General features: G+C 69.0%; 46 protein-coding genes and 4 pseudogenes (2 of these 50 cut by a window edge). 35 read left to right on the top strand and 15 right to left on the bottom strand.

Going from position 1 to position 57,671, the window contains the following annotated elements; genetic code table 11:
- From OG729_RS10255 to OG729_RS10245, 3 genes are all read left to right on the top strand, one after another.
- A protein-coding gene (locus OG729_RS10255; protein ID WP_405805666.1) for a histidine phosphatase family protein crosses the window boundary here: on the top strand, positions 1-394 show its 3' portion. 266 nt of this gene lie to the left of the window's left edge; only the last 394 of its 660 coding nucleotides appear in the window; its start codon lies off the left edge, out of view; the stop codon is at positions 392-394.
- A gap of 12 nt (positions 395-406) precedes the next feature.
- Positions 407-1,315, top strand: coding sequence for an ADP-ribosylglycohydrolase family protein (locus OG729_RS10250; RefSeq protein ID WP_405805664.1), 909 nt, complete (start codon positions 407-409; stop codon positions 1,313-1,315).
- A gap of 192 nt (positions 1,316-1,507) precedes the next feature.
- Complete coding sequence (locus tag OG729_RS10245; RefSeq protein ID WP_405805663.1) at positions 1,508-3,106, top strand: DUF4153 domain-containing protein; 1,599 nt, start codon at positions 1,508-1,510, stop codon at positions 3,104-3,106.
- A gap of 126 nt (positions 3,107-3,232) precedes the next feature.
- Here the strand turns inward: OG729_RS10245 and OG729_RS10240 are convergent, their stop codons facing one another.
- Positions 3,233-4,786 (bottom strand): MFS transporter, encoded by a 1,554-nt coding sequence (locus tag OG729_RS10240; protein ID WP_360870082.1) that lies wholly within the window; start codon positions 4,784-4,786, stop codon positions 3,233-3,235.
- A 121-nt stretch (positions 4,787-4,907) separates the two neighbouring features.
- Here OG729_RS10240 and OG729_RS10235 point away from each other — a divergent pair, with 121 nt between their 5' ends.
- From OG729_RS10235 to OG729_RS10225, 3 genes are all read left to right on the top strand, one after another.
- Positions 4,908-5,534: a TetR/AcrR family transcriptional regulator gene (locus tag OG729_RS10235; RefSeq protein WP_360870085.1), complete on the top strand. Its 627-nt coding sequence runs from the start codon at positions 4,908-4,910 to the stop codon at positions 5,532-5,534.
- Between the two features lie 72 nt (positions 5,535-5,606).
- Positions 5,607-6,308, top strand: coding sequence for a ribonuclease HII (locus OG729_RS10230; RefSeq protein ID WP_405805661.1), 702 nt, complete (start codon positions 5,607-5,609; stop codon positions 6,306-6,308).
- Positions 6,309-6,388: 80 nt separating this feature from the next.
- Positions 6,389-7,003: a hypothetical protein gene (locus OG729_RS10225; RefSeq protein WP_405805660.1), complete on the top strand. Its 615-nt coding sequence runs from the start codon at positions 6,389-6,391 to the stop codon at positions 7,001-7,003.
- A 233-nt stretch (positions 7,004-7,236) separates the two neighbouring features.
- Here the strand turns inward: OG729_RS10225 and OG729_RS10220 are convergent, their stop codons facing one another.
- Complete coding sequence (locus OG729_RS10220) at positions 7,237-7,866, bottom strand: hypothetical protein (protein WP_405805659.1); 630 nt, start codon at positions 7,864-7,866, stop codon at positions 7,237-7,239.
- Positions 7,867-8,094: 228 nt separating this feature from the next.
- Complete coding sequence (locus tag OG729_RS10215) at positions 8,095-10,275, bottom strand: RecQ family ATP-dependent DNA helicase (protein WP_405805658.1); 2,181 nt, start codon at positions 10,273-10,275, stop codon at positions 8,095-8,097.
- A 110-nt stretch (positions 10,276-10,385) separates the two neighbouring features.
- Here OG729_RS10215 and OG729_RS10210 point away from each other — a divergent pair, with 110 nt between their 5' ends.
- From OG729_RS10210 to OG729_RS10165, 10 genes are all read left to right on the top strand, one after another.
- Positions 10,386-11,708: a DUF4192 domain-containing protein gene (locus tag OG729_RS10210; RefSeq protein ID WP_405805656.1), complete on the top strand. Its 1,323-nt coding sequence runs from the start codon at positions 10,386-10,388 to the stop codon at positions 11,706-11,708.
- A gap of 115 nt (positions 11,709-11,823) precedes the next feature.
- Positions 11,824-13,857, top strand: coding sequence for a glycogen debranching N-terminal domain-containing protein (locus tag OG729_RS10205; RefSeq protein ID WP_405805655.1), 2,034 nt, complete (start codon positions 11,824-11,826; stop codon positions 13,855-13,857).
- Positions 13,858-13,955: 98 nt separating this feature from the next.
- A complete protein-coding gene (locus OG729_RS10200) occupies positions 13,956-14,720 on the top strand; it encodes an NUDIX domain-containing protein (protein ID WP_360870103.1) in 765 nt (254 codons plus the stop codon).
- 235 nt (positions 14,721-14,955) lie between these two features.
- Positions 14,956-16,884 (top strand): ATP-binding cassette domain-containing protein, encoded by a 1,929-nt coding sequence (locus OG729_RS10195; protein WP_405805653.1) that lies wholly within the window; start codon positions 14,956-14,958, stop codon positions 16,882-16,884.
- Between the two features lie 159 nt (positions 16,885-17,043).
- Complete coding sequence (locus OG729_RS10190) at positions 17,044-17,931, top strand: FadR/GntR family transcriptional regulator (protein ID WP_404727552.1); 888 nt, start codon at positions 17,044-17,046, stop codon at positions 17,929-17,931.
- Positions 17,932-18,269: 338 nt separating this feature from the next.
- Positions 18,270-19,826, top strand: a complete 1,557-nt coding sequence (locus OG729_RS10185; protein ID WP_360870111.1) for an RNA polymerase sigma factor — start codon at positions 18,270-18,272, stop codon at positions 19,824-19,826.
- A 116-nt stretch (positions 19,827-19,942) separates the two neighbouring features.
- Positions 19,943-20,839, top strand: coding sequence for a tyrosine-type recombinase/integrase (locus tag OG729_RS10180; protein WP_405805651.1), 897 nt, complete (start codon positions 19,943-19,945; stop codon positions 20,837-20,839).
- A 448-nt stretch (positions 20,840-21,287) separates the two neighbouring features.
- On the top strand, positions 21,288-21,608 hold the full coding sequence (locus OG729_RS10175; RefSeq protein WP_405805649.1) for a hypothetical protein: 321 nt from the start codon (positions 21,288-21,290) through the stop codon (positions 21,606-21,608).
- Positions 21,598-22,488 (top strand): bifunctional DNA primase/polymerase, encoded by an 891-nt coding sequence (locus OG729_RS10170; RefSeq protein ID WP_405805648.1) that lies wholly within the window; start codon positions 21,598-21,600, stop codon positions 22,486-22,488. The genes OG729_RS10175 and OG729_RS10170 overlap by 11 nt, the downstream gene beginning before the upstream one ends.
- A complete protein-coding gene (locus tag OG729_RS10165) occupies positions 22,485-23,921 on the top strand; it encodes a hypothetical protein (RefSeq protein ID WP_405805646.1) in 1,437 nt (478 codons plus the stop codon). The genes OG729_RS10170 and OG729_RS10165 overlap by 4 nt, the downstream gene beginning before the upstream one ends.
- 89 nt (positions 23,922-24,010) lie before the next feature.
- Here OG729_RS10165 and OG729_RS10160 read toward each other — a convergent pair whose 3' ends face one another.
- The gene (locus OG729_RS10160) at positions 24,011-24,202 is read right to left on the bottom strand and encodes a hypothetical protein (protein WP_405805644.1); all 192 of its coding nucleotides are present in this window, start codon (positions 24,200-24,202) and stop codon (positions 24,011-24,013) included.
- A gap of 78 nt (positions 24,203-24,280) precedes the next feature.
- Between OG729_RS10160 and OG729_RS10155 the strand changes: the two genes are divergently transcribed.
- Positions 24,281-24,511 carry a hypothetical protein gene (locus OG729_RS10155; protein WP_405805642.1) on the top strand — a complete coding sequence of 77 codons (231 nt, stop codon included), beginning with the start codon at positions 24,281-24,283 and terminating at the stop codon, positions 24,509-24,511.
- Between the two features lie 718 nt (positions 24,512-25,229).
- On the opposite strand, the gene OG729_RS10150 is transcribed toward OG729_RS10155, so the two are convergent.
- Positions 25,230-26,405 carry a serine hydrolase domain-containing protein gene (locus tag OG729_RS10150; RefSeq protein ID WP_405805641.1) on the bottom strand — a complete coding sequence of 392 codons (1,176 nt, stop codon included), beginning with the start codon at positions 26,403-26,405 and terminating at the stop codon, positions 25,230-25,232.
- A gap of 234 nt (positions 26,406-26,639) precedes the next feature.
- On the opposite strand from OG729_RS10150, the pseudogene OG729_RS10145 reads away from it, so the two are divergent.
- A pseudogene (locus OG729_RS10145) lies at positions 26,640-27,185 on the top strand (HAD family hydrolase); the annotation flags it as partial.
- On the opposite strand, the pseudogene OG729_RS10140 reads toward OG729_RS10145, so the two are convergent.
- Positions 27,166-27,339: pseudogene (locus OG729_RS10140) on the bottom strand (transcriptional regulator); the annotation flags it as partial. The pseudogenes OG729_RS10145 and OG729_RS10140 overlap by 20 nt on opposite strands.
- A gap of 337 nt (positions 27,340-27,676) precedes the next feature.
- Between OG729_RS10140 and OG729_RS10135 the strand changes: the two are divergent.
- Genes OG729_RS10135 through OG729_RS10120 form a run of 4 tightly spaced genes read left to right on the top strand, consistent with a single transcriptional unit; the run spans position 27,677 to position 31,446 of the window.
- Positions 27,677-28,735, top strand: coding sequence for a hypothetical protein (locus tag OG729_RS10135; RefSeq protein WP_405805639.1), 1,059 nt, complete (start codon positions 27,677-27,679; stop codon positions 28,733-28,735).
- Positions 28,736-28,739: 4 nt separating this feature from the next.
- The gene (locus OG729_RS10130; protein WP_405805637.1) at positions 28,740-29,390 is read left to right on the top strand and encodes an NUDIX domain-containing protein; all 651 of its coding nucleotides are present in this window, start codon (positions 28,740-28,742) and stop codon (positions 29,388-29,390) included.
- Positions 29,391-29,404: 14 nt separating this feature from the next.
- A complete protein-coding gene (locus tag OG729_RS10125; protein WP_405805635.1) occupies positions 29,405-30,817 on the top strand; it encodes an alpha/beta fold hydrolase in 1,413 nt (470 codons plus the stop codon).
- A complete protein-coding gene (locus OG729_RS10120; protein ID WP_405805634.1) occupies positions 30,814-31,446 on the top strand; it encodes a hypothetical protein in 633 nt (210 codons plus the stop codon). Before OG729_RS10125 ends, OG729_RS10120 begins: the two co-directional genes overlap by 4 nt.
- A 207-nt stretch (positions 31,447-31,653) precedes the next feature.
- On the opposite strand, the gene OG729_RS10115 is transcribed toward OG729_RS10120, so the two are convergent.
- Together OG729_RS10115 and OG729_RS10110 are read right to left on the bottom strand one after the other, a co-directional pair.
- Positions 31,654-32,190 (bottom strand): hypothetical protein, encoded by a 537-nt coding sequence (locus tag OG729_RS10115; RefSeq protein ID WP_405805632.1) that lies wholly within the window; start codon positions 32,188-32,190, stop codon positions 31,654-31,656.
- A 29-nt stretch (positions 32,191-32,219) separates the two neighbouring features.
- Positions 32,220-33,311, bottom strand: a complete 1,092-nt coding sequence (locus OG729_RS10110; protein WP_405805630.1) for an NlpC/P60 family protein — start codon at positions 33,309-33,311, stop codon at positions 32,220-32,222.
- A gap of 354 nt (positions 33,312-33,665) precedes the next feature.
- Between OG729_RS10110 and OG729_RS10105 the strand changes: the two genes are divergently transcribed.
- Genes OG729_RS10105 through OG729_RS10070 form a run of 8 tightly spaced genes read left to right on the top strand, consistent with a single transcriptional unit; the run spans position 33,666 to position 42,849 of the window.
- Positions 33,666-34,457 carry a hypothetical protein gene (locus OG729_RS10105; RefSeq protein ID WP_405805628.1) on the top strand — a complete coding sequence of 264 codons (792 nt, stop codon included), beginning with the start codon at positions 33,666-33,668 and terminating at the stop codon, positions 34,455-34,457.
- Positions 34,458-34,470: 13 nt separating this feature from the next.
- Positions 34,471-34,845 (top strand): hypothetical protein, encoded by a 375-nt coding sequence (locus tag OG729_RS10100; protein ID WP_405805627.1) that lies wholly within the window; start codon positions 34,471-34,473, stop codon positions 34,843-34,845.
- A gap of 2 nt (positions 34,846-34,847) precedes the next feature.
- Complete coding sequence (locus OG729_RS10095) at positions 34,848-35,639, top strand: hypothetical protein (RefSeq protein WP_405805625.1); 792 nt, start codon at positions 34,848-34,850, stop codon at positions 35,637-35,639.
- A complete protein-coding gene (locus OG729_RS10090) occupies positions 35,629-37,491 on the top strand; it encodes a hypothetical protein (protein ID WP_405805624.1) in 1,863 nt (620 codons plus the stop codon). Before OG729_RS10095 ends, OG729_RS10090 begins: the two co-directional genes overlap by 11 nt.
- 3 nt (positions 37,492-37,494) lie before the next feature.
- A complete protein-coding gene (locus tag OG729_RS10085; RefSeq protein ID WP_405805622.1) occupies positions 37,495-39,024 on the top strand; it encodes an SCO6880 family protein in 1,530 nt (509 codons plus the stop codon).
- Positions 39,024-40,577: a type VI secretion protein gene (locus tag OG729_RS10080; protein ID WP_405805620.1), complete on the top strand. Its 1,554-nt coding sequence runs from the start codon at positions 39,024-39,026 to the stop codon at positions 40,575-40,577. Before OG729_RS10085 ends, OG729_RS10080 begins: the two co-directional genes overlap by 1 nt.
- On the top strand, positions 40,577-42,334 hold the full coding sequence (locus tag OG729_RS10075; protein WP_405805619.1) for a type IV secretory system conjugative DNA transfer family protein: 1,758 nt from the start codon (positions 40,577-40,579) through the stop codon (positions 42,332-42,334). Before OG729_RS10080 ends, OG729_RS10075 begins: the two co-directional genes overlap by 1 nt.
- Positions 42,331-42,849 (top strand): hypothetical protein, encoded by a 519-nt coding sequence (locus OG729_RS10070; RefSeq protein ID WP_405805618.1) that lies wholly within the window; start codon positions 42,331-42,333, stop codon positions 42,847-42,849. Before OG729_RS10075 ends, OG729_RS10070 begins: the two co-directional genes overlap by 4 nt.
- 386 nt (positions 42,850-43,235) lie before the next feature.
- Here OG729_RS10070 and OG729_RS10065 read toward each other — a convergent pair whose 3' ends face one another.
- The 3 genes and pseudogenes from OG729_RS10065 to OG729_RS10055 all read right to left on the bottom strand — a co-directional run bounded on the left by OG729_RS10065 (position 43,236) and on the right by OG729_RS10055 (position 48,011).
- Complete coding sequence (locus OG729_RS10065; protein ID WP_405805617.1) at positions 43,236-44,012, bottom strand: DUF6875 domain-containing protein; 777 nt, start codon at positions 44,010-44,012, stop codon at positions 43,236-43,238.
- Between the two features lie 362 nt (positions 44,013-44,374).
- Positions 44,375-44,566, bottom strand: a pseudogene (locus OG729_RS10060) (DUF1918 domain-containing protein); the annotation flags it as partial.
- A gap of 718 nt (positions 44,567-45,284) precedes the next feature.
- Complete coding sequence (locus OG729_RS10055; RefSeq protein ID WP_405805616.1) at positions 45,285-48,011, bottom strand: hypothetical protein; 2,727 nt, start codon at positions 48,009-48,011, stop codon at positions 45,285-45,287.
- Positions 48,012-48,346: 335 nt separating this feature from the next.
- Between OG729_RS10055 and OG729_RS10050 the strand changes: the two genes are divergently transcribed.
- The 3 genes from OG729_RS10050 (at position 48,347) to OG729_RS10040 (ending at position 51,371) form a co-directional block, all read left to right on the top strand.
- On the top strand, positions 48,347-48,793 hold the full coding sequence (locus OG729_RS10050) for an NUDIX hydrolase (protein WP_405805614.1): 447 nt from the start codon (positions 48,347-48,349) through the stop codon (positions 48,791-48,793).
- Positions 48,794-49,001: 208 nt separating this feature from the next.
- Positions 49,002-51,086: a WD40 repeat domain-containing protein gene (locus tag OG729_RS10045; RefSeq protein WP_405805613.1), complete on the top strand. Its 2,085-nt coding sequence runs from the start codon at positions 49,002-49,004 to the stop codon at positions 51,084-51,086.
- Positions 51,087-51,146: 60 nt separating this feature from the next.
- On the top strand, positions 51,147-51,371 hold the full coding sequence (locus OG729_RS10040) for a hypothetical protein (RefSeq protein ID WP_405805611.1): 225 nt from the start codon (positions 51,147-51,149) through the stop codon (positions 51,369-51,371).
- A 341-nt stretch (positions 51,372-51,712) separates the two neighbouring features.
- Here OG729_RS10040 and OG729_RS10035 read toward each other — a convergent pair whose 3' ends face one another.
- Complete coding sequence (locus OG729_RS10035) at positions 51,713-52,378, bottom strand: hypothetical protein (RefSeq protein ID WP_405805610.1); 666 nt, start codon at positions 52,376-52,378, stop codon at positions 51,713-51,715.
- A gap of 111 nt (positions 52,379-52,489) precedes the next feature.
- Here OG729_RS10035 and OG729_RS10030 point away from each other — a divergent pair, with 111 nt between their 5' ends.
- Together OG729_RS10030 and OG729_RS10025 are read left to right on the top strand one after the other, a co-directional pair.
- On the top strand, positions 52,490-53,020 hold the full coding sequence (locus tag OG729_RS10030; RefSeq protein WP_405805609.1) for an adenylyltransferase/cytidyltransferase family protein: 531 nt from the start codon (positions 52,490-52,492) through the stop codon (positions 53,018-53,020).
- Positions 53,021-53,108: 88 nt separating this feature from the next.
- Positions 53,109-53,546, top strand: a pseudogene (locus tag OG729_RS10025) (DUF6596 domain-containing protein); the annotation flags it as partial.
- Between the two features lie 87 nt (positions 53,547-53,633).
- On the opposite strand, the gene OG729_RS10020 reads toward OG729_RS10025, so the two are convergent.
- The 3 genes from OG729_RS10020 to OG729_RS10010 all read right to left on the bottom strand — a co-directional run.
- The gene (locus OG729_RS10020) at positions 53,634-54,170 is read right to left on the bottom strand and encodes a hypothetical protein (protein WP_405805608.1); all 537 of its coding nucleotides are present in this window, start codon (positions 54,168-54,170) and stop codon (positions 53,634-53,636) included.
- A 55-nt stretch (positions 54,171-54,225) separates the two neighbouring features.
- Positions 54,226-55,200 carry a hypothetical protein gene (locus OG729_RS10015; RefSeq protein ID WP_405805607.1) on the bottom strand — a complete coding sequence of 325 codons (975 nt, stop codon included), beginning with the start codon at positions 55,198-55,200 and terminating at the stop codon, positions 54,226-54,228.
- Between the two features lie 121 nt (positions 55,201-55,321).
- Positions 55,322-57,671, bottom strand: the 3' portion of a protein-coding gene (locus OG729_RS10010; protein WP_405805606.1) for a Swt1 family HEPN domain-containing protein. Its footprint extends 1,040 nt past the window's final position; 2,350 of the gene's 3,390 nt are visible here — the last part of the coding sequence; its start codon lies beyond the right edge, outside the window; its stop codon occupies positions 55,322-55,324.

The raw sequence follows: 57,671 nt of genomic DNA, 5'->3' as shown, positions 1-57,671 counted from the left end.
GCTGCGTGAGCAGGACTGGGGGAACTGGCAGGACAGGGACGACGTACGGCTGCAGAAGGCGTACCGGGACGCCTATGGACACTTCTTCTACCGCTTCGCGCAGGGCGAGTCGGGCGCGGATGTGTACGACCGCGTCGGGTCCTTTCTGGAGAGCCTGCACCGGAGCTTCGAGTCGCCGGACCATCCGCCGAACGTCCTTCTGGTCACGCACGGACTGACCATGCGCCTGTTCTGCATGCGCTGGTTCCACTGGTCGGTCGCGGAATTCGAGTCGCTGTCGAACCCGGACAACGCCGAGATGCGGATTCTGCAGCTCGGCGAGGACGGTCGCTACACGCTTGACCAGCCGTTCAAACGCTGGCGCACCCCTGAGCCGTACGGCGTCACCGGATAGAGTGGCGGGAAGATGACCGCTGACTCCTCTCGCGAACGGTGCTTCGAGCGCGCCCTGGACAGCCTGCGTGGACTGTCCGTGGGGGACGCCCTGGGCTCCCGGTTCTTCGTTCCCTCGAACTATCCGCTGGTGAAGCGGCGCGAGCTGCCACCAGGAACCTGGCAGTGGTCCGACGACACCGAGATGGCCTGCTCGGTGCTGGCCGTCCTCGCGGCCCACGACCGGGTGGACCAGGACGCGCTCGCCCGGTCCTTCGCCGAGCACTACGACGTCGATCGCGGCTACGGCCGCGCCGTCGGCCTGCTGCTCCGGCTGATCGGGGAGGGCGGCGACTGGCGCGAGCAGGCAGCCGCGCTCTTCAAGGGGCAGGGCTCGTGGGGCAACGGCTCCGCGATGCGTGTCGCACCGCTCGGCGCCTGGTACGCGGGCGATCCGGAGCAGGCCACGCACCAGGCCGAGATCTCCTCGTACACCACCCATCAGCACCGTGAGGCCGTGGTCGGCGCCATGGCCGTGGCGGCGGCTGCCGCGCTCGTCGCGGATCCGGACGGGCCGCCGGAGCCCGCGGACCTGCTCGACGGCGTCGTCGCACTGGTGCCGCGCAGCGCGGTGGGGGCGGGCCTGCGGCGGGCACGCGACATGCTCGACTACGGCGATGCCGTGACCGTCGCCGCCGTACTCGGCAGCGGCCGGCGCTCCAGTGCACATGACACCGTGCCGTTCGCGCTGTGGTCCGCCGCCCGTTCGCTCGGCGACTTCGAGAGTGTCTTCTGGACGACCGCCCAGGCGGGCGGTGACGTGGACACCACCTGCGCCATCGCCTGCGGAGTCGTCGCCGCGGGCAAGTCGGGGCAGCCCCCGGCCGACTGGCTGGAGCAGACCGAAGCCCTGCCGGAGTGGCTGCCAGACCGGTTGCGCTGAGCAGTTGACGTCGCAGGCGTGGCCGGGTCGTGGTCCGGTCTCGGCGGCGCCCCTGGGGAGTCGCCCCGGCACTTCGCCGCTAGCCTGTCCGTCACGTACTCCCAGCTGATCATCAGGAGAGTACGCAGACGAGACACCGGTCGTACGTCCGCCCTCCAGGCATGCGCGGCGATCCGGTCGGGAGGGGGTCCCGTGTCAGACGTACGGTCCACAGAGCCGTCGGTTTCCGAGCCCGGTCAGAGCAAGGAGCCGGAAGATCTTCCGCCGAACGAGCGTGCACGGATACGCCCCGGCTCACCGGCTCCCGTGCCCGCCGCGACGCTCTGGTCTGTCCTGGCCGCCGCTCTGCTCAGCGCACTTCTGCTGGGCGAGGGGCTGGGACTGAACCTGCTGATCGTGGCGGTGCCTGCCGCCCTCGCGGCGCACTTCGCGGCCCGCGCGGCAGGTCGCCGGCTCCGCCCCTGGACCCTTGCATGGGCGGTTGCCGGGCTCGCGCTGCTCGTCGTGCCGGTGCTGAGGGACGCGGGCTGGCCGACCGTTCTCGCGGTCGTCAGCGCGCTTGCGGCGGGATCCCTCGCGCTGCACGGCGGCCGTACCTGGCCGGGCGTACTTCTCGGTTCGCTCGGCCTGCTGGACTCGATCGTGCCGGGCATGGCCTGGGGATGGTCGGGAATGCGCGAGCGGGCGGGCAGCTCGCAGGGCCGCTGGGGCCCCGTGGTGCGTACGGTGGCGGTGGCCGCTGTGCTGCTCATCGTTTTCGGCGCGCTCTTCGCGGGCGCCGACGCCGCCTTCGCCGATCTGCTCGACGGGCTGATACCCGACGTCTCGGTGGCCGACGGCCCGTGGCGCTTCTTCCTGTTCGCTCTCGGTCTCGTGGGAGCGCTGGCTGCCGCGCACACCGCGGCCGCACCGATGCGCTGGGACCGCGTCACTGTGCGCCCCGGCCGGCCCCGTGCCCGCTGGGAGTGGGCGCTGCCGCTCATCGTGCTCGACCTCCTTTTCGCGGTCTTCATCGCCGTCCAGCTCGCGGTGCTCTTCGGCGGATACGAGAAGGTGCTGCGGGAGACCGGACTGACGTACTCGCAGTACGCACGCCAGGGCTTCTGGCAGCTGCTCCTGGCGACCCTGCTCACGCTGTTCGTGATCGCGCTCGCGCTGCGCTGGGCACCGCGCGACGGTGCCCGCGACCGCACCCTGGTCCGAGCCGTCCTCGGAACCCTGTGCCTGCTCACGCTCGTCGTGGTGGCGTCGGCGCTGCGCCGGATGGATCTGTACGTCGACGCGTACGGGTTTACGAGGCTGCGGGTTTCGGTGGCGGCGATGGAGTGGTGGCTCGGTCTGGTGATCGTCCTGATCATCGCGGCCGGGTTCTTCGGCGCGAAGTGGCTGCCGCGCGCCGTCGCCGCGAGCGCTGCGGCCGCCGTCCTCGTATTCGGCCTGCTGTCCCCGGACGGGATGATCGCCGAGCGGAACGTACAGCGCTACCAGAAGACCGGGAAAATCGACGTCAGTTACTTCGAGGGGCTGTCCGCCGACGCTGTTCCGGCCCTCGACAAGCTGCCGGAGCCGGTGCGCTCCTGCGCGCTCGACCATATTGCGAGGAACCTCGAGGACATCGACAAGCCCTGGTACGCAACCAGTTGGGGCGAGTCACGGGCACGGAAGATCCTGGCGGAACGGAAAGTCGACACCCATAGGTACGCGTGCGCCGAGGAAGACCGCCGACAGTACGACGAAGACGCCGAATTCGATCAGGAGGGCGAGATCGGGCCGTACGACTACAACAACTAGGGCGAACGACAACTGACGACTGAGAAAAAAGACGAGGTGCGGGCCGTATCCCCCGTGTACGGCCCGCACCTCGACCCTGCGCGGCGAGCGGCTCCGTGCTGCTCGCGGGTGGCGGCCGGCTCAGGCTCAGGCGGCGTGTGCGCCCGCGCCCGCCGACCCGCTGAGCGCCTCCAGGTCGCTCTTGCGTACCTTGATGACGAACAGCGCGGTCAACACGGCGAGTCCGACCAGACCCACCCCCGCCCAGAACGCCGTCGCGATGCCTTCGGCGAGCACTTGGTGCCCCCACGGCGGCGGCAGCTCGTGCGTCTTTGCGAAGGCTGCCTTCTGGGCCGGCGTCGAATCCGCCAGGAACGACGGAAGTTGACGCTTCGCCTCATCGCGGCTGGCGGTGCTGAAGAGCGTCATAAGAATCGACAGCCCCAGGGAACCACCCACCATCTGTGTGGCGTTGAGCAGACTGGAGGCGGCACCCGACTCATGCTGCGCCACGCCCGAGACTGCTGTGAGCGTCGCCGTCACGAACACCAGACCCATGCCGAATCCGAAGAGCAGCATCGGCCCCAGTACCCCGCCCAGATACGAGCTGCCCGGGTCCAGTGCGGTCAGCCACGCCATGCCGCTCCCGGTGAGCACCGCACCCGCGGCAAGGAACGGCTTGGGCCCGAGCTTCGGCAGCAACTTCGAAGAGATACCGGCGGCGGTCACGATCATCACCGTGACCGGGAGGAATGCGAGACCGGAGGCGATGGGGCTGTAGTCCAGCACGTTCTGCACGAACAGCACGATGAAGAAGAACATGCCGAACATCGCCGCGGCCAGGCTCATCATGATCAGATATGTGCCTGAACGGTTGCGGTCGGCGAACATCCGCAGCGGAGTGATCGGTTCCCGCGCCCGCCGCTCGGTCAGTACGAACGCAGTGAGAAGTACGACCGCCGCCGCGAAGGCACCAAGGGTGAGCTTGTCGGACCAGCCGTCCTCGGACGCCCGGATGAAGCCATAGACCAGGGACGCCATGCCCGCGGTCGAGGTGAGCGCGCCCGCGATGTCGAACCGGGCGGTGTGCCGCTCGGACTCGTTGATGAACACCGGCGCGAGGACAGCGATCAGAATGCCGATCGGCAGATTGACGTAGAACACCCAGCGCCAGTCCAGCCACTCGGTGAGCATGCCACCGGCGAGCAGGCCGATGGCCGCGCCACTGGCCGAGACCGCGGCGAAGATGCCGAACGCTCGGTTGCGCTCGGGGCCTTCGCGGAAGGTCGTGGTGATGAGCGCGAGCGCCGTGGGTGAGGCTATGGCGCCGCCGACGCCCTGGAGCGCACGGGCGGCGAGCATTTGCCAGGGCTCCTGCGCGACGCCGCACAGCAGCGAGGCGAAGGTGAAGAGCAGCACACCGAAGATGAACACTCTGCGGCGGCCGAGGATGTCGCCCGCCCGGCCGCCGAGCAGCAACAGCCCGCCGAAGGTGAGGGTGTAGGCGTTGACCACCCAGGACAGCTGGGTCGTGGTGAACTCAAGTGCCCCTTGGATGTGCGGGAGGGCGATATTCACAATGGTCGTGTCGAGGACCACCATGAGCTGCAGAGCGGCGATGACGGCGAGTGCGATGCCGGGGCGTCCCTGTCTGCGGGCCGCCCCTGGCTTGCTTGGAGCTGTTAACTGAGAGGTTGTCACTATGGGTCCCCCACAAGTGCGTTAGTGAACGCATCCGTTCACTGTCTTGTCCACCGTAGAGAATCCCCGTCAGTGAACGCAAGCGTTCACTGAACCTCCAGTCCCCAACGGAGAGATGAACATGGCCAATTCGCGCTGGACTGCCGCCGCAGAGGCGCCCCCGGTCTCGTTGCGCCGTCGAGGACCCGTGCTGGAACGCGCGATCCTCGAGGCCGCACTGGAGCAGTTGAGTACGGTCGGCTGGAGCGGGCTCACCATGGAGGGTGTCGCCTCCGGAGCCCAGACGGGCAAGGCCGCCGTGTACCGGCGCTGGCCGTCGAAGGAAGACCTCGTCGCCGACGCTCTGCAGTCCGGACTGCCGACGCTGGACGAAGCCGCCGACCACGGGAGCATTCGCCAGGACCTCTTCGAGCTCTGCCGACGCGTGCGGGATGCGATGTACTCGAGGGCCGGCTTTGCCATGCGTTCGGTACTTCACGAATGCGACACCACCACCGCCGAGCGGTTCCATGGTGTGATCGTGCGCGGTGTCATCGAGCCGTCGAACCGGCTCTTCCGCGAGGTGGTGTGCCGTGGCGTCACGCGTGGCGACGTACGCCCCGACATCACATCCGATCTGGTCCTCGAGGTGATTCCGGGCCTGATGATGTACCGCTCGAAGGTGTGCGGGAGCGAATGGCCCGACGAGGACATCGCCGAGATGATCGACCAGGTGATGGTGCCGCTGCTCCGCCCGCGCAGCGGCTGACTGCCGGGTACGGTCACTGATCCGAATCCGGGTGTCGCCGGCGGGGTCGGGCGGCGTAACCTTGCTGGCGCCATGCCCTACGAACCACCCACCCACACAGTCGAGCGCTCGATCAGAGCCACCACCGGCGCCAAGATCGTCGCAGGTGTCGACGAGGTCGGACGCGGTGCGTGGGCCGGTCCGGTCACGGTGTGCGCGGCGGTCACCGGACTGCGCAGGCCGCCCGCCGGACTCACGGATTCCAAGCTGATCACCCCGAAGCGCCGTACGGAGCTGGCCGGGCTGTTGGAGTCGTGGGTCACGGCGCATGCCCTGGGGCATGCCTCGCCGGAGGAGATCGATGAGCTGGGCATGACAGCGGCGCTGCGGCTGGCCGCCGTCCGCGCGCTGGATGCTCTTCCGGTCCGTCCGGACGCGGTCATCCTCGACGGCAAGCACAACTACCTGGGATCCCCTTGGCAGGTCCGTACGGTCATCAAGGGGGACCAGTCGTGCGTGGCGGTCGCGGCCGCCTCGGTGATCGCCAAGGTGCGCAGGGACGCGATGATGGGCGAGCTGCAGGGGGAGTTCGCCGACTACGGCTTCGACGCCAACGTCGGCTATCCCTCTCCCGTGCACAAGGCGGCGCTGGCACTGCTGGGGCCGACGCCCCACCACCGGCTCTCGTGGGCCTATCTCGACGCGCTGCCCCAGTGGCGGCATCTCAAGAAGGTCCGCCTCTCCGCGGAGACGGCCGAACTCGAAAGCGGGGGCCAGCTCGGCTTCGAATTCTGAACCCGCCCCCCATCAGGGCCTCGCACTTATGTGCCCACCCGCCGATGCTCGTCGCACCGGCATTTGATAGACATCCACTCATGCCTCTCATCCCCGAGGAGCCTCAGATTCACGAGAGCGCCCAGGGTCCCCGCGCCACTCCGGCCGCAGGCCGCACCGCGCCGACCCCCCGTCCCGTACCCGGCCCGCGATCCGCGGCCTCACCGCGTCCCGGACATCCGGGCCCCGGTTCCGCCCGGCCCGCGCCGCCGCGTACGCATACCTCCGCCGGGCAGTCCCAGCATTCCCGGCCGGAGAAGCCCGCAGGACCGCAGATCCAGCTGATCCCCGCCCCCGCGGACGGCGCGCTCGACGCCGCCGGCGAGGCGGTCGATCTGCTGCTCGACTCAGGCCGTGCCCCGGGCGAGGTCCTGGTGCTCACGACCGGTGAACAGCACCCCTGGGCGGCGCACGAGCTGTCCTTCGGCGATGCCGCCTACTGGGCCCAGCACGACGCCCGCGACGACGTCTTCTACGCGGACGCCGCTGCGGTTGATCAGGCCTCGGCCCGTCCCGTGGTGGTTGTCGCGATCAACGGTGGCGCCGACGACGAGGCCGCCCGCGCACTGCCGACGGCCCTGGCGAAGGCGACCGCGCTGCTGATCGTGTGCGGCGACCCCAAGAGGATCAACACCGTGCTCGGCGCGGGCATCTGAGCCACACGGGAATCACCGCCCGTCCGGCTTTCGCGGACCGTTCGGTTCTTGGGAACCGATCGGTCTTCGCGGACCGTTCGGTCCTGGCGGATCGATTCGTCTTCCTGGTCCTTCGGTCCCGGCGGACCGTAGGGCCTGCGGACCACAGGGGCCTTGCGGATCACTCGGCCCTTGGACCGCGGTCCGGTCGCGATCCGGCTGCCCAGGCCCTGGGCAGCCGGAAGGTGGCACCGTCAGCGAGCCGCCGTGCGCCGGAGCGCCTCAGTCGCGCCGCTCGCGGTGCGCAGCGGCAGCGGTTCACTGTCGGTCACGATGTCGGTGAGATCGCCGGGGGACGAAAGGGAGTTGGGCCGACGGCCGCCCCTGCCCTCGCCCAGCACCTGCCAGCCACCCCGGGTCAGCGTGATGTACGCACCACAGCGCAGCCCGTGCAGAGTGCACGCGTCCCGCAGCCCCCACATCCACGCCCCGTCCTCCTCCGTCCAACGCTCGTCGCCCTCGCGGCAGTAGAGGAGCACGGCGGTGCGTACGGGCGTGCGGCGACGCAGATCGTGCGGAATGACCCGGCGAAGATGGGCCAGCAGCACGTTGCGAAACTCCCAGCCGTCCACGGGCGCGGAGCGCCGGGCGAATGAAGCACTGGCCGTGAGTCTTTCCTCATGGTCGAGCACTGCGACGACGGCGGACGCCGGCGTCAGCCGGTGCCGGGTGTGCAGTCCGCTGACCACCTCGCGGGGGTTGCGCAGCAGCGGGATCCCCGCCGCCGCCCACTCGGCGGGCTCGAGCATTCTGGCGAGGCGGCTGGCCGAGTTGGCTGCCGTGCTGAGCGAAGTGGCTGCGGACGGGGCGAATCCGAAGGTCACGGTCCTCCCTTCGCATTCGCGCCCGCAGTGCGGGCAGGGTCGGGTGAGGGCGCACCGCAGCATGGCCCTTTCGGACCGCGAACGGGCCGCGCGGGGAGCATTCCAATTCTTGCTGCCGCGTCGGCGTGCGGCAACGAGCAATTTGGCGGCACCGGCAGGAATCGGCGGGTATGACGCTCATATCCCTGCCCTATCTCTGCCCAGTTGCACCTCCGATGCCCCCTCAAGTCATGTCTGAACCGCAAGGACCAGCGGAAACACCCCCTTGGCGCCGGACCTGCGCAGCAACCGCGCCGCCACGGCCAGAGTCCAACCGCTGTCCGAAAGGTCATCCACGAGCAGTACGGGTCCGTCGGCCGCGACCAGCGCCTCGGCCAGCCGGGGCGGCACGGCGAACGCCTCGTGCAACCCCCGTACTCGCTGGGCGCTGTTGGTGCGCGAGATCCGTGCGTCCAGCGCCTCGGGCACGTACTCGACGGTCCCGAGCAACGGCATCCGGCCGACCTCGGCGATCCGGGCACCGAGGGATCCGACCAGCTGGGGCCTGCCGTGCGAGGCGACGGTGACCACACCGGCCGGCCGCAGCGGCGCATCCGGGGCACCGGATGCCCATCCGCCAGGACCCTTCGCCCAGTCGGCAAGAACCGTCACCACAGCCTTCACCACATCGTCCGGAACCGGACCGTCCGAAGCCTGTGCCGCGAGCATCGGGCGGAGCCTGTTGCCCCAGCCGATGTCGGAGAGCCTGCCCAGTGCCCGGCCCACGAAGGGCTGCTCCGCTTCCGGGATTCGGCCCTTGAGACTGACGCCCACCGCCGCCAGCCCGGTCGGCCACATCTTTCGGGGCTCCACTTCCACACCAGGCCTGCTCAGCTCCCCGCGCGCGGCGTCCAGGGCCGCGACGGAGACCTTGTCGCTGAATCGGGCACCCGAGCAGTTGTCACAGCGCCCGCAGGGAGCCGCTTCCTCGTCGTCCAACTGCCGCCTCAGGAACTCCATCCGGCAGCCTGTCGACCGCGCGTAGTCACGCATCGCCTGCTGCTCGGTCTCCCGCTGCCGCGCGACCCACGCATAGCGCTCGGAGTCGTACGACCAGGGCTCACCCGTGGTCGTCCAACCGCCCTTCACCCGGCGCACTGCTCCGTCCACGTCGAGCACCTTGAGCATGGTCTCCAGCCGGGTGCGGCGCAGCTCGACAAGCGGCTCGAGTGCCGGCAGCGAGAGCGGCCTGCCGGCCCGCCCCAGCACATCGAGCGTGCGCCGCACCAGCTCCTCGGGCGGGAAGGCCACCGAGGCGAAGTACTGCCAGATCGCCTCGTCCTCCCGGCCCGGCAGCAGCAGTACCTCCGCGTGCTTCACGCCGCGCCCCGCACGGCCCACCTGCTGGTAGTACGCGATGGGGGACGAAGGCGAGCCCAGGTGCACGACGAATCCGAGATCGGGCTTGTCGAAGCCCATGCCGAGCGCGGACGTGGCGACCAATGCCTTGACGCGGTTGGCCAGCAGATCCTCCTCGGCCTGCTGCCGGTCGGCGTTTTCCGTGCGGCCGGTGTACGAGGCCACCGTGTGCCCGCAGTGCCGCAGATACGCGGTGACCTCCTCGGCAGCCGCGACCGTGAGGGTGTAGATGATCCCGGAGCCGGGCAGCTCGCCGAGGTGATCGGCCAGCCAGGCCAGCCGGGTCGCGGCATCGGGAAGCTGGAGCACGCTCAGGCTGAGGCTCTCCCGGTCCAGCGCGCCGCGCAGCACGAGCGCGTCCGTGCCCGCCCCTGTGCCCAGCTGCTCAGCCACATCCGCGGTGACGCGGGCATTGGCGGTCGCGGTGGTGGCGAGTACCGGCACTCCGGCCGGCAGCTCCGCCAGCATCGTGCGCAGCCGGCGGTAGTCGGGCCGGAAGTCATGGCCCCAGTCGGAGATGCAGTGCGCCTCGTCCACCACCAGAAGCCCGGTGGCGGCGGCCAGCTTGGGCAGCACCTGGTCGCGGAAGTCCGGGTTGTTGAGCCGCTCGGGGCTGACCAGCAGCACATCCACCTCGCCCGCGGCCACTTCGGCCTGGACCGTGTCCCACTCCTCCGTGTTGGAGGAGTTGATGGTCCGGGCCCGGATGCCGGCTCGCGCCGCCGCATCCACCTGGTTGCGCATGAGCGCAAGCAGGGGAGAGACGATCACGGTCGGGCCGCTGCCGCGCTCCCGCAGCAGCGAGGTCGCGACGAAATACACCGCCGACTTGCCCCAGCCGGTCCGCTGCACGACCAGCGCCCGGCGCTTGTCGGCGACGAGTGCCTCGATCGCCCGCCACTGGTCCTCGCGCAGCCGGGCGGTGCCGGTGGTGTCCGAGACGAGGCGCGCGAGGACGGAGTCGGCCGAGGCCCTGAGCTCTGCGGGATCTGCGAGGTCTGCGTTGGTCATGACCCCATGCAACCCGATGACGCCGACAATGCGCGAACGCGGCCGCCAGGCTGTGGATAACTTTATCCACAGGGGTCGCGGGGCTGGAGCCGCCGCGAGACCGTCGAGCCATGAACAAGCACCACGAACCCAGCGGTCAGGCCGACGAGCAGCAGATCACGCTGCGCGGCCCCGCCGAACTGGCCGACGCCCTCCCGTACATGATGGGCTTCCAGCCGACCGATTCCATCGTGCTCGTCGCGCTGCACGGCAGCAGCGGCCGCTTCGGCGGGCGGCTGCGGCTCGGCATCCCGCCCTCGCCGCGGGAGTGGTCGCCCGTGGCCGAACAGCTCGTCGAGTGTCTGATCGAGGGCAGCGAGCGCAGGGGCTCCCGGCCCGACGGCATTGTCGTCTTCCTCTGCCAGGATCCGGGCGAGGGCGAGACGAGCCGCCGGGTGATGGAGCGGCTGCGTCCCCTCGCGCAACGGCTGCGGACCGCCTGCGGCACCTTCGACGTGCCTGTCTACGAGGCGCTCTGCATCTCCGAAGGCCGCTTCTGGTCCTACTGCTGCCCCGATTCACGCTGCTGTCCGCCCGAAGGCAATGCGCTGGCGCTGCCGGGCACCTCGGTGATGGCCGCGGCCGCCGCCTACGCAGGCATCCAGGTGCGCGGATCCCTTCGGCAGATGGAGGGCCGGCTCGCGCCCATGACGACTCCCGCCGCGGCCGGCCAGGAGAAGGCACTGGACACCGCGGGCGCCGCGCTGGTGCCCAGGATTCTGGACGGGGTGGGACGGGAGGAGGTCGCCGCGGAAACTCTCGCGCTGGCCCGCCGACTGATGACACGCATCGCTGAGACACCGCGCTCCGGGGGCTGGGCCGAGACGGATGCCGCCGATGACCGGCTCATCACGGATGACGAAGCGGCTGCCGTGATCCTCGGTCTTCAGGACAGGGACACCCGCGACCGGGCCGCGGAATGGATGGAAGGGGCGGACGCGGATCCCGCCCTGCGTCTGTGGCAGGCGCTCGCCCGCCGCTGCGTCGGGCCCTACTGCGAGCATGCGGCCGCACCGCTCACCCTCGCCGGCTGGGTGGCCTGGTCGAGTGGTGACGAACCAGGAGCGCGGGTGGCTCTCGGCCGGGCCCTGCGCGTCGACCCCGAGTACGTCTTCGCCCGTCTGCTGCACCAGGCCTGCAACGAAGGCCTGGATCCGGAGACCCTGCGCAGTTGTCTGCGCCAGGCACGCGGCTCACGGGAGTCATCCGGGACCAGCAAGGCAGAGGGCCGCCCACATCGACCGCGTCCTCGGCGGGTCGGGCAACGGGTCGGGCCGCGCGTCGGCAGGAAGGGCCTACCGCCCGCCGGGGCGGCCCCCGCGAGTGCGCCGGCGGGCAATCGCGGCCGGGGGAGGAGCCGCAGTGGGCAACGCGGCACAAGGAGCGGACGATGACGCCCGTGACCTGGGCACCCGTGCCGCCGTTCATCGTCGTGTCGTCGTCGCACGACCCGCGCCGTCGCATTCGCAGCGGCTGTCCGGAGCGCACGGAAGGCACAGCAGACCACCCATGGCCCTCACCGCCCCCCGCCCGCCTCACCTGCCGCAGCTGGGACGCAGCTCCGGATCCGGTCCAGCGCCGTCCTGGGCCGGACGGCCGGGGGATCTGCCGCCGGTGCACAACATGCTCATCTGTGTCGCCCTCCCGCGCCTGGCGATCTCCCCCGGGCACGGCCAGCTCACGGGGACCGGGCTCGAAGGCGTCTACCAGTCCGGCCGGCGGCTGCTCTCCCGCTGCCAGTTGCGGGTCGCCGGGCGCGAACCGGTTGCGATGCAGGGCGGATTGGTCTCCGCAGACCGCGCCAGGTTCATCGGGGTGCTGCGGATGCCCGCCGGCACAGGACCCGACCCGGGAGTCTCCGTGGAGCGTTTGCGCGACGCAGACGGCACGGAACGAATCACGCTGCGCAGCTCGGTGGGGAGGGCTCTCAGGCTTCCGGTGGAGATCGCACTGGGCACCGACCTCGCGAGTCTGGGCGCGGTCGCGGCCGGGCGACCCGGTCCTGAGCTGCGTGCAAGCGTCCATGACTCGGGCATGCGCTGGTCCGCGGGCCCGGACGCCCACAGCGTCGTCACCGCGGATCCGCCGCCGAAGGACGCCCTGGCCTCCGCGGGGATACTGCGCTGGGACCTTGAGCTCGCACCCGGCGCCTCCCGCACCATCGAGCTGCGCGTCCGCTCCAAGCGCCCGGCCCGGTCGTCCGGCCGGACGGGCAGTCGACCCTTCTCCGAAGCGTGGGCGGAGGGGGACGACCCCCGGCTGCAGGCGCTGTTCGCTGCCAGCCTGGGCGACCTCAAGGCGCTGCTGTTGCGAGACCCCGGAGGATCCGCGGACGTATACCTGGCCGCGGGCGTCCCCTGGCGCTGTGGGCCTGCCCCTGCTGAGGCACTGTGGGCCGCGAGGATGGCGCTCCCGCTCTCCACCCGGCTCGCCGCGGCCACCCTGCGCACGGTGGCCCGCACCCAACTGCTGGGTCCAGGGCCGGACTTCGGGCGCATCCCCGGCCCGCTGAGGGACGCGGGTCCGCATCTCCCGCCGCGTTGTACGGGCGTGGAGGCGACACTCGCCTTCCCGGCGGTCCTCGCGGAGGCATGGCGCTGGGGGTTGCCGGAGCGGGAGCTGGCGGGGCTGCTGCCGGTCGCGGAGCGCTGTCTGCTGTGGCTGCGGCGAGCCGCGGGCGCACAGGGAATCCTGTCCGAGCCGGGCCCGTCCGGAGTGCAGTGCGCCGAGACGCAGGCACATGCCCATCGGGCGGCGCTGCTGGGTGCCGATCTGCTGGAGGCGTCCGGCCGTCCCGGAGCCGACGTCTCGCGTGAGTGGGCGGGAGCGCTGCGGGGGCGCTTCCGGGAGCGCTTCTGGATCGACGACGGGACCGGCGGCCGTCCCGCGTTGGCGCGGCTGGCCGACGGCCGGCCCCTGCCTCATCTGGGGGCCGGCGCCGCACATCTCCTCGACACGGGACTGCTCGGCGGGGGACAGCTCGCCCAAGGTCTGCTGGACAAGGTGCAGACCGGACAGCTGGCCGTGCTGCTCGGTGGCCCCACAGTGGACTCCGGCTGGGGACTGCGCAGCCTGGGGACGAAGGAGCGTGGACACAACCCGTACGGCCACCGCGCCGGAGCCGTACGGGTGCACGACACGGTCGTCGCCGTTGCGGGGCTGGCCGGCGCCGGATACGAAACGGAAGCAGTGCCCCTGCTGCGTGGCATCCTCGACGCTGCCGAGGCATTCAGGTACCGGTTGCCCGAGATGTACGCCGGGGAGCAGCGCACGGCGGGAAGCGTGCCTGTGCCGCACCCCGCCGCGTGCCGGCCGGCGGCCCTGCCCGCGGCGGCCGGCATCCACCTTCTGGCGACCCTCGCCGGGATCCGCCCCGACACGCCCGCGGGAACGGTCGCGCTGCATCCCGTGCGCTGCGCTCCCTTCGGTGCCGTACAGCTGTCCGGGCTGTGCGTCGCCGGGGAGCCGTTCGCCGTGCGGATCAGCAGGCTCGGCCTCGGGATGGTCGAGGAGGCCGCCGACGGCCTTCAGTTGGGGGTGTGAGCCGGGGCCCTGGGCGGGGCGGGGAAGCCGATGAAGAAAGAGTCGCCGCAGGTGGCGAAGGGAGTGTTTATCGTCAGGCAGACGACTATGATCACGGCATGTCTCCCTACGACCCGTCGGCCTATCCGCCCTTTGCTGTCACCGTCGACCTGGTCGTGCTCACCGTGCGTCGGCATGCGCTCTGTGCGTTGGTGGTACGCCGCGGAGAGCCGCCGTTCCAGGGCCGGTGGGCCCTGCCAGGCGGGTTCGTCAGGGGCGACGAGGATCTGGCGGCGGCGGCAGCGCGCGAGCTCGCCGAGGAGACCGGGCTGTGTGCGCACGACCCCGCGTCCCCGGCGCCTGGCAACGGCGCGCATCTCGAGCAGCTTGCCACCTACGGAGACCCCAAGCGGGATCCGCGAATGCGGGTCGTCAGCGTCGCGCACCTCGTGCTCGCACCCGACCTCCCCGCCCCCCGGGCGGGCGGGGATGCCAATAGTGCGCGCTGGGCCCCGGTCGAGGATCTCCTGGGCCAGGAGAACGGGTTCGGCCGCGAGGGCGAGCAGGCCGCCCCGCTCGCCTTCGACCATGCGCGCATCCTGGCCGACGGGGTGGAGCGGGCCCGCTCCAAGATCGAGTACTCGTCGCTGGCCACGGCCTTCTGCCCGCCCGAGTTCACGGTCGGCGAGCTGCGCCGGGTGTACGAGGCGGTATGGGGCGTCGCGCTCGACCCGCGGAACTTCCACCGGAAGGTGACCGGCACCCCGGGGTTCCTGGTGCCCGCGGGCGGGACCACGACCCGTCAGGGGGGCCGTCCTGCACAGCTGTTCCGCGCGGGTGGTGCCACCCTGCTGAACCCTCCGATGCTGCGTCCGGAAGTCTGACCGCGGCTTGATCAAGAGCCCTGTCAGAGCTCGGCCAAGAGCTTGATCGAGAGCTCGGCCAATTGCCCGATCACGAGCTTGACCGAGAGCTCGATCGGGGGCTGACACCCGGGGCCGGCCCGCTGCGCAAAAAGTCCTAAATGTCGCGTTATCTTGCTGCAGTATCCGCAGTCTCCGCGTCTTGCTGCGGTATCCGCCCTGCCGCCGAGCGGTCTCACCTTCCGCGAGAGAAGCGATGCTCCAGGCCATCGGACTGACCAGCACCCGCCGCCGAAACCTCCCGCCGGCCGTCGACGATCTCACCTTCGAGGCCCCGTCCGGCAGCGTCACGGCCCTCCTCGGCTGCGCCGGCTCCGGAAAGACGACGGCTCTGCGTCTGATGCTCGGACTCGAATCCGGCCGGGGCGTCACCTACTTCCGCGGAAACCCTCTCCACCGCATCGCCCACCCCGCCCGCGAGGTCGGAGTGCTCCTCGGCGACGTACCGGGCCATCCGGCGCGGACCGCCCGGGGGCAGCTCCGTATGCTCTGCGCCGCGACAGGGGCGCCCGCCTCCCGCGCGGACGAGGTGCTCGAAGTCGTCGGCCTTGCCGGTCTCGGTGGCCGGCGTCTCGGCACGCTCTCCCTCGGGATGGACCGCCGACTCGGGCTCGCCTCCGCCCTGCTCGGCGACCCCCAGGCGCTGATCCTCGACGAGCCCGCGAAGGGGCTCTCGCCCCGCGAGAACAGCTGGCTGTACGGGCTGCTGCGCGCCCACGCGGCGCGCGGTGGCACGGTCCTGTGCACCACCGGCGACCCCAAGGAGGCTGCCCGGCTCGCCGATCGCGTCGTCACCCTCGACGCGGGACGCCTCGTCGCCGACCAGGACGCCGCCGCCTTCTCCCGTACCAGGCTCCGCCCCCGCGTGGCCGTTCGTACCCCGCACGCCGCGCGGCTGGCCGTCGTCGTCGCCCGTGAGGCGCGCGCCGCCCAGCGCTCGGTCGAGGTTGTCACCGAGACGAGCAACCTCCTCTCCGTCTACGGCAGCAGCTGCGCCGAGATCGGCGAAACCGCCTTCCGGCACGGCGTACTCGTCCATCGGCTGGCCGACGAAGTCGGCGACACCGGCCCTGCGCCCGGTCCCCTGCGGGACCAGCCCGCATCCAAGCCCGCCCCTCTGCGGCCCGTGTCCAAGCCCGCCCCTCTGCGGCCCGTGTCCGAGCCCGCCCCTCTGCGGCCCGTGTCCGAGCCCGCGTCCGGGCAGCAGCCCCTGTCCGCATCCGCCCCCCAGCAGGAGTGGCCCGCATCCGCGCCGGCCCCCCAGCAATCCGCCCCCGACGAAACCCACCCCGCCCGTCCGGTTCCGCGCGCCGACCAGCGACCCGACTCACTTCCGCCGCCACCGCGCCCCGTACGCAGCCCCCTGCGCCCCCTGCGCTACGAACTTTGCCGTCTTCTCGGAGTCCCCACCGTCCTGCTCGTCGCAGCCGCCGTGCTCGTCGCCTCCGCCGCCCTCTGCGTGCTCCTGGCCCGTACCGACGACACCCCGCTGCCCACCCTGCTCGTCGCCTGGCCCGAGTTCCTTCCGCTGCCGCCCGCGGCCTTCGGCGCCGGACTGCTCGGAGCGCTCAGCTTCGGCGAGGAGTTCCGCTACCCCGCGCTCGCCGCCGCCCGTGGCACCGTGCCCCGCCGCCTGGGTCTTCTCCTCGCCAAACTGGCGGTGACCGCCGCCGCAGCCCTGCTGCTGGCGCTCCTCGTAGCGGTGGCCGACGTCCAGGCCCTTCGGCTTGTGTACGGGAGCCATTCGACGACCGTCCCCGACAACTGGCCGGCTCTGGCGGCCCGTTGGGCCGGCCTCTCCGTGGGCTGCGCCTGGGCCGGACTGCTCGCCGCCGGCGTCTTCAGGGTCACTGCCGCCGGCGTGGCAGCGGTACTCGCCGTACCGGTTCTCATCGTCCCCCTCGTACAGAAGGGGCTCGTCGCGCCGTCCGTTCGATCGATCGCGGGCCTCCCGGGCAGGCTGCGCGAGCAGACCTGGGTGCAGTTCCCGCGGCAGGCGGACGACTTGCTCATGGCCGCGGTCCATGTCCTCGCCCAACCTGTCGGTGCGGCGCTTACGTTGTCATTGTCGGTCCTGATCTGCGCATATCTGGTCACGAGCCTTCGGCGCAGCGCTCGTTGGTGATCATGATCGGCCGGGACGCGGTGAACCGCTGACAACTCCGTTGAGTGCGCCCGTTTCTTTCCGATAAGGCGTCAATTGCGGGGCGGGCGCCGATCACCCTTTCGTGTGCTTTTCACCAAAGACCTCAAGGGCCGCCGGAGCCAGGCCGACAAAGGATGCGTGAGTACCCTTGCGCACACCATGATGACCGCCGCCCGCCCCGCCGACTCCGGCCTCGTCGGCCCGGGCGAACTCGACCGATACCCCTACGCGGAGTCGCCCGGCGCCGACCGCGTCGGGCCCAGCCCGTGGGACGGCTCCGACCCCGAGTTGGGCCGGGTCGGCCGCCGCGCGACAGGAAGCCGGGGCCGCGGACTGCACGGCCAACTCGTCCAGCAGCTTGGCCAGATGATCGTCTCCGGAGACCTCGGCGCCGACCGTCCGCTCGTGCCCGAGGAGATCGGCCAGCGCTTCGAGGTCTCCCGCACCGTCGTGCGTGAGTCGCTCCGCGTCCTCGAGGCCAAGGGCCTGGTCAGCGCCCGCCCCAACGTCGGCACCCGGGTCCGTCCGGTCAGCGACTGGAACCTGCTCGACCCCGACATCATCGAATGGCGTGCCTTCGGTCCGCAGCGGGACGACCAGCGCCGGGAGCTGAGTGAGCTCCGCTGGACCATCGAGCCCCTCGCTGCCCGCCTTGCCGCAGGTCACGGCCGTGAGGACGTCCAGCAGCGGCTCGGCGACATGGTCGAGATCATGAACCACGCGCTCGCTCAGAGTGACGGGATCACCTTCTCCCGTGCGGACGCGGAGTTCCACACGCTGCTGATCCAGCTCGCGGGCAACCGCATGCTGGAGCACCTCTCGGGGATCGTCGCCGCGGCCCTCCAGGTCTCCGGCGGCCCGGTCACCGGCTGTGACCGCCCTACCGAGGTCTCCCTGGCCCACCACGCGCGGATCGCCGACGCCCTCGCCGCCGGCGACTCGCACGCCGCCGAGTCGGCCATGCGTCAACTGCTCACTGTCCACCCGGAGGTGGAGCGAGTCGTGCCCGCGCCGCGCGAGCACTGACCGCCGGGCGCGGTGGGGAGTACGGAGGCGTACGCATCGTGTGTCGCCGGATTCCACGGGGGTCCGGCGGCACGATTATGTGGTGAACGCCCCCATATTGCCGTTTCGTCGCAAACGGGGTGTGACTCGGGCCACGTGGATTGGGCGTAACACTCCTCGAAACAGCGCGATGACCTAAGAGGTGACAGCCGAGGAGGGAATACAGCCGCCACTCAGGGCGCTGTGCAAGTCCGAGGTTCAGCCCGCGCCACCGGCACATCCGCAGCCGGCTGGTCGTCGGCTCCGGCCCGATCACGGGCGGGGCCGGAAGCCGTTTCCATCGTTCCGAGAGGTTGTTCGTGTCGGCCAGCACATCCCGTACGCTCCCGCCGGAGATCGCCGAGTCCGAGTCTGTGATGGCGCTCATCGAGCGGGGAAAGGCTGATGGGCAGATCGCCGGCGATGACGTGCGTCGGGCCTTCGAGGCTGACCAGATTCCGCCAACCCAGTGGAAGAATGTTCTGCGCAGCCTCAACCAGATCCTCGAGGAAGAGGGTGTGACGCTGATGGTCAGTGCCGCGGAGTCGCCGAAGCGCGCCCGCAAGAGCGTCGCTGCGAAGAGCCCGGCAAAGCGCACCGCCACCAAGACCGTCGCGGCCAAGACCGCCACGGCGAAGACCGTCGCGGCCACCGCGGCGCCGACGGCCGAGACCGTCGACGTCCCGGCCGACGAGGTCTCGGAGACCGCGCCTGCCAAGAAGGCGGCCGCCAAGAAGACGGCGGCCAAGAAGACGGCGGCCAAGAAGACCGCCGCCAAGAAGACCGTGGCCAAGAAGACCGCGGGCAAGAAGGACGCCGACGAGGCCGCCGAGGGCGAAGAGCTGCTCGACGAGGTCCAGCCCGGCGCCAAGGGTGACGAGGAAGAGGCCGAGGGCGAGAGCAAGGGCTTCGTACTCTCCGACGACGACGAGGACGACGCGCCCGCTCAGCAGGTCGCCGTTGCCGGCGCCACCGCCGACCCGGTCAAGGACTACCTCAAGCAGATCGGCAAGGTTCCCCTCCTCAACGCAGAGCAGGAGGTCGAACTCGCCAAGCGCATCGAGGCCGGCCTGTTCGCCGAGGACAAGCTGGCGAACTCCGACAAGCTGGCGCCGAAGCTCAAGCGCGAGCTGGAGATCATCGCCGAGGACGGCCGCCGGGCCAAGAACCACCTGCTGGAGGCCAACCTCCGGCTGGTCGTCTCGCTGGCCAAGCGCTACACCGGCCGCGGCATGCTCTTCCTGGACCTGATCCAGGAAGGCAACCTCGGTCTGATCCGCGCGGTCGAGAAGTTCGACTACACCAAGGGCTACAAGTTCTCCACGTACGCCACCTGGTGGATCCGTCAGGCGATCACCCGCGCCATGGCCGACCAGGCCCGCACCATCCGTATCCCGGTGCACATGGTCGAGGTCATCAACAAGCTCGCGCGCGTGCAGCGCCAGATGCTCCAGGACCTGGGCCGCGAGCCCACCCCGGAGGAGCTGGCCAAGGAGCTCGACATGACCCCTGAGAAGGTCATCGAGGTCCAGAAGTATGGTCGTGAGCCGATCTCGCTGCACACCCCCCTCGGCGAGGACGGCGACAGCGAGTTCGGTGACCTGATCGAGGACTCCGAGGCGGTCGTGCCGGCTGACGCGGTCAGCTTCACGCTTCTGCAGGAGCAGCTGCACTCGGTGCTCGACACCCTGTCCGAGCGTGAGGCGGGCGTGGTCTCCATGCGCTTCGGTCTCACCGACGGCCAGCCGAAGACCCTGGACGAGATCGGCAAGGTCTACGGCGTGACGCGTGAGCGCATTCGTCAGATCGAGTCCAAGACCATGTCCAAGCTGCGCCACCCGTCGCGTTCCCAGGTGCTGCGCGACTACCTGGACTAGGTCCAACCCCTACCGACGCCCCTGACCTGCGAACCTTGCGGGTCGGGGGCGTTTCTGTTGCCTGCACAGCGCTCCTAGTCCAGATATTTCATTCGGTGGGAGTACCCTCGGGCGGCATGAACGGCCAATCGGACATACGTGCGCTTCTGGGCTCCTGGACTCTTCACCTGGCCGCCGAGCGAAAGAGCGCCCAGACGCTCAAGACCTATGGCGACGGCGTCCGTGCCTTCCTGCGCTGGTGCGAGGCGACCGGCACTGCACCCACCCTCGACCGGCCTACGGTGAACGCCTTCGTATCTGCACTGCTGGACAGCGGGGCCGAGCCCGCGACGGTCAGGTCACGCCAGCTCGCCGTCCGTCGGTTCTCGGCATGGCTGGCCGAGGAGGGCGAGACCGACAACGATGAACTGGTCGGTCTCAAGCCGCCGAAGCTGGATGTGAAGGTGATCAACGAACTGGGCGACGACCAGCTCCGGGCTCTGATCAAGGCGTGCGGCGGGAGGGAGTTCCGCGACCGGCGGGACGAGGCGCTCGTCCGGCTCATGATCGAGACCGGGGCCCGTGCCGGAGAGGTCGTGGCGATGGCTGTGGCCGACGTGGATCTGAGGGCGGGCGCCGCGGTCATCCGCAAGGGCAAGGGCGGCAAGGGGCGCACGGTGCCCTTCGGCGCGCAGACCGGCCGCGCCATCGACCGGTACCTCAGGCTCCGGCGGTCGCACCAGCTCGCCGACACGCCCGCGCTCTGGCTCGGCGACCGGGGGAAGGGCTTCAGCTACGACGGCCTGTACGTCGCCCTGAAGGGCCGGGCGGAGCTGGCTGGTATCGATGGCTTCCACCCCCACCGGATGCGCCACACTGCGGCGTCCAGATGGCTGGCGGCCGGTGGCAGCGAGGGCGGGCTGATGGCCGTTGCCGGATGGACGCGGCGGGACATGCTGGACAGGTACACGCGGGCATCGTCGGAGCGTCGTGCAGCGGAAGAGGCCCGACGGCTCAATCTGGGGGATCTGTGAGAGGTAGCTTAATCCGCCGGTCCCGCGGCTGCCGGACGACTGCATCCCTGTAGGCGTCCCGGATCCTGGCGTACCGCACCGGGATGTCCGCGCCGCACTTCTTGTTGCACAGGAACCGCATGGGCTCGTTCGCAACCATCCGATAGGGCATGTCCCGCCTGCCCGATGACCCTGACGCCGGGACCATCCAAATAGGAACCCGTTCTGTTCCGTAGGCGTCGCCAAGAGTCCGTTCGCATTTCCTGCAAAGGAATCGCACCGTGACCCGGCGATCACGGCTGAACATCTTGCGGGCTGATCGCCCGAAGTCCCACACCACGAGCGCAATGCTACAGTTGCGCGGAAATCCTTCATCGCCGCACAGGCGACTGGACCGGAGAGGGACTCCAGCAGAAACCCTCCCATGCGCCCGCCCCTCAAATGGGGACGGTGGAGCGCTGGGAGAAGAATGCCCGACCCTCTGACCGAGCGCACCGGCCTGAATGCCGGGCAGCGCCGGCTCCGCGCCCAGATCGCAGCAGACACCCTCTGGTCCAAGACCGAAGATCCCTCTGCCCACACAGCGCCTGCCAGGGCTGCCTTCAACGACCGCTTCGAGCGTGAGGTCGACCCGGACGGCAGCCTGACCTCCGCCGAGCGCGCCCGCCGCGCCGAGTACGCACGCAAGGCGTACTTCGCCCGGCTCGCCCTGAAGTCCTCTCAGGCCCGCGCCGCCAAGACCGCTGCCCGCCGCACCGCCAAGGGCGGAGGTAGCGAAGATGCTGCATAACAGCACCGGAGGCGCCGCCCACGGCCAGGGCAACGGCTCCGCAATGATCATCAACCAGGCGTCGGTTTCGATCCTCACCAGGATAACGCCGATGGCTGCCGCCATCAGCTGCGCCGCCGAGCGTGGCTGGCGGGTGATCCCTGCGCGGCGGGGAAGCAAGCACCCGATCCCCACCGCATGGCAGGACCGCGCCACTACCGACGTCGCCACCATCGCGCGTTGGTGGACGCAGCGCCCCGACGCCAACGTCTGCATCGTCACTGGGCAGGCGTCGAACCTTTGGGTTTTGGACATCGACGACAAGAACGGGGCCGGTGGATCGACCACCCTCGCCGACCTGGAGCGCCGGTACGGAGAACTCCCGCTGACGTACGCCGTAGGCACCGGGAGTGGTGGCGTCCACTACTACTGGACCTGGCAGGGCGTCGACTTCGACCTCGGCAACTCCGCTGGCAAGCTCGGCCCCGGCCTGGACACTCGGGGCAACGGGGGTCAGGTTGTCGCACCCCCGTCAAGGGCCGACGACCCCGCTCACACCATGGCGTATGTCGTGCTCGATCCTCGGCTGCCTGTCGCTGCGCCGGCGTGGCTCCTCGGCCTGCTGCGGCCCGCGCCGAGGCCGGTGGCGTCACCGCCGTCGTCCGGCTGGCCCACGGGCGTGGCCGGCATCCTCGGATGGCTCGCCAGGGTGCAGCCCGGCAACCAGGACCCCGCGCTGTGCTGGGCGGTCCGGGCGCTCAAGGACGACGGTCTGAGCCCGCAGGATGTCGGCGACCAGCTGCGGCCGGTCGTCTTTGCCTGGCCCTGCTCGCGGGAGCCGTGGACCGAACGCGACATCGAGCGGCATCTGCGCTCTGCATACCGGGGGGTGGCCGGATGAGTACCCCTGACGAATTCATGGGCAGTGGCGCGTCCGAAGCGGCACCCGACCTGTGCGCGCACGATCAGCTGAAGGGGAAGTGCGTGCGTCCGGGCTGCCCGGACGGCGTCGGTACCGCTCCGGCCGCCGAGAAGGTGAGTGCGCTCATCCTCCCCAACGAGTTCTGGGAGGCCCGCAAGATCCTCGGACTGATCCGGCAGGCGGCCCACGCACGGATGTGCTCGGCGGACGCGGTGCTGCTCGCCCTGCTCGCCCGCGTGTCGGGCATGGTGCCGCCCGAGGCCCGCGCGGATGCCGGTCTCGGACAGGCGTCCTTGAACCTCTTCGCCGCGCTGGCTGGCCAGCCCGGCACAGGCAAGTCGGTCTCGCACCGGGCCGCGCAGGACCTGCTGCCCGCGCCGGTGAGGCTCGGTGACTGGTGGCCCGACGGTGCGCCGCTTGGGTCCGGCGAGGGGCTGGCCGAGCTGTTCATGGGGACGGAGAAGCGGCCGACCGGCGAGACTAACAAGGACGGCACGCCGAAGATGTCCGCTCAGCACGTGCAGGTGCGTCACAACGCCTGCGTCTACGCCGACGAGGGCGACGCCCTCGCCAAGATGCTGGAGCGGTCCGGGGCCACCGTGGGCGAGACCCTGCGGCGGGCCGCGATGGGCGAGACGCTCGGCCAGTCCAACGGATCGAGGGACACCACCCGGATCGTGAAGCGCGGCAGCTACAGCCTCGGCCTGGTTATCGGCTTCCAGCCCGACACCGCGCTGCCTCTGCTGAACGACGCGGCTGCCGGGACTCCGCAGCGATTCCTGTGGGTGTGGGCGAGCGACCCGAACATCCCGGAGGAGCCGGTCGTATGTCCGGGCCCTCTGGACATCGCCTTCGACGGGACACTCGACCGCTACGGGCCCGTCACGTTTCCCGACAGCGTCAAGGCGGAGCTGCGGGCCGAAAGGCTGGCGGTACACCGGGGGGTGGCCACGGTCGCATCGCTGGACGCCCACGGACAGCTGTCCCGCATCAAGATCGCCACGCTGCTCGCCCGTCTCGATGGCCGGTTCGAGGCCACCAGCGAGGAGGACTGGGAGCTGGCCGGGATGGTGTGGCAGACCTCCTGCGCCGTCCGCGACCACCTGCTCGCCCTTGGCCGCATGCGGGCGAAGGAGCAGCGCATGGAGCGGCTGGAGCAGCACGGCGAGCGCGAGGTGTACGTCGCGGCGCGGAAGGCCCAGGCCGATACGGAGCGCGTGGCCAGGGTGATCCACCGGGCCGTCTACCGCTCGGGGGGCAAGCGACTCAGCCGGGCCGCCGCGCGGAGAGCGGTGCAGGGGAAGGACCGGGCCTCGTACGGCGACGCGGTCGAGCATGCGGTCGAGCGGGGGTGGCTTGCGGCAGACGGCGACCAGCACCTCGCCCTCGGCCACGCGGCGGTGCCCTCATGATCGCCCAGGGGTGGAGGGGTGGAGTCTCCACCCCCGCTCCCTCTCTTCCTATCTATGAAAGTCCTCATAGAGAAGAGAAGAGAAGCAGGTCAGAGAGTTTCTTGATCGTTGCGAGGGACGGAAATTCCGAGAGGTGGGGTGGAGATCTCCACCATCTCCACCGCGTCGGGCTCAACGCGCACCAGCTCGGGAAGCTGCTCGCGCCGTACGAGATCCGGCCGAAGCAGATCCGGTTCTCCGACCAGACGAAGGTCCGCGGGTACCTCACTCTCCGCTGCCATGAATGGAAGGTCCCCATGGGCCGCAGGAAGCCACACAAGCCTCGCCGTGCGAGGCCCGACCGCCCTCAGCTTGCCGCGATGGCCGACGCCTACCGCTGCTCGGACTGCCACAGCGAGACGCGCTTCTCGTACGACGAGAAGCGCGGCATCGACCGCATCGACGTCTTCCACGACTCCAGGTGCCCGGCGTCGACGGGAGCGACCTCGACGCTGTCCGACACCATCCGGGCGGTGCAGGCCGCGGGGGGCGGTCCCGCGCTGGTCGTCCCCACCGCGCTCGGCCGCGACGACGCCGACAGGGCACAGTGAACCTTGACGCCGAGGAATCGGCCCGCGAGGCGGTCGAGGCGGCCGAGGAGCGGCAGGCCCGCGAGCTCGATACGCGCCCATCTGGCGCCCTTCCAGTACTGCATCGGTAATCACTCACCGACCGCTCAGTGCTGGCAGGTCCTGATTGTCCCAGTACCTTGACCTTGCGACCCCATCGCGGCCGACGAGGTACCCCCACTCGCCGCCTAATTTCCTGCCCTCGACGCCCTCTGCCTGGCGCGGTGCCACCCCACACCCCATCTGGCCCCTGTGCCGCCGCCTCATGCCGTGAGTGATGTGTGCATAGCCAACATCAACAACGCAAAGAGAATCGAAGTCATCGAGTTATCGAACTAGTCGAAAGAGATCACGGGGACTCATGAGCGATCTTGTGGACCTGGTACATGTACCCGACGTCAACGTGGCTCTCGCCGATGTCCTCGGCGGCCACCGAGCGCGTGGTCTGGCCCGAGTTCAGGGGACGCGCGGGTAATCCCCAAGCCCCCTGGCCAAATAGGGGGGAGGGGGTGCACGTAGCGATCAAGAGGCCGCGGACGACCCCAGAGTCGTCCCCTTCTCTCTCTAATGTGAAATCGCGCTAGTTGATCTTTGAGGCGGCCACCTTACGGATAACGAGGGAGCTGAGCGAGGACGGCCGCTCCAAGTTGCGGATCCTCCGCTTCGCCCGCCAGTAGAGCTCGCAGCGCGGCCCGATCAGTTACGCCATCAGCGACCTTCGCACTGCGTCGACCAGCGATGTCGCACGCACATCGTTGGGGCCCCCGATGATGTGGTTCATCGCGTAGCCGAAGGCGATGCCGTGCTCCGGGTCGGCGAAGCCAAGCGAGCCGCCTCGACCGGTGTGGCCAAAGGAGTGGGGTCCCGCGATGGGGTTGGTCTCGGTGGGCAGCATGTATCCGGAGCTGAACCGGCTCGGCAGCACCATCACCTGGTCCGCCCCGCTGGCCTGCTCCTTGGTCGCCGACGCGAGGGTTTCCGGGGTGAGTATGCGCACGCCGTCCACGTCGCCGATCAGCGCGGCATACATGCGGGCCAGTCCGCGCGCGGTGCCGACGCCGTTGGAAGCCGGGAGTTCCGCAGCCTGTACCTCGGGCGCGTTGAAGTCGATGTCGGCCGGGTCGGTGACCGAGAATGCCCTGTTGCTGAATGAGTTCGGGTCGAGCATGGCGGCGACCAGTTCGCGGAGCTCCTCGGGGATCGACTCCGGAGGTGCGGTGGCGAAATCGACGTCCGGCTGCTGGTACACCATCTGGCTGACCCGGTCGCGCTCACTCGCTGGCAATCCGATGAAGAAATCCAGCCCCAGTGGCGCGGCGATCTCGTCGGCGAAGAAGCGGCCCGGCGTGCGGCCGGACACTCGGCGGATCACCTCGCCCACTAGCCAGCCATAGGTCCGGCCGTGATACCCGTGGGCGGTGTCTGGAGCCCACAGTGGGCGTCGAGCGGCAAGTGCAGCAACCATCGGCTGCCAGGCCAGCGCCTCGTCCAACGGCACCGGTTGGTCCAGGGTGACCAAGCCGGCCTGGTGGGACAACAGCCAGCGCACTGGGATTTCCGCCTTGCCGTTCGCGGCGAACTGCGGCCAGTACTTGGCCACCGGCGCGTCCAAGTCCAGCGCGCCACGCTGGGCCAGCAGATGCGATGCGGTCGCGGTCGCCCCCTTGGTAGCCGAGTAGACCAGTTGCAGCGTGTCCCGCGCCCACGGACGACCAGTGTCAGGGACGGCGCCCCCCCCCCACAGGTCCACCACCGGCCGGCCATCCAGGTATACGCACACCGCCGCGCCGATGTCCCCGTGCCGGGCGAAGTTCGCCGCGAACGCTTCGCGCACCGGTTCGAACTCGGTCGCGACCTCACCGTCGATCGTCGCCATGCCGCCCATCCTGGCAATTTGACGCCTGCACCCGGTGACGGCCTCGGCGTCATTCAGGGCCCCATCCCTTCTGGCCGCGCCCCTGTGTCGTGTGGGTGAGCCATCGCTGGCTCGCAGAGGCGTCCGGCTGAGCTGGTGCTCCCACTCGCCAGATGTCAGAAGGGACCCTCCTGTCCGAGAGGGCCGCTTCGCCCGTCGTACTCGACCGTCTAACCTGCCGAGCATGATTCGTGCGGGGCGGTCATCGCGCAGGGACGGGACTACCGGGAGGCGTTCCAGGAGTTCCGGCCTGGGTTCGACCTGACCGAGGAGCGGGAGAAGCGCGCGGCTGCCGGGCATCCGGAATGGTTCGGCGAGGGTGACCTGTACCCGGACGTCCGGCCGACGCTGGCAGCCTTGCGCGAGGCAGGGCTGTGGGTGGGCATAGCCGGGAATCAGACGGTGCGAGCCGGCGAACTGCTGCGCGGGCTGGACCTGCCGTCCGACCTGATCGCCACCAGCGACTATTGGGGGGCGTCGAAGCCGGATGTGGCCTTCTTCGAGCCTGTCATCGAGGCGACGCCTGCCGAGCCGGGTGAGATTCTGTACGTCGGTGACCGGCTCCACAACGACATCCGCCCGGGCGTGCAGGCGGGACTGCTGACAGCCTTGATCCGGCGTGGGCCTTGGGGCACGATCCAGCAGCGTGATCCGGACGCCGATGCCATCACGACGATGCGAATCGACTCGCTCGCGGAGCTGCCGGAGAAGATCGCCAAGTTCAACGCTGGAGAGCGCTGACCGTCGTACCCCAGTCGTAGAGCCGGTTGTCGAGGTCGCGGACGCACCGCTCGTTCTGCCAGGGGGCGAGCGTCCGCCGGACCTCGCGGATGCGGTCCATGCCCGTGGCGTACCAGGTGATGGAGAGCTGGTCGAGTGCCTGGGTCGCGTACCGCCCCTCGATCTGAAGCACCAGAGCTCCACCGGTCCGCCGTCCGAACCGGATCTTTCTCCGGCGGAGTCTGTCCCGGATCTCCAATTGCGCCAGCACCGCGTCCAGCTGCTGTCCCCCCGTACTCCCCGTCTCCGCACTGCGCCAGCCGTGCGGTATGACGTCGAACCTGAGAGGAGCAATAGAGACGCAAGTCACATGGTTTGTAGGGAGTTTGACGACCCGTTCGTCAGACGATAAAGCAGCAACTGGCCGAGGCCGTGGGGGGCGTCCGCTGTGGCCGGAGCCCGCTCCATCCCGTAGAATCCGCTGTCTGCATTCCGGAGATGCTGGAGCGTGGATGGCTCGCTTGTTTGGACGTCTGCGCCGCACAGCGGGCGCACGCTTCAGAGGCACTGAGACGATCACGGCATTCGCGGTCGGCACCGCGCTGGCGCTCGCCACCTTCACGTTCCAGACCGCTCAGGTATGGGTGGACGAGGGCAGCCACGCCACCGCGCTCCGCTGGTTCCTCCCGTCCGCACTGGCAGCCGCGGTCATGCTGCTCGCATCGACATTCCTGCTCGGCTACCTGCTCTTACGGGGCCGCCCCGCAGCAGCCGCCCAGGACCCGTACCGCCAGTACGCGGACGGCATCATCGCGATGGGCCGGGTCCTGCATGAGGAGCGGCGGGACCCGGCACTCCTGAGATTAAGAGCGAACTCTTCCCTGACTCTGCACGTATGGGGCTTTCACCGCGAGCGCGTCCTTCTGGGCACCTGGGCTCTGGAGTCCGCGCAGTTCACCGATGACCGGCTGACCGAGGCCTCTGTCCTGATCGATGATCTGGGCTGGGCGAACTACCTCCTCGGGAACGAGGAGGCGATTACCAACATCCAGCGGGCGATTACTCGGCTGGAAGGTCTTCCGCCCACCCTTTTCGAACCCCAGAAGAGCACCCTGATCGCCAAAGCCCACCGGCACCTGGGCGTCATCAGAACCGCCCAGAGCGACACGTTGGTGGACTCCGAGTTTGACCAGGCACGCCGCGCGCTGGAAGACATACAGAGCCTGGCCCCGCAGGAGGTGCAGGTTGATCTCACGCATCTTGCACACGCCGAGGCGCTGGCAATCGCTTCCATGCTGGACGTCAACACCTCGGGCACCATTCGCCGGTCGGACACCGAGGGCACACGACTCCTCAGACAGGCGCTGTCCCTCGTCCGGCAGGCCACGGAGGGGTTTCGCAGCGCGGGCGATCAAGGGCGGTACGCCAAATCCCTGGTCCTGGAGGTCCGCATCCTGGAAGCACTGCATGAAGTGGAGGTTGCTCGGCAGCTCGCACCACTCCGCGACCGAGCCGTAGCGGCCTCGGTCTGGTCACGTCCCGACGGCGCACTCTTCATCACCGGAAGGTAGTCCCATGGCCGAGAGAATCGACATCTACGACGCAAACCTGCACCATCTCGGTGCGATGGACCGCATCGAGGCCCATGTGCAGGGGAAATGGCACCGGACCTTCCACTGCTGGGTGGTATCCGCCGAGCGCAGCGGGCAGATCCTTCTGCAGAAGCGTTCGGACACCATGAAGAACTTCCCCGGACTGCTTGACGTGAGCGCTGCCGGGCATCTCGAGGCCGGCGAGCCCGTAGAGGCAGGACTGCGGGAGGTGACCGAGGAGCTCGGCATCGAGGTGGACACCTCGCGCCTGCACTACCTCGGTGAGCGAGTGGAAGTGGCGGACCAGAAGAACGGACAGCGCAACCGCGAGTACCAGTCGGTCTACCTCTACCAGTGCGACATCCCCCTGTCCGAGTACAAGGCCGAGTCGGACGAGGTGTCCGCCCTGGTGTGGCTGCCGATCGAGAGTGGGATGCGCCTGCTCACCGGGGCCACGCACTCGTTGACACTGCCGGGCCACACCTACGAGAAGTCAGGCGGGGAGTCCTGGGAGGAGTTCGAGATGGAGGTGACTGCCGACTCCTTCCTTCCGAGGATCCAGCAGTACTACCTGACCGCACTCATCATGGCCGAGAGGCTTCTCACCAACGCCGGCCCGCTCGCGATCTCCTGACGTCGGCAGCATCCATGGGCGCTTCGGGGACCTCGGGCACGGGGCCGGCAGGCAGCCAGATCATCCTTGCCCGCCACGTCGAGACGGACAAGAACCTGATCGACGTCCACGGAGACTCCCCTCTGGACAAGGTCACGCCCAGGGGGCACGAGCAGGCGATACGGCTGGCCCAGCGGCTGATGTCGGGCACGCTCACCGTGCCCACCGGCATCGTGGCGACGCCGACGCCGCAGGCGATCACGTCGGCGGAACTGCTCTCGGAGCTGCTCCGGGTCCCGTACGAGGGGGAGCTGTCGCTGTCGCCGTTCCACCTGGGGGAGGCCGCGGGAAGGTCCAACGCGGAGCTTCGCACCGCGCATCCCCGTGCCTTCGCCTCCTTGGACCTCTTTCGCAACAGGGTCATCAGCGCATTCGAACTCCGCATATCCGGAGCAGAGAGCGCGTCCTCGGCCGAGGCTCGGCTGCTGAAATGGTGGGCGGCCGAGGGCCGCAGCCGCTGCCCTGGCCGACTCGTCGTCGGCAGCAACTCGACCGTCCTCATGATCTCGCATCTCCTCAACGGAATACTGCCCACCGACCCGCGCTACAGGTTCCTGGGCGTGCCCAACGGGAGCTTCCGCGTCTGGAGGGGCAACTCCGACCAATGGACGGCCACGCAGGCGCTCCCCGGACATACCTGGCCCGATGTGCAGGTGACGCGACTGCCCTCCCGGAGCGGGTACGTCGCCATCACCCGCGCCAGGCCGAGCTGGGCTCCTCGCGGCCGCGGGGTCGTCATCGTCCCCGGATTTTTCGGTAGTTCCCGTCACGGGCCGTACGGCCTGTACAGCCGATTGGCCCGTGCGTGGGCCTGGGAAGGGTACGAGACGATCTGCCTCGATCCGCTGGGCTCGGGCGACTCCACGTCCGTCTTCAGGACCTTCGATACGGAGGTGGAGTCGGTCGAGACGGTCAGTACCTGGCTCTCCGACCAAGTCGAATCCCTTGTCCTCGTGGGCCATTCGATGGGCGGGGCGACGGCTCTGCAGGCATCCCACAACGCGTCCCGCACCACCGATGCCGTCTGGTGCCTGGCACCGCTGTGCCGTCTGGAGGACCTGTCCCGGGTCTTCTTCTCACCGTCCCAGCTGGACGAACTCCTAATCACGGGACGCACGTACCGACACGGCTTGGAGCTGCGAATGGACCACATAAGGGAATCCGGTAAGGCGTGGGACCGTCACAGCCACCGGGCAGCCGCTCTCTGGCTCGCTGGGGCGGACCCCTATACCCAGGGGATGAGCTTCCCCGGCATCCCGCAGGAACGCTTATCCACCGTGCCGGAGGCCGATCACAACTTCTCGGCCAGCGAGAGCGCCCCCTACCTGATCGAAGCCACCACCTGTGCTCTGATCGACTCCGAGTCCCAGATCGCGGAGCGCCTGTGATGGAGCGGGACGGCAAGGACAGCAAGGTCGGCAAGGACACCCACGCCGTATGGACGGGCCGCTTTCAGCCACCCCACACGGGCCACTTCCACATTCTCCGCCACAGCATCGAGCACCTGCAGATGCCCCATGCGGCGGTGCTGACCGCCCACTTCGGCTGGGAGTCCGAAGGCGCATACGGTCGGCACTCGCGAGAGGCCTACCACCCGCACCGCAACCCCTTCACACCCTGGGAGCGGGCCACCCTCATGCGGCTCGGCCTGGAGGAGTACGGCCTCCAGGACCAGGTGACGGTGTCGGTGGCGCCCCGGCACGACATCGGCTGGGACCTCGTCACCGGCTTCTATCCGCCGGACCGGATCATCTGCCTCACGGAGAAGGACGACTTCGAGAGGGTGAAAGCCGACCTCTGGCGCGCACGAGGGGAACGCGTGCACGTCTTCCGTGACGTCGGCGCCGACGTACTGACTACGACGGAGATCCGGCGGCGCGTCGCCTCGGGAGAGGACTGGCGCAACTACGTTCCGCCGGCCAGCCACGCCTACTTCATCGCGATAGACGGCCCCCACCGGGCATTCGGAACGGGCATCTCGGTTCAGCGATTTCCTGACACCCCGGCCCCGGCCTGAGCACACTTACTGCCCCATCCGTGCCTTACTTCAGCGACGTCGGAGGGGTAGCAGGCAGCGGTGGGCCCTGCACCAGCTCGCGCAGCTTCGCCCGCGTCTGAGCGTCCGTTGAATACACCACCGTGCCGATCCGCGGGACCCGCGGCTGTGTGGACGCGATGCCGCGCCGAGGCCTCCATACCTCTGCGTACTGCGACAGTCGTCGGCCTAGGCCCGCGCGGCCGTGGTGAGCGAGGCAAGCCGTCGGCGGATGCGGGTTACCAGTGGTGCGTCGGGACCGTGGATGTCGATGACCGCGGCGAGCAACTGGGCGCCCAGGCGTCCGGCGTCCGGCGCGGGCAGGGTGCGCCACAGGCTGTAGACGCGGCGGGTGGCCTGCGCGGTGTCGGGGTGGTCCTGTCCCTGGACGGCGGCACGGAGCCGGGCGGTGTGCAGATACCAGCCCACCGCGGCGACGTGGTCGTTGGCTAGGTAGGCGAGGTGCGCGCGGACCTCGCGGATATGAACGGTGTGCAGATGCGCTTCGCCGTACTGCGCGGTGATCTCCGTATCGAGGCGGTGCGCCAGTGCGGCGGCCTCCGCCGGATGCCCAGCGGTCGAGGCGGCCGCGACTGCGGCCATGCGGTCGCGGATGGCGGCGGGCACCGGCGGCTGCTCGGCAAAGGCCGCCGCTTCGGGGGCGCCCGTACCCCAGAAGGCCGGGGTGACGGTGCCCCAGGGGCGGTAGAGCTCTTCGTCGGGCACTGCGGAACTCCCTGCGGTCGTGCGGCGGATCACCAGTTCACCACCCGGCGGACCTCGGTGACCCGCGTGATGGCGCTGGTTGAGTTGCGCCAGCTGCTGTAGCTGACGATCCGGGTCTGCACGCCGGTCCTCGGCGCTTCGATGACCATGTCGTCCCCGATGTACATGCCCACGTGGCCCGGCCGGGCGTCGGAGCCGTCGCTGCCCGGGTTGAATATCAGGTCGCCCGGCTTGGGCTTGTCGATGCTGACCTGGCGGCCGGTGTTGACCTGGTCGTAGGTGGTGCGGGGGATGTTGATGCCCGCGGCCTTGTAGGCCTGCTGCGTCAGCGAGGAGCAGTCGCAACGGTGTGCCGGATCCTTGCCCAGGCCGTTGGTGCAGTCTCCGCCCCACTGGTACCAGCCGCCGCGCTGCTTCAGCGCCCACGCGACCGCGGTACGGACCTCGTTGGGGGTTCCGGCGGGCAGCTTGTAGCCGTCGGGCAGCTGGGCATTGCCCACCGGGGCCTGATCAGCGTACTGGGCCGACGTCGCCATGATGATCTTGACGTAGTGGTAGGTCTGGCCCTGCGCAAACGACTCCGGGGGCACGCCGCGGTACTCGTCGACTCGGCCCCAGCCCGCGTTGTAGCCGGCCAGCGCTAGCTCGACCGGGCTGCCCTTGTACTCCGGATGCGCCTTGCCCTTCTTCAGCAGCGAGCACATGAAGTCGGCCTGGGCGGGGATGGCGTCCTGCGGGTCCCACACGTCCTTCTTGCCGTCCCCGTTGCCGTCCCTGCCCCAGGTCTGCCAGGTACCGGGCATGAACTGCGCTATTCCCTGCGCGCCGACCTCACTGCCGGCGTCTGGCCGGAAATTCGACTCCTGCTTCAGCTGGGCTGCCAGGATCGTCGGGGGCAGCCCTTGGTCGCAGGAGGCTGCCGCATCAAGGATCAGTGGCGCGTACTGCGCGGGCACTCCGTTCTTGCCGCCGATCCTCAAGCCGCTGCCGATCGGCTGCCCAACGCCGCCGTCCTCGTCGTCGAAGGCGGCGATGAGCATCACCACCCCCAGGCCGAGCGCCACGGGCGTCATGATCAGCCCGGCCGCCACCAGCGCTACCCCGCGCTTGATGCTGCCCACGCAGTCCCCCCTTGGCCTGCCTCTTCAGTTTGCTCCCCGAAACCCGCCCTCCCGGGCGATTCCGGCGGGAATCGGACCCCCAAGAATCCGCAATCCTGCGTGACACTATGCCATCTGTGCCTATCAGTGGGACTGTTGATAATTCGTTAACTGGACGCTGAGGTGTGGAGTGTAGGGTTTCGATGCGCGCTGCATGCGGTTGTACAGGCGTGAATTATTCGCGCATGCGAACGCTCACGGCGCCATATCGGGGGAATGGTGGGGAAAAGGAACGATTCTCCTCCGGCGTTGCCGGAGGGGGCCCGTCTGGTGCTGCCTGTGATGGCGGCGACCGGAGGAAGCGGGCGCTCAACTGTGGCCAATCTGCTGGCTTGTGGGCTGGCGGCATCGGGCCGGGTGGTCGTGCTGGACACCAGCCCGCGGCTGTCCTCGCCCTGGCCCGCCTGGACCGCCGGGCAGAACGCCGGCGGACTGGCCGCGCTGCCTGCCGATCAGCCGCTGTCCCGGGCCCGGGTGCAGCAGGCGGCTGCCCAGCGGCCTGGTATCGCGGATGCCAGCTGGCAGGTGCTGACGGACGGCCGGGAGTGGCACAGTGCGCCGCTCGCCCTTCCTCAGGATCCGGCAGCCTGGCACCAGTTGGCCGCCATCGGCGGCTGGCAGACCGTCATCGCCGACACCACGCACCCCGTTGCCCACGACGTCCTCGCCGCGCGCTGCGAGGACCGTGCGGGCCAGACCCGCGGCTGGTGTGATCTGCCGTTCGCGGTACCGGTGCTCTGCGCGGCCGCGACCGCCAGCGGCGTCCAGGCCCTGCAGCAAGCCGTCATGGCGATGCACGCCGAGGGCCTGCCGCTGCAGCGCGCGGTCGCCGTGCTGGTCGCCAGCACCGACGGCCGCCCGCCGGCCGTCGTGCGGGCCGGGGCGACGATGCTCACCGCCCGCACCGCCGCCGTGGTGAACCTCCCGCACGACCCGAGCATCCGGGCGCACGGCCTGCGCGAGCCGGCCCGGCTGCGCCCGCGCACCCGGCAGGCGGCCGCCGCACTCGCCGCTGCCGTCCTTGCATCGGCGCACGCCGCCTGGGGGCAGCCGCTGCCCGAGGCCGCGCGCCCCCGCCCGCTTTCTGTTTCCGTCCCCGCCCTTTGACGAGGTGTCCGCCATGAGCCAGATCCTGGAATCCCTGAACAACCTTGCCGCCGACCCCCACTGGCAGCTGCTAGCCGCCGACGACCCCAAGGGCAAGAACGGCGGCGCAGACGGTGGCGTCGTGCCCAACGTGGTCCCCGCCCTGCCCGCCGAGGTCAACAACCCGGTCAACAACATCCTCGCCTGGACGGCCGGTCTCGGCCTGGCCGGCGCGGTCCTGGGCGGCCTGCTCGGCTGGGCCCTGGTAGCCGTCGGCCACAACACCGAACGCGCTCAGCTAGCCGCACGCGGCAAGCAGGGCGTCCTGTGGTCCCTGATCGGGGCGGGCGGCATCGGCGTAACCAGCTCGCTGGTCCTGGCCTTCTACACCATGTCGAACGGGAAGTGACCATGGACGCCCACGACCGCAAGGCCCGCAGGGCTCAGCTCACCCTGATCGGACTCGGCACCCTCATTGGCGCCGCGCTCGTTGGCGGCGGCATCACCGCCTTCCTCGCCCTCGGCGGCGACGACACGCCCGAGTCCACCTCGCCCAAGCCCTCGGCATCCGCGAAGCCCTCGCCCTCCGCTTCCTCCGGCAAGGGCCTGTGGAACAGGAATATGACCCCGGCGAAGGGCCAGAAGATCAAGCTGAAGGTGCCGACGGGACAGAAGGGCGGCGCATCCACCGGCTTCCCTCACACCGCGTTCGGCTCGATCTCGGCGGCCGTGTACTACCACGAGGAATACGCCTGGCTGGATGACCAGAAGGCGCGCCAGCAGCTGGAGGTCATCACCTCACCGGACGCCACCGGCTATATCGACGAGCAGATCTCCGAGGTCCGCAAGCTCCGCGAGGGCGCGGGCCTGCCGCCCTCGGGCGGCACACCCGCCGGGCTCACCGTCACCACCACGGTCGAGGCCGTACGAGCGAAGTCGATCCTTGCTCCGGGCGTGAAACGGGGCGACGTCGTCCAGGTATGGCTGTCCTTCGACCGGTACGCCACCGGCCCGGACGGAGGCCCAGACAAGGACCCGATCAAGGGTGACACCACCGACTACATCCTCAAGTGGCAGGACGGCGCCTGGAAGATCACCAACGAGCCTGTGTACTGGAAGAAGCGCACCTTCCCCGTGGCCTACGACCCGGACAGCCCCTATGCCTGGCAGGACGGCTGGTGGCAGGTGCGGCATGCGGACTGACCGCGCCGCCCGGCCCGCACGGGCGTTGTGCCTGCTGCTGGTCCTCATCTTCTCGTTCGGCCTTAGCGGCGCCGGTGCGCCCGCGGCGTACGCGGACGACCCCAGCAAGCACGCCGACTACGGCCCGCCCAAGCCCCCGCCGAAGGAGTGGACCGATCACGCCATTGCCTGGGGAATCGACGAGCAGGGCAACTACTGCATCCTCGACGAGGCCGACAACTGCAACTTCGCGACCGACGACCCCCCGAGCGGGATCGACATCTGCGGGGGCGCGGACGGCACCGCATCCTCGACGTGCTCGAAGGAGGAGATGCACGCCTACGAGATGAAGCGGCTGGAGAAGTGGCGCAAGGCGTACCCCAAGGACTCGCCGGAGTTCGAGAAGCTCAACAAGTACGTCACCGAGTGCGTGACGAAGGGCGGCACGTTCGAGGACTGCCTGCGCGAAGGGGGGAACAAGTACCCCCCGCCCGCCAAGGGCCCGCTGGACTGGGTCGCCGGGAAGATCTCCGAGATGGCCTCTGACGCCCTGCAGGAGGCCGCGAACTACATCGGCAAGGCCGTGGTGTGGCTGCTGTCAGAGTTCGCGAAGGTCTTCAACTCCGCCTCGACCATCGACCTTGAAGAGACAGGAATCGGCTCGGTCACGGGCCTCATGACCGCGCTATCCGTCGTGGTCGCCACGTTCCTGCTGCTGGTGCAGTTTGGCAAGGTCGGGCTCAGCCAGCGCGGCGAGCCGGCCGCCACCGCTTTCGCGGGCCTGGCCAAGTGGGCGGTCATCTCCTCGGTCTATGTGCTGGCCACCCAGACCGCGCTGAGCTGGTCGGACGCGGTCAGTACCTGGATCATCAACTACACCTTCGAGGGCGGCGGATCCGGCGAAGCGGACGCCACGGCGGCCATGCAGCACCAGCTCGGCACGCTCTTCGGCGGACTGATCACCGGTGGCGGCGGCGCGGCCACCGTCGGCGGCGCCCTGATCACCGGCGAGGGCGTGGCGGCCGCCGCGGTCGGCGTCATCATCGTGGTCGGCATTGTCTGCATCCTCGCCATTGGCGCGCTCTGGCTCGAGGTGCTGCTGCGCCAGGCCGGAATCATGATCCTGGTGGCCACGATGCCGGTGGTCCTGGCCGGCCAGATGTCGGACGCGACCCAGGAGTGGTGGCCCAAGGCCCGCAACGCCCTGATCGCCTTGATCCTCATGAAGCCGATGATCGTGACATGCTTCGCGATCGGGTTCGGCGCGATGGCCGAAGGCAAGGGCGCCCAGAATATGTTCGTCGGCCTGGTCATCTTTCTGCTCGCCTGCTTCGCCTGGCCGGTGATCGCCAAGTTCATGACGTTCTCGACCGTCGGCGGCGGCAGTTCTGTCGCCTCCGGAGTGATGAGCTCGATCGGCTCCTCCGCCTCGTCGATGACGGGCGGATACCGCCCGGAGATGGCCGGGGCGGGCGCGGTCGGCGGCGGCAGCGGCTACACCCGCGCTCTAGAGCAGGACACGGCCCAGACCATGGCCAGCGGGTCCAACGCCGCGGCCGGCCGCAGTTTCGGCTCCAAGGTGGCCGGGTCGATCGCGCTGCCCCTGCAGGTGCTGACGGCCGGTAAGGACGTGCTGGAGTCCGGGATGGCGAACACCGCCGCGCACGCCGGCCTGGACGGCGGCTCTCCCGGCGGCCGCCACGTGGTCATCCCGCCCCGCAAATCCGGGGGCGGCGGCTCAGCAGAAGCAGCACCGGCCAGCGCGGGGTCCGCACCGTCCGCGCCGCCACCACCGGTTCGGGAGTCGGTGCCGCCGCCTGCCCCGCGGCCGTCCGGCGACAACACCAACACGATCAACGGGAACGGGAGCTGATCCATGGCGAACTCAGAGCCCGTCACCTACGGCGGCTGGCAGTCCGAGAAGAGCGGATTCATGGGCCGGCTCTCCGGTCCTGGCTTCGCACTGGTCGCCGCCGCCTCCATCTCCGCCCTGATCCCCATCAACCTCGGCAGCTGGAGCGCCGCTCTGGTGTGCGTGCCGGTGTCCCTGCTCCTGCTCCTGCTCGCCCTGGGGCGGGTCATGGGGCTGAGCGCCGACGAATGGATCGTCCTCGCAGTAAGGCATCAGATCGCCGTGTCAAAGAAGCGGAACCTCTTTTTCAGCGGGGCCTTCGCCCCCAGCTCCAAGACAACGGGCGAGCAGCCCATGGACCTGCCCGGGGTCCTGGCCCGGCTGCGGATCCTTCAAGCACCGGACGGCCTTGGCGGGCAGCTCGGGGTCGCCCACGACCCGGTCACCGGCGTCTACACCGCCGTCGCCCGCATCACCTTCCCCGGCCTGGCGCTGGTGGACAACGACAAGCAGGATGCCCGGGTCGCCGCCTGGGCCGGACTCCTGAGGTCGTTCTGCACCGAGGACTCCCCCATCGTGCGGATCGCCGTGCACCAGCGGTGCCTGCCCGACGACGGCGCTGCCCTGCGCTCGTGGACCGCGCGGCACATTACCTCTGACGCTCCGGCCGCCGCGGTGACCGCGCTGGCCGAGGTGATGGAGGGAGCGGGACCGGCCGCCACCTCCCGGGAGACTTACCTGTCGGTGACCATGTCGGCCAGCCGGGCCCGGCTGGCCATCAAGGGCGCCGGCGGCGGCCAGGTCGGTGCGGCCGCCGTCCTGGTGCGCGAGACGACCGCGATGCTGGGCTCTCTGAGCACCGCGAGCCTGCAGGTCGTCGAATGGCTCTCGCCCCGCGCCGTCGCGCAGACCGTGCGCACCGCGTACGACCCCGACGCCCAGCTCACACTCGCCACCCGCAACGCAGCCGCGGAGGAGAAGGATTGGACCGGCACCGCGCCGGGCGTCGACCCGGCGCTCGCCGGGCCCGCGGCCGCCGAGACCGGCTGGGGAACCTACCGGCACGACGGCGCCTGGACGGTCACCTACCAGGTCCGGACGTGGCCGCAGTCCGAGGTGTACGCGACGTTCCTGCAGCCGCTGCTGCGGCCGCGGCGCAATGCCCGGCGGAGCATGAGCCTGATCTACGAGCCGATCGGGCCCCGCCGTGCCCGTCAGGAACTGGCGCGGGAGAAGGCCAAGCGCAACTCCGCCCGCCAGCTGCGGGCCAAGACCGGCCGGGACGAGAGCGAGGACGAGCGGCGCGAGGCGGGCATCGCCCGCACCCAGGACGCCGCCCGTGCCGCCGGCCAGGGCGTCGTGCGGATGACCGCGGTCCTCGCGGTCACCGTCACCGACGTGGGCGAGCTGGAGACGGCGTGCGCTGAACTCCAGGCGGACGCCGCCGCCTCCGGCCTGGAGCTGCGCCGCATGTGGGGAGCCCAGGACGTCGGCTTCGCCGCCAGCGCGCTGCCCCTGGGCCAGGGCTTGCCAGATCGACGGATGGGGTTCTGATGGGTCTGCTCTCGCGCCGCCGCACCGGCGGCGACACCCTGCTGGAGGCCGCCGGGCTCGGCGAGGCCAGTGGTCTGGAAGCCAGGACGATCCCTGCCCAGGCCGCGCCCAGCGCCTGCGAACTGCGCCGCGCGCGGCTGCTGGAGAACCCGGACACGGTCATGCGGGTCGCTCCCCGCAAGGGCTGGCCGCAGCCGTACGCCGGTCGGGCCGCGTCCCTGCCGCGCACCGAAGTGGTCCGCGCCGACACCACGACCGCAGCCGGCGCCTACCCGTTCCTTCACGCTGCCTCGTTGCCGCCCGTCGGCGCATACATCGGCCAGAACACCCTGACCACGCAGGCCTTCTCCGCACACCCGGCGGTCTGGGTCAGCGAAGGGCTGTGCACCAACCCCAACGTCATGATTACCGGCATTCCCGGCTCGGGGAAGTCCGCGCACGTCAAAGCGTTGGCGTTCCGGCTGATGGCGTTCGGGCACCGCACGCTGATCGCCGGGGACGTGAAGGGCGAGTACGCCGGGCTGTGCCGACATCTCGGGGTGGAGCCGGTACGGCTCGGCCCCGGACTGCCAGGCCGCCTGAACCCGCTGGACGCCGGACCGCTGGGCACAGGCCTGGACAAGGTCACCGATCCGGCCGAACTCCGCAGCCGCATGCAGGAAATCCACCGCCGCCGCCTCACTCTGCTCAAGGCCCTCTTGGAGCTGCAGCTCAAGCGCACCCTGGAGCCGCAAGAGGAAGAGGCGCTGGACGTCGCGGTCCGCGAAGTCACCGGCGAGCTGTACGGACAGACCCGCCTCGCGGTGCCCACCCTGCCCCTGGTCTACGACAAGCTGCGCGACCCGACCGATGAGATGGCCCGCGAACTGCGCGTCCGTGACGGCGAAGTGCAGCGCGCCCGCGAGCAGATGGCCTCCATCCGCTCCGCCCTGGGCGGCATGGTCAACGGACACCTCGGCGGCCTGTTCGACCAGGAGACGAGCATCGGCCTGGACTGGGACGCCCCGATCCAGAGCGTGGACATCAGCGCGCTGCAGGATTACGGCGACGAGACCGTCGCGATGGTCCTGTCCTGCGTCTCCTCCTGGGCGCAGGCCGCCATCGACCGGCCCGGCACGCGCCCGTGGGTCGTCGTCCGTGACGAGCTGTGGCGGCAGATGCGCTCCGGCGGCGCTGCCATGGTCAAAAAGATCGACGCCGACCTGCGGCTGTCCCGGGCGACCGGCACCATTCAGGTCCTGGCCACCCACCGGCTCTCGGACTTCGAGTCGGTCGGCGCGGCCGGATCCGAGGCGGTCGCCATCGCCAAGGACCTCATCTCCTCCTGTGAGACCCGCATCCAGCTCGCGCAGGACACCCGCCCATTGCAGATCACCCGCGAGGTGATCGGGCTGACCGATGCTGAATGCGACCTGATCGGTTCCTGGGGAGCCGGCCAGCGCGGCCGCGCGCTGTGGAAGGTCGGCCGCGGCGGCGGCTCCCATGCCGTCCAACTCGTCTTGTCGCACACCGAAGAGAAGCTCTTCGAGACCGACGAGAAGATGGTGATCTGATGCCCGCCGAGAAGACGGGCCCGGGGGCCGCCGGCGGCCTGGACGACAACAGCCTGCTCGCCGCCTACGGTGCGGGCCTGGTCCTCACGGTCGGCGGCGCGGTGCTGCTGGCGGCCCCGCTCGCCGCCTGGCTGTCCGGCCGAGGCTGGGCCCACAGCAGCCACCCCATCCCCGCCACGGTGCTCACCGCGCTGGTCCGAGGTCCCGGCCACGTCTACGACCCGGCCCCGCCCGGCTGGCTGTTCTACCTGCTGCTGGTGCTGCTCGTGGTCGGGATCTTCGCCGTGGTGCTCAAGGCGGTGACCGCGCTGAACGGCCATGGCCGCACGGGCGGCGCGCAGTGGGGCGGCGCGAAGGTCGAGCGGAAGCTCGCCGCCCCGCAGGACCCGGCCGCCCGGGCCAACCGGCTCACCGCCGGGCGCGGGATGCGCACCAAGAAGATCGTGGCCGCCCAGCCCAACATCAGCGCCACCGTCTTCGGCGTCCCCGGATCGTCGAAGACCACGGGCCTGGTGCTGCCCAACGCGGCCGAATGGCAGGGCCCGCTGGTGGTGACCACTACCAAGGCCGCCGACCTGGACATCATTTACGCCCGCCGCCGCGCGCTCGGCCCGGTGTGGGTGATCGCTCCCGCCGGGATCCCCGGCCGGGCCACCAACAAGTGGTCCCCGGTGGAGTACTGCACCGACGCCAAGGCCGCGGACCGCATGGCCGCCTGGATGGCCGAGGCCTCCTCCTCCGGCGACGACAAGCGCGCCGCCCCGTGGATCGACCAGGCCAAGAGCGTGCTGAAGGGCGTGCTGCTGGCGGCGTACCTGTCCGGCGGCGGCATCAATGCGATGCGCCGCTGGCTGGGCTTGGGCAAGGACGCCGTCGACCACGTCCGTGCCGTGCTGCTGCAGCACGGCTACAGCGAAGTCGCCGACGACTACGCCTCCCCGTGGCTACGGCTGCACGAGGACGGCATCGGCTCGGTTCAGTTCAGCCTCAACGTCCTGGCCCGCGTCTACGCCGACGAAGAGGTCCGCGAGACGTGCGCTGGCACCGACTTCACCGTGGAGCAGCTGCTCGAGAAGAACGGCACCGTGTGCCTGATCGCCTCCGAAGCCGACGCCGAACGCTTCGCCCCGCTGCTGACCTCCATCATCGCGTCGATCATCCACGGCGCCGAAGTCCGCTACAACGCCACCGGCAAGCCACTCGACCCGAGCCTGGGTGTGCTCGTCGACGAGGCCGGCAATATGCTCCGCTACCCGCGCCTGCCGAACATCCTCACCACCGGCCGCGGCATGGGCATCGACGTCCTGACCGTGTGGCACGACCTCTCCCAGCTCCGCGAGCGGCTCGGCACCCAGAAGGCGAACACCGTGCTCTCCGCGAGCGGCCTGCGGATGCTGCTGCCCGGGTGCGGCGACTTGGAGACCCTGCGCTACTTCTCCGGCCTCTACGGCCGCACCGAGATCGAGCGCACCTCCCACGGCCGCTCCGGCGGCTCCTTCTCCACCAACACCTCAGCGACCGAGACCGACCTCGCCCCAGTCCACTCGCTGCAGCAGCTGCCGGACTTCACCGCAATCGCCCAGTACTCCAACCTCCCGCCGATCAAGGTGAAGATGCGACTCACGTTCCGCGACAAGGACCTCAAGAAGCTCCTCGCCGCTGCCACCCCACCCGCGCCCACACCAGCGGTGGAAGCCGCCGCCATGGGTGCCGCACCGCAGGCAGCGGTCGCGCTCGACAAGGGCGGCCAGCCATGACTGATCCCCTGGAGAACCCTGCAGCTCTGTGGCCCGGCATCCAGACGCCCGCCCAGGCGCCGGAGCCCCGGCGCTGGGTGTGGGCGGCCATGTCCCCGCCAGAACGGCGCCAACGGCTGCGGGAGATGGCCGTCTGGGTTGACTGGCTGCGCCGCACCTTTGAACTGCACAACGTCATCCCGCACTGCTGGTACCGGCACTCCGCGGTGGTGGAGCACCTGACCGCGCTCTACGTGGGCTGGGTACGCATCTACGCTGGCGAGCCGGGCGGGGGTCGCGATCTGGCGGAAGCGGATTGGATCAACACGCTGCACGCTCTCACCCCGCGTCTTCAGCTGGCCGCCTGCGCGACCGGCCGCCACGAGGACCCGCCGCAGCCCCCGCCCCCGATGCCGGGTTCCGCCGATGAGTTCGAGATGTACCTGCTCACCTCGAAGGCCACCACCGAGCCCGCCCAGCACCCGTCCGCCGCTGCGGCCTACCGGGAGATCGCACAGCTTGACGCACCGCTTTAGCCGCCTCCGGGCGTCCCCGGACCGCCCAGACCCGCACTTGACGTGGGGCGAGTCGGCCACAACTGTGTCGAGCCGGTCCAAGACTCGCTGTTCCCACGGGTAGGCGTCGGGGCAGGGGTCTGAGCCCAGGCATCGAAGAGTAGGCAGAACTGGATCGCCGCGTCGTGCTCGTGCTCGTGCTTCATGATGCGCTTCTTGAGCTCAAGGTCCTTTGACCGACCGACTTTGACGTATGGGTGGGTTCTTCGAAGGCCAGGGCATAGGGCCGGTCGCCGTCAGCACTTAAAGGATGGCTGAGCTCGTGAATGCGTCGCCAGGACCCCTCTATCAGAACCCTGATGTGCCGGGTCTTCGTGTGTAGCGACCACTACGCGAGCGCCGGTTGCCTAGTTCTCCTCATCTTCGGCGTCCGGGAGAACATCATCGCCTTCGGTGTCCGGGGGAACCCGTCGTGCCCTCTTCTCGATGTCCTCCATTTTCTCCGCCAAAATTCTCATCATCTCCTCGACGTCACCGGGCGGGGGCTCCATCTGCGGAATCGCCTTTGCGTACGCCTTGAGGTTTTCCAAAGTCTTCAGCGGATCGCCAGCGTCAGCCGTGAGAAATATCGAGTCACGAGCCACCATCAGCCGAATTGCCATAGCAGGAACCGGGCTCTGCAACGGAAAGAAAAGTGAGTTATACTGTCCAGGCTTGCGGTTTTCTTCGTGAAACTCGCCAAGCATGAGCGCATCTGATTTGTATTCGCCACTCACACTCGCATGAACCCCGTCGATGAAATGTGGCGCCATATCCCGGGTCACCATTGGGAATACGATGATGATCGTTTTGAATTTTGCGTTCATCCCGGAAGTCGGCGGGAGCGCTTTGAGGGGATCCTTGTAGGACTCGACCACCCTGATTACGTCATCGGGGCTCTCGACAGGACCTTGAGCCAGGGCGAACCAAGTAAGCCCCATCTTGAGAGAACCCGGCATGAAGGGGCAGACGGCAAGGCGTGATTCTGGGTTAGAGGGGTCCCGTTCTCTGCGCGGCTTGGCGATGAAGTCTTGGACCCACTCCAGCATGGCATTCAAGGCGCTCGAATCAGGACTCTGTGGCAGCGCCTGAATCTGTGCAGGGGTCAACAGATTGAAATCCTGTGGCGACGGAGATCCATGCATCGCGCCATCCTTGCCACTAGATGCTGATGCTTGGATCTATCCTTTCACCTGAGGGCGCTTCCCGCATTTCAGACAGCACACCGTAGGGCACGAAAAGCATGCAGCATCTACTAAGGCGCACCGCGCTTCGGTGAGCCCGCTAGCATGACATGGGGTCAGGATTCAGGTCGCAGAGCCTTGGCAACTTCGGGCAACTTCAGATCCTCGGCGTGCTTCTCCGCCTCAACCAGCAAGTCTCGCATCTCGTGCCTAAATTCCGGCGTGCCTTGACGCGCGTCCGCCAGTTGCTGAGTCGTCCTGCGGAGCGCTGCGGCGAGGGCAGCAGCGTCAGCCTCAGTCGGGGAAATCATCTCCATTGCCTGATCGGCTTCAACGGGGTGCGTGACAACCGCGTCCGGCCCAGGGGAGACGACGGCTTCGTGGCCGTCCTCGAAGCGGATCCGGTACGGCGGCTCACCGCCTACTCCCAGCACCTCGACGATCTCGACTTCCTGATCGGGGTGCCCGACGGTCATGCCATGCACGAGTAGCGTGTCGCCTTCGTTCGCTTCCATCGCAATCCTAACTCTTCGTATCGGACACGTCCGATCGAGTCACCGTCGCGGGTTCGCGGCGTACACCCGTTTCCAGTATCGCTCTGACGGGTTCCCACGCGACTCGTCGCGGAACTGCTGGAGTGCGAGCGATGCTCCCCGCTTCCGGCGCCCCGGCGCAAGGCATCGGAAGCATTGCTATTCCTCCGTCACACGGGCCCTAGATCAGTACGAGACGGTGTCGGCAGCTCTGATTTCCCAGGGGCCGCGGGTAACCCCGGCTATCTGGGAGCATGCCCAGCGACAGCCGACGGCGGACTTCACGTCTTCGCCCGTGACCAATCGCACAGGGGCACCGAGGAGCAGTCTGGGCAGGCCGCCTATCCGAAGCGCCGCTCGCCTCCAGCCAGCCAGGGACGCCTTGCCGAGTACCAGTACGCGCGGCTTGTCCAGTTCCAACCCCAGATCGCCGAGGTGCTGGCCCGGGCCGGGCGGTGCGAAGAAGCCCTGCATCTCGCCAGCGCCCTCACCAACCACTAAAATCGGGCCTATGCCTTGACGTCCGTCGCTGCGGCGCTGGCCGAGGCCGGGCAAGTACGACGAAGCCGTAGAGCTGCCCCCACTCACACCGTGGACCACCCGGACTCGTGCGAAGAAGCATTGGTGCAAGTCGCTGTGGCAATGACCGAGGCCGTCTCGGCCGGCGCCGTCCAGTTACACGTACCTGGCTTCCTCACGATTAGAGCGACACTCCGCCGTGGGCGGGTCCTTCCGGACCGGTGATCTTCGGAGCGGGCGGCTGTATCTGTGGAGCCTGGACCTGTTGCGCCGCGTGCTGCTGCCGGGCGGCGTCTTCAGCCTGCTGTCGCTGCGGTGTAAGTCCGGCACGGCGCTCGACTTCCTGGGCCGCCTGCTGGATACGGCCGTTGATGTCGTTCAACTTGCGCTGCACGGTCTGTGCCCCCTCCCGGGCATGAGCGACGTCTTCGGCGGCTGCACCCCTGGCGCGCTCGATGAGCTCAGGTTCTGCCCCGGAGGCCGTGAGCCGCGCTACGGTCTGGCCTCCGTCCTGCTCGTACCGGTCGGCCAGCGCTTGGGCGGCGGCGGTGGTGGTGGCCACGCGCTGGGTCAGGTTCTGCGCGGCATCCGTCAGGTCGGCATGATGCTGGACGAGCTCATCGCTGCCCAGCAAGGCCAGCGAGCGGGGGGCTTGGGCGGGACCGAGCGCCGTTGGGCGGGTCTGGTCGGCCGGGGAGCCCTGGGGTCGCCCCTCGCCGAGCGGCGCCGCTTCCGCTCCGGCGCGGCTGTTGAGCGAACGGTTCTGCTGACGCGGGAGTGCCACGGACAAGGCTTCGGCTACGTGCTTGCTCGTCGTGGGTGAACCATCCGGGGCGCAGTTTCCGATTGCGCGCAGAACTTCGTTGGCCGCGGCCACTTCTTTGATGGACGAGGCCAGCTTTGCTCGCTCTTCAGCTGACAGGCTGACAAGCCGCAGATCGTGAACGCAGCGCGTCTTGAAGCCTTCGTCGCCCAGAAGCTTGTTGAGAGCCGAAGTAACGGCGGTGCCGCGATCCTGGGGAGCGGCACCGTACGCAGCGGAGATTCCGCCCGGATCCACAACGCTGCCGGATTCCTGGTCATGATGTCCGGCGAGGTGGTATCCCGCACTCTCGTACGTGCGACGGACTTCGCCGTCTGCGGGGTGGACCATGCCGTTGAGGGCGTGTGTGACCGCCTCGTACCTTCTTGCCGCGACCTCCCAGTCGGTCGTCTCCACAAGCGCCCAGCGGTGGATCTGGTCAGCGTAGTACTCGCTCGTACGCCAGGCCTCTCGACTCCACCCCTGGTCGAACGCAGAGGCCATGTCGGCCAGCTCACCGCTTTCCACAAGATTGCTGATCCGATCGACTCCCACCGTGATTTTCGCGGGGTAGTAGACGGCAACCGGCTCTGCTTCCTTATCCTCGAGTTCGGGAAGATCCGGACCGAATTCCACGCGCCGAACGGTCATCAGTGGGGGAGGGTAAACCCCTCCCGACCTGTCGAACAGTTTGACTGGGCGGCCGGAAGCGAAGAACTTCTTGCTGCCGTCCACTTCCTCGGCGACTCGGCTCTCACCAAACGACCATTTCGCCCAGTAAAGCTGCCAGCGTGTCCCCTTGTCTCCGACGTGCTCTCTCGCCTGAAAGTAGACCGTCGGGACTCCAAGGCAGATGGCGCTCTCGAGCGCCCCGCTCTCTATCCCCACCTGGACGATGTCCGCGTCCGTGTTGAAATAGTGCAGAAAGAGCGCCTGTTCGCCATGCGTGAGCGCCGTCCCGCCATTTTTTTCAGCAGCCCAGAAACGGATCAGCGAGTCGGTGTCGACGCCATCAAGGACCCCTTCTTCCTGGAAGGCGGAGAATAGCTCGGGTCGGCCGCGGAAGAGGTCGTCTCCGATAAGGAGAATTTTCCGGTCCGGCTCCGTGGACCGCAGCACTTCGATCGTCTGCTTGAGGATCTCCGGCTTGGTGTCCATGAAGGCGCCCTGATCGCGATTGTCGCGCACCCACAGCAACGCGTACTTCAAAGGTGATGTGGAATCAACGTCGGGCCCGCCACCCTCCATGACCCGGTTCACCACAGCGCGGGCACGCGCTTCGCGGCGCATACCGAATTCGCCTGTTCCGCGCGTGCTGGAGGCTATGGATTCCCTGGCGTCCAGGGGAGCCTCACGAATGACGGGGAGCGCATGGATGTGCGAGCGCCTGAATTTTGTTTGCGAGTAGTTTACCGAGTACGGCTGGTCATCATAGGAGAGGCGAATCCTGTACGGCTCAATACTGTATTCTTCGATAAAACGGCGACGTGTCGCCAGAGCCTCACGAAAAGGATCGAGATAAATATCCGACAGGTCATTTAGAAACTCGGTATCGCTTACTGAAACGGCGCTCTTCCCCTTCTGGGAGCGCCACACCGCGACAGCATTGCCTTGTTCTTGCGTAACCCCGTCAGGGAGCTCTCCCAGGTAAGTGATCCTCCTCTCGTCCGACTCCAGCAGTAGACGCTTGAGACGACCTTCCGGTTCATAGCTCACTTCGAGAGTGGTGTCCGGGTCGAGAATCAGCGCAGCGGAATGGATGTACAGCTCTCCCCGCTGCCACTCATACATGCGGAGATTCTTGCGATCCAGTTGTCCGCCGACATATGACGGCTCGTGAGCGACCTCACGAAACACCTGCTCCTGGAGTTGTTCGAAAGTTCCCTGGACATCCGAGGCCACCTGCTCCTTGACGCGACGGGAGAGCTCTCCGAAGGTCCGCTCCAAGCCGTCCCATTCGGCGATTTTCTCCGGAGAGGCGAAAAGCGTCGAAGGAATACCCTGCCCAGAGGCTGCAATCTCGGAGACCGGCAGTGCTTCATAATGGACTTCGACGGCGTCGAAAACGTTGGAGGGCGGCGGATTTGAGGGCTGGTCGTTCGCCATGGCGTCACACTCCTTACTCGGCGGTGGAGTTGGTTCCGTCGAGGGCGGGCCACCCTCCGCGAGGAGGGCCGCCGACAGCGCCCGGAGCAGAGGGCTCTTCGCCGCGTTCAACCGTCATAGTCGCTCTCACCACGACAATCCACTCGTCACTTCGCTTGAGTCGGTAGCCAGTTCAAGGGGCCGACCGTGTAACGCCCTTGCCTGCAAGAGGACTTGGCGCATCGTACACGTGCCCGATGTATCGTTAGCGCAGGTCGGGAGAGAAAGGCGTCTTGGTGTCGAGTACGTCAAGAACCATCGTTTCAGCCATAGTTGAACAGGACGGCTGTCTGCTGATGGTTCGCGAACGTCTGCCAGGAGAGCCGGAACAGTGGGTGCTCCCCGGTGGTGTTGCCGAGCCGGGAGAGCTCGCGCACCAGGCTCTCGTACGAGAGGTCTACGAGGAGACCGGACTGACCCTGGCCGGGGCGACGAGTCTGGCCTGCGTCTCCCAGCACGCTGTCACCGGCGATCCCGACTGGGACGGCACCTGGACCGTCTTCACCTTCCGCGCGGAAGGGCCGACGGGGGTACTGGGCCCCCTGGATCCCGACGAGCTGGTGTTGGAAGCCGCCTGGGTCCCGATCGACGAGGCATTGGCCCGCCTGGCCGCGCACCCGTCCCGCCGACGCGGGGAGCCGCTTATATCCTGCCTGAACGGCACGTCACCGCCCGGCACTCTCTGGCTCTGGCCTGGCGGACCGGAAGACCGCCCGGTCGTGGTCCCTGTATTCCCCCGCTGACGGAAGGAAGACCGAGAGTATGTCGCCTTTTCCGCCTGTCTCGTCTCACGCATCAGCCCGCAGCATCCGGTACGAGATCGTCGGGCAGCAGCCGGCGGAGGGATACCCGGAGCGCTTCACCATCGACCTATCGGAAGATGGGCGCGCCCAACTCACCTATGAACACGGTCCGATACGGCAGTCCTGGTCCGCGCGGACGGAAGGCATCGTGTCGACACGCCTGTTGAAGGCCATGGAGAGCATGCCGTCCGGCGGCGCCACGGAAGATCTGTCTCCTCGTGAGCCCGTCCACCGCCGCCTCCAGGTCTTCGGCGCCGCTCCGCTACCGAGGACGGTGACCTGGGACGAGGGAGCCGATTCCGTCAGGGCTGGCGCAATCCTGGACTCCCTGATCGCGCAGATCAGCGGCGTGCGGTCGAACCTCGTCGCCAACACCCTCCCCCCGCTGACGCGCCGCGAGGTCGGGCACGCTGCCGGAGCGGCCGGCGGTCTGCCCGGTCAGGAAGCCGTCGCTGTTTTCGGGGCAGTCGGCGACCGCCCGGCCTTCGCGCTCGCGCGAACCGGCGGCGGCTTCGGTGTGTTCTCAGTCGATCCCCTGAAGACGCTCGGGGAGACGGCCGAAGCCGGGCAACCGATCCGCGCGCTGGCTCTGGGGTCGGACGGCGGGCGCGACCTCCTAGTCACCGGCGGCGATGACAGCACCGTCTGGGCCTGGGATCTGACCGGCGACGACGGGCTGCTCCACGCGAGAGGAGGCCATGGCGGCGCGGTCAGGGCCGTCACCGCGCGAGATGACCTGGACGACGACGGACTGGTCTACTCGGGCGGCGCGGACGGCAACATTTGGGGCTGGGGCAGCAGAGACGGAACAGAGGTCGGCGCGTTGACCGGCCACGACCGGACGGTCAACGCGCTGGCGACCGCCCGCGTCAGCGGCCTCAGTCTGCTCGTCTCCGGCGGAGACGATGGAACGGTGCGCGTCTGGAACACCGACACGGGTGAGTCGCTGCGCACCTTCACCCCGCAGACCGAATGGGTCAACGCCGTGGCGATCACCGGCGCGGCGGGGCAGGGTGTGGTCGCGGCAGCCTGCTCCGACCACGTCATCCGAGTGTGGGACATCCTGACCGGCACCCGGACGCATGCGCTGCGTGGCCACAGCGCGGCAGTGACCGGACTGGCGTTCCTCGACCTTGAGGGCCGGGCAGTCTTGGCCTCCTGTTCCTACGACGGAACGATCAGAACCTGGGAAGTGGCAGACGGGCGCCCCCTGGACAAGTGGCCAGCCCAGGACGCCTGGCCGGCCGCGCTGGCAGCCGCCCCCTCGCCGGGCGGAGCGGTCCTCGTATCCGGCGGCGCGACCGGGACGGTGCGCGTCTGGGATGCGAAGGGAAAGGCTCTGCGGGCACTGACGACGGACTGTGGCCCCGTCCAGGCGCTTGCGCTGGCCGAGCTCGATGGGAGCACGGCGGCTGCCGTAGGGTGCCTCGATGGCTCCCTCAGACTCTGGGATGTCGCGACCGCTTCCGTACGCTGGGCGCTCGACCCGGATGACGGGCCCATCACCTCGGTGGCCTTCGGCCCGGCGGCCGACACGGTCGTCTGCGGTACCGCTCGAGGCACAGTACGGGTCCACTCCACCGTGGACGGGGCACTCCAGTTGGTGCCCACACCCCACACCGACAGGATCCTCTCCCTCGCCTTCCTCCCCGTGGCCGGTGGCGTCGTGGCCTCTGCCGGAGCCGACCGGACGGTACGCACCTGGGAGGCGGCCACTGGTCGTCCGCTCCTGCGTCTGCGCGGCCATGCGGCGGCAGTGACGCGACTCGCAGCAGGACAGGTTGGCGCGGTCGTGGCTCTTGCCTCGGCCGACGAGGACGCGAAGATCCTGGTGTGGGACGCAGTCTCGGGCCAGCGGCTTCTGGACCTCCGCGCCGCGCGTCCGGTGAGCGCTCTCGCCTTCGGCGCGGTCGACGCAGTTGGCATCTTGGCCGCTGCGGAGCCGCACGGTCCTATCCGGGTGTGGGACGTGGTCTCGGGAGACGAACTGGCGACACTCGACACCTCCGACACCGTTGTTGTGGCGCTCACCGTCTGCGTGCTCGATGGCGACACCGCATTGCTCGTCGGCACTCGGGACAGGACGGTTCGCGCCTGGCGGCTGCCGGACGGTGCCGAGATGGGCGAAGTCTCCGTACCACAGAGGCCGCTCGCACTCTCTTTCTTCCCGCCCGGAACCCTGCATGTCGCGGGAAGCGGTGGCCTCACGACCATCGAGCACTTTCCGTCCTGAAGTTGCAGGTCATGGGGGCCTCTCAGCTCCGGCGGCGAGCCCGGGCAGCGCTCGCTGCAGTTGGCGGCCCCTAACTGGGCGCGGCTGCGTTCCGTCACTCCCGAGTGCGCGGGTGCGTTCCATGAGCATCTCCACCGTGAACCGGGCCGCTTCGAGCAGTCCGGCGACGTGCCCGGTTTTGAGGAAGCGGAAATCGAGGTCCACGTCATGTCCCCACAGCTCGTCCAGATGCCGGATCTCCTTACCGATGTGGAAGGAGAGGAGGAGAAGTCCGGCAGGGCGTAGGCGGCCATCAGGGTGTCGTCGCCTTGCACAAGCGCGTCGTGCTGCGGGTGGAAGGGCTTGGACAGGTCGGATTCGACGTCGATGAACCCGCCTTGCTGGTCGAGCTTCTGGGCGATTAGGTTGCCGATCCGGCTCTTACACGAGCCGGACCCTCCGCATCACCCTGGACCGTCTTCGGCCTGCTGTGCGCCGTCGGCGTCGCGGTCTTCGCGTACACCGTACAGGCCGCGGTACCGGCGGTTGCGGGAGTGTCCGGCACCAGAAGCGGCACGGCGGCCGGTACCCGGCACCGGGGTTGGGAGGATCTTCACGGCTGGGGTGCGTTCACCGGACCCTGACCGTCATGGGGGTGCTGGCACTGCTCCTCGACTGACCGAAGCTGATCGGTAGTCGAAGCCCCCCGGCCACTGCGCCACCCATCCATAGCCCCGGCCCCAGCCGGGGCTGTTCTCTGTGGCGACCGGTCGCCCCGTCGGGCGTACGCCGCGGCGCCGGGCGAACCGCTCGCAGTGAGTTGAGTGACGGGCTACGTCATTCCGCATCCTCCGCCAGTGCCGTCTGGGCGCGGCGCAGCCCTGACAGAGGGTCTGCGTCGTCCCGTCGTCGTCGCCCTCGACGGGCCAGCGGCGACCGCATGCGGTGCACGGGGCAAGTTCGGACGGGCTGTAGCGGGCGGCACAGCTGAAGCAGTACAGCAAGCGGTGCGGGGAGGAGTCGGCGAACTCTACGTCGTCGACGAGGGTCTCCTCATCGCATTGCGGGCACGGCGTCACGAGGAAGGCAAGGTCAGGATGCGCATCCATGTAGCGCCAGTGCATGGCGTCGAGCCCATTCCCGCCGCAGAACAGGCACTCCTCACGGCCCGGGCCGAGCAGGAGGGCCCACTGCTCGCATTCGGGACACTGGATGGTCCGGTTCGCCTGGCCCTCGAGGGTTCTGCTCAGCCGGTTCATACGCCGGTTGACGTAGGACTCGATGTTCTTGAGCCCCTCGTACACCCCGTGCATGTCCTTGAGGATCAGGTCAGTTACTGAGATTCAACGGGTGATGTCGCGGGCGGTGCGTCATCAACTGCAGAGACACGCCTCCGGCAACTGCCGTCAGACGAAGATCATCAGGTGATCGCGGTATCGGCTTCGTGGTTGACAGTGAGGAGTGATCACTTCAGGGTTGGTCAGCCGGACGATGCAGAGGGGGAAACGGCCGTGGCCGACCATGCTGAGACGAGCAATCGGACTAATGTCTACGTCGACATGGTGGGAGATCTCTTCCACCCGGGACACGTGGCGCTCCTCAAGGCCGCGCGCGCTTTCGGAGAGCGGCTGATCGTCGGCCTACTCTCAGACGAGGTCGTGACCCAGTACAAGCGAAGGCCCATCATGACCCTGGCCGAGCGGGTCACGGTGATCGAGGCATGCCGATACGTCGATGCGGTGATACCGAACGCTCCGGAACGCGTGACGACTGAGTTCCTGGACGATCACGACATCGCAGTGGTCGTGCACGGAGACGACATCTCGCCAGACGCCATCGAAGAGGTCTTCGGTCCGGTGGTCGCTGCGGGGAAGTTGCAGCTTGTGGAGTACACGGCGGGTGTCTCTACCACTGACCTCATTGGAAGATGCTTGGCGCGAGGCATCTCCTCGTGATCTTCGTGTGATGCCGCTCGGCGGACGCGGGTCCCTGCAGTTCAGGACACACGGCCCCGCGACATCACCCGTTGAATCTCAGTAACCGATGCTGCTCCACCGCGTCCGGCGCGCCGCCCGGACCGCGCCCGACGGCAGCCTGGTGCCGCTCGCCGAGGACGACCGCGGCCGGTGGGACACCGAGTCGATCGCCGAAGGCGTCGAGATCCTGCAGGCGGTCCTCGCCCGCGACCGGCTGGGCGAGTTCCAGGCCCAGGCCGCCATCGCAGCACTCCACGCTGACGCACCCACCGCCGAGGAGACCGACTGGGTGCAGATCGTCGAGTGGTACGACGAGCTCGCGCGCCTGACCGACAGCTCACTGCCCCGCCACGCCGCGGTGGCGGCGTACCTCCACGAGCGTGACGGCGACCTGGCGACGGCGGCACGGCTGTACGCCGAGGCGGCCCAAAAGGCACCCAACCTCGCCGAACGCGACCACCTGACGCGCCAGGCCGCCCGGCTCAACGCCCGCCGGTCTCACTGACGGGTCGCGCCCGGAGTTCCCGCAGCACTCGGAGCGGCCCCAGGAATACCTCCGTTATCGACCACTGTCTGTGCGGCTTGTTACGCCTCACGTCCGCAGCTGCTGAGGTTCCGGACTATCTGCCAGGTCTCGGTCTGTGGCCTTGATCACCGCGTCGAACAGCCAGAGCAGCCGATACGACCGAGCTACCCCAAGTAGAAGCGCTGCCTCCACCATCCAGTGGACGCCGCCGGGATCGGCCTCCGTGGTGTCCAGCGCTGTGGCCAATAGGCAGACACCCGAGATCAAGAGGGTCGCCGAGAGAACACTGACCCAGTTCCGCCGGAATTGCGATGCCAAATGCGCGGCTGTGCGCAGCGTCCGCATGCGCCTTCCCGTCGCAGCTGCGTACTGCGAGATTGCCGCTGTGACGAAGCTGCCGACCAAAGCGACGACGGTGGCGCCCGTCGTGTAGATCTCCAAGCGCTGTTCACGGTTGGGTGCGCCGAAAATGTCGCCGCGTCCGGTCAGTGCGACCAGCAGACCATGCCCGCCGAGGATGACCGCGGTCACCAGCCAGTCCGCCGCCGGCCGTGACCGCCAGGCGTTCAGCAGCCCGCGCACCGCCTCCACCACACTCGCCATACCCGCCCCTCCCCCGCGCGCCCCGACCAGGGCTTTCGCCCAGCTGCCCTCCAGGCTAGAGGTCGGCACTGACAGCGGCCCGCAGCACCCTCTCGTTCTCCAGGGAGACCCGCTCCAGCTTGTTCAGGGCCACCTGGAGGTCGATGGCGTGGCCGTCGCTGGAGGAGAACGGCACGACACACTTCGCGGTGATGCGCTCGCTGACGAAGTCGATCTTCTCGTCGTCGCCCTCGCTGTGCCACGCCTCCATGCGGGCCTGCGCGGCGGCGGTGTCGACGGCATCAGAGTTGTCCAGCCAGTCCTCGATGTCGTTGGCGAACACCCGCGTGGAGTCGAGGAGTTGGTTGTGGCCGCGGGCGCGGCGGCGGGGCGAGAGGACGCGGGACTTCTTCGGCACCTCCAGCTTCAGCGTGATGATCATGTCCGGGTTGTCCTCGTGCAGGCGACTGAGGGCGGTGCCGAGGTCGGAGCTGGCGCGCAGGGCCGTGGGGCTGTCGGGCGGCTCAGGGGCGATGCGCACGGTCAGTTGCTCGATGGCCGCCGCGTGCGCGAGCTTCTCCCGGGAGCGGGCGTTGACCACCGGCCGCAGCTCGATGTTGCGGACCTCGGGGGCGGCGGCGTGCATGTCGTCCAGCCAGCGCTTCAGGGCCTGGGCACGGGGGGCCGAGATACCGCCGGCCATGGTGGCGACGACGTTGCCGAAGGGCGGGAAGTACACCGTGGTGACGTCCACCAGCTCCTTGTCGGCGGCGAGTTGGAGATGGCTGAGGGTGCCGTCGACATGGTCGATGAGCTGCGGCACGTCCTGGCGGACCTTGGCGAGGAGCAGATGCGGGGCAGTCTGGAGAGGGTCGACGGCCCCGATCAGGATTTCGTCGCCGGTGCGCGAGGTGCGCTGCGAGGGCGGCTGGGCGCACAGGCGGCGGATGTGCGCTCCCCAGTCGCGGTGCGGGAGGCGGTGGCTTGCGGGGGCGTCGGCGTCGGCGATCTCGTAGAAGTGGACGACTCTGTCCCGGTTGCGTGCGGCCATGACTGTGCTCCCCCGTGGCGGTCTCGGACGTCGTGGATCGACCAGCCTATCGAGAGGGCCTGCGAGCGCCGAAACGATCAGGCCAGGCCGGGCGCACTCCGCCCGGCCCGGCCCGCCCGCTCTATTCCTCCTCGAACTGGGCTTGCAGTTTCAGGGTGTTGGCGTTTTCGGTGAGGGTGCGCACCTTGTCCGCGGGGAAGCCGCCTGGCGCGGTCGCCTGGATCTCGACCGTGATCTCAACGTCCGCCCCGATGGCTTCGAGATGCTGGAGGATCTCGAAGGCGTACTTCGTGGCGTGCTTGCTGTACTGCTCGGTGTCGAGCCGGGCGTGGGCGTAGAAGCGGGTCGGGACGCGGGGCAGCGGGGTCGGCGCCGGGACCGGAGCGCCGGGCGCGGGGCGGGGCGACACCGACGGGCCGCCGGAGCCCTGACCGGTGCCGGTGCCGTCGTCGGCGTCCTCGTCCGGATCGGCCGGTTCCTGATGCCGGGCGGCGGCTGCCGCCAGGTCGGCGGCCTCCTGGGCGACGGCGAGGTCGGCCCGCACCAGCAGGGTGCTGTCAGTGATCTGGCCGAAGGAGCCGCCGCAGGGCAGGACGAGACTCTGGTAACGGCCGGTCGCGGGGTCGTGGCCGGTGGCGAGGGCGAAGCCGTCGGTCTCCCAGGTGATGTGGGTGAGGACGTCCTCGACGCCCTGGTCGAGGACGGAGCGGTCGCGCAGCCGGTTCATGTACGGGTACTTGGTATGCAGTTCCCACAGGCGGCCGACGGAGATGTGGCCGTCCCGGTCCCACTCCTGGCCCAGCGCGTCCCTGATTCGCTGGTACAGGACGGCGGGGGCCTGCAGGACGTAGAGCATGCCCTGGCGCTTGAGACGGTCACCCACCTGGATGGCAGCGTCGTCGATGGCGGGCAGGTCGACCTTGAAGTTGACCCACTCGATCTTGGCGCCGGGGATCTGCTCGGGGACGAGGACCCACCGGTATGCCTTGCCCAGGCGGAGGCTGACCGTCTCGTCGGCCTTCTCCATGCGGGTCCTGGCCTGCGTCCTCTGATTTTCCGTCAGGTCGAGCTGGATGTGCTGGGTGAGGACCTGCTTCCAGCCCAGGTACTCGCGGACGGCCTCGGCGACCTCCTCGATCTCCTTGCGGTCGGGGGCGAGGAAGACGAGGGCGTTGCGGTGCTGCCGGGTTCCGGAGCGGTACTGGTCGAGTGCCTCTTGGGCGAAGCGCAGGGCCTCGGTGTCGGGCACGTCCCTGGCGCTGCGGTGGGTGAAGCGGGGGTGCAGCAGCACCAGACGGGCGTTGTCGTTGTCCGGGATCTCGCTCGCGGGCAGGGGCGCCGCGTGGACGGCGGTGAACTGGCCACGCACGCCCTGGACCACGCTGAGCCGGCGCACCACGTCCGCCCACACCTTGTCGGGGTCGTCGAGGAGCTTGTTCGCCTCGTCCTTGGCGGTGCGGGTGATGTTGGCGTGGGTGTCGTACCAGTGGCGTTCGCCGTCGCCGTAGAGGTAGGTGGAGCGGTCGGCGAGGGCGTTGAGCGCGGTGCGGAAGTTGCCCAGCGGCTCGCCGGGGATGGCCATGCCGAGCCGGATGTGCGGCTCGGACAGGCCCTTGCGGGCTGCGTGAACGCGGGGCGCAGAACCCATGAAGACGGTACGGGCCACACGCCGACTCATGCCGCGCTGCCCGAGCACGGGCTTCTCGGCGTCGACGGAGGCCGGGGTGGAGTCGGGACCGTCGACGTCGGCGTCGATGATCGGCTTCCAGCGGTCCTCCAGGTAGTACGTCAGCTCCTGGTTGACGCGGGTGTCGTGTATGGGCACGTCGCCGGGCATGATCATGGGGCTCTGGTTCTGGTCCCGCCACAGCGCGTGGATGACAGTGCTCATCAGCCGCAGCACACCCCGGGTGCGCTGGAACCTGGGCAGCGTGGACCAGTCCTCATAGAGCCGGACGAACAGTTCCGGGTGGATCGGGTACGTCGACTTGATCCGCCGCTCGTAGTCCATGGTGTCGCAGCCGGCCGGGAACTCGCGCTTCTCGGTGCCGTAGAACTGCGTGTAGAGCCGCGCCACCTTGTTGATCTCGGCCTGGACCTCGCTGGTGGGGGTCTGGAAGAGACGGCGGCGGACGATCTCGAAGGACTCGTCGGAGCTGGCGGGCCGCCATGCGTCGGCCTTGCGGTGGACGACGTTCTGCAGGCGCTCCAGCGCGGTGCGGTTGTTCTCCCCGCCGATGTCGTATTGGTCGGCGGCGCTGATCTCGCCGGTCGCGGAGGCCGGGATGGACACGAGCAGCTGAGCCCCGTCGACGGAGGCGACGGCCTCGGTGAGGGACTGCGCGAAGGAGAAGTGCGTCTCGAAGGAGCCAGCGGTGAGGTTGTCGTTTCCGAGCAGCGGACCGGCGTACTGCACCCACTCGTCGATGAGGATGACGCAGGGCGCGTACGCGGCGATCAGGTCCTGGAGC

This window comes from Streptomyces sp. NBC_00210 (genome assembly GCF_045160975.1).
Taxonomy (GTDB): Bacteria; Actinomycetota; Actinomycetes; order Streptomycetales; family Streptomycetaceae; genus Streptomyces.
This window is presented reverse-complemented; position numbering and strand designations above follow the sequence as displayed.

Excerpts from the sequence above, each read along its gene's own strand:
- OG729_RS10250 (WP_405805664.1), top strand. The coding sequence starts at position 407 with ATGACCGCTGACTCCTCTCGCGAACGGTGCTTCGAGCGCGCCCTGGAC.
- OG729_RS10235 (WP_360870085.1), top strand. The coding sequence starts at position 4,908 with ATGGCCAATTCGCGCTGGACTGCCGCCGCAGAGGCGCCCCCGGTCTCG.
- OG729_RS10230 (WP_405805661.1), top strand. The coding sequence starts at position 5,607 with ATGCCCTACGAACCACCCACCCACACAGTCGAGCGCTCGATCAGAGCC.
- OG729_RS10225 (WP_405805660.1), top strand. The coding sequence starts at position 6,389 with ATGCCTCTCATCCCCGAGGAGCCTCAGATTCACGAGAGCGCCCAGGGT.
- OG729_RS10215 (WP_405805658.1), bottom strand. The coding sequence starts at position 10,275 with ATGACCAACGCAGACCTCGCAGATCCCGCAGAGCTCAGGGCCTCGGCC.
- OG729_RS10210 (WP_405805656.1), top strand. The coding sequence starts at position 10,386 with ATGAACAAGCACCACGAACCCAGCGGTCAGGCCGACGAGCAGCAGATC.
- OG729_RS10205 (WP_405805655.1), top strand. The coding sequence starts at position 11,824 with ATGGCCCTCACCGCCCCCCGCCCGCCTCACCTGCCGCAGCTGGGACGC.
- OG729_RS10200 (WP_360870103.1), top strand. The coding sequence starts at position 13,956 with ATGTCTCCCTACGACCCGTCGGCCTATCCGCCCTTTGCTGTCACCGTC.
- OG729_RS10195 (WP_405805653.1), top strand. The coding sequence starts at position 14,956 with ATGCTCCAGGCCATCGGACTGACCAGCACCCGCCGCCGAAACCTCCCG.
- OG729_RS10180 (WP_405805651.1), top strand. The coding sequence starts at position 19,943 with ATGAACGGCCAATCGGACATACGTGCGCTTCTGGGCTCCTGGACTCTT.
- OG729_RS10175 (WP_405805649.1), top strand. The coding sequence starts at position 21,288 with ATGCCCGACCCTCTGACCGAGCGCACCGGCCTGAATGCCGGGCAGCGC.
- OG729_RS10170 (WP_405805648.1), top strand. The coding sequence starts at position 21,598 with ATGCTGCATAACAGCACCGGAGGCGCCGCCCACGGCCAGGGCAACGGC.
- OG729_RS10165 (WP_405805646.1), top strand. The coding sequence starts at position 22,485 with ATGAGTACCCCTGACGAATTCATGGGCAGTGGCGCGTCCGAAGCGGCA.
- OG729_RS10160 (WP_405805644.1), bottom strand. The coding sequence starts at position 24,202 with ATGGCAGCGGAGAGTGAGGTACCCGCGGACCTTCGTCTGGTCGGAGAA.
- OG729_RS10155 (WP_405805642.1), top strand. The coding sequence starts at position 24,281 with ATGGCCGACGCCTACCGCTGCTCGGACTGCCACAGCGAGACGCGCTTC.
- OG729_RS10150 (WP_405805641.1), bottom strand. The coding sequence starts at position 26,405 with ATGGCGACGATCGACGGTGAGGTCGCGACCGAGTTCGAACCGGTGCGC.
- OG729_RS10135 (WP_405805639.1), top strand. The coding sequence starts at position 27,677 with ATGGCTCGCTTGTTTGGACGTCTGCGCCGCACAGCGGGCGCACGCTTC.
- OG729_RS10130 (WP_405805637.1), top strand. The coding sequence starts at position 28,740 with ATGGCCGAGAGAATCGACATCTACGACGCAAACCTGCACCATCTCGGT.
- OG729_RS10125 (WP_405805635.1), top strand. The coding sequence starts at position 29,405 with ATGGGCGCTTCGGGGACCTCGGGCACGGGGCCGGCAGGCAGCCAGATC.
- OG729_RS10100 (WP_405805627.1), top strand. The coding sequence starts at position 34,471 with ATGAGCCAGATCCTGGAATCCCTGAACAACCTTGCCGCCGACCCCCAC.
- OG729_RS10095 (WP_405805625.1), top strand. The coding sequence starts at position 34,848 with ATGGACGCCCACGACCGCAAGGCCCGCAGGGCTCAGCTCACCCTGATC.
- OG729_RS10090 (WP_405805624.1), top strand. The coding sequence starts at position 35,629 with ATGCGGACTGACCGCGCCGCCCGGCCCGCACGGGCGTTGTGCCTGCTG.
- OG729_RS10085 (WP_405805622.1), top strand. The coding sequence starts at position 37,495 with ATGGCGAACTCAGAGCCCGTCACCTACGGCGGCTGGCAGTCCGAGAAG.
- OG729_RS10080 (WP_405805620.1), top strand. The coding sequence starts at position 39,024 with ATGGGTCTGCTCTCGCGCCGCCGCACCGGCGGCGACACCCTGCTGGAG.
- OG729_RS10075 (WP_405805619.1), top strand. The coding sequence starts at position 40,577 with ATGCCCGCCGAGAAGACGGGCCCGGGGGCCGCCGGCGGCCTGGACGAC.
- OG729_RS10070 (WP_405805618.1), top strand. The coding sequence starts at position 42,331 with ATGACTGATCCCCTGGAGAACCCTGCAGCTCTGTGGCCCGGCATCCAG.
- OG729_RS10065 (WP_405805617.1), bottom strand. The coding sequence starts at position 44,012 with ATGCATGGATCTCCGTCGCCACAGGATTTCAATCTGTTGACCCCTGCA.
- OG729_RS10055 (WP_405805616.1), bottom strand. The coding sequence starts at position 48,011 with ATGGCGAACGACCAGCCCTCAAATCCGCCGCCCTCCAACGTTTTCGAC.
- OG729_RS10050 (WP_405805614.1), top strand. The coding sequence starts at position 48,347 with ATGGTTCGCGAACGTCTGCCAGGAGAGCCGGAACAGTGGGTGCTCCCC.
- OG729_RS10035 (WP_405805610.1), bottom strand. The coding sequence starts at position 52,378 with ATGCACGGGGTGTACGAGGGGCTCAAGAACATCGAGTCCTACGTCAAC.
- OG729_RS10020 (WP_405805608.1), bottom strand. The coding sequence starts at position 54,170 with ATGGCGAGTGTGGTGGAGGCGGTGCGCGGGCTGCTGAACGCCTGGCGG.
- OG729_RS10015 (WP_405805607.1), bottom strand. The coding sequence starts at position 55,200 with ATGGCCGCACGCAACCGGGACAGAGTCGTCCACTTCTACGAGATCGCC.